We start from the raw sequence: 56,980 nt of genomic DNA on the forward strand, positions 1-56,980 counted from the left end.
ACGATTTCTTCTTGGCCTCTCCCGTCGGCTCGCCTTCGGGCGCCGGTTCTGCGGCCTTGCGCTTGCGCGCGAAGCGCGCGGACAGGTTGCGGCGCAGTTCTTCCAGTCCCAGTTCGGGCCCGAAGGTATCGACCAGTTTGTAGCCCAGGCGAGAGACCGCATCCAGGTCGCTGCCGATGGCCACCATGGTGTCGTTGCCGCGCTGGACCAGGCGGTTGAGGCGGGCGATGCGCGGGCGCAGTACATCGAGCGCGGTCAGGTCGATACGGGCTTCGGCCAGGTTCAGCGTCGCCGGAATCATGTCGGGATTCTGTTCCATCGCCACCAGGGTTTCGCGGATGAAGGTTTCCGCGCGCGTGCCCATTTTGGAGAGGGCACGCTTTTCCTCGTTGCTCAGGGAGATGAGCGTGACGAATTTTTCTTCCAGCGCGGCCAGCGCGCTGTCGATGGCGGTGAGGTCGGCGTCGGTGAAGCTGATGGAAATCACGTTCTGTGTCATACGAAGTACTTCCTGTCCGGGTGAGGAATGGCCATGCGGCCAGCAACGTTCGCGTGTTGGGATACGCTGCCGTTCCCTGATGCAGCGCGGGCGAACGCAGGAAGTGTCTACGACGACAGTGCTTTCAGCTTCTGCACATTTGTAATGTATAACTTGTATAAATCAATTGATATTGATTGTTGGCGGAGGCGTCGATACGCGACGGGAGATGGGCGCGTATGGGGCACGGTGGCGGTCTTGCCGAACGGGCACGTACGGGGTGTCGATCAACTGGCTGGCGGCGGTTGCGAGAAGTCGGTCCGCACCGGGTCGTGGCGCCGGCGGGCGGATGGACTCGGTGGCGCCCAGAAACGCTCTCTGGTGGGTGTCCGGATTTTTCTAACCTTGCGGGTAGCGGTCCAGACCGTGCCGCCCCTGTCCGGCACCTTGAGCGCAAGGTTCAGAACCTTGCAAGCCGGTCGACAATCGTGCTTACGACAGAAGAATGTTCTCGTCAGAACTCGATAAGCGCGCGAACGGCGGCTACAGCGCGCTCGCTCTCCCCCGGCTGCATCGGGGGAGAGGGTTGGGGTGAGGGTTTTCGTGTTCATGCAGGTCTCCGATCGGCGATTCGAGTAGCCGCCAGTGTTCGTGCGGCTGCCGCGGCCAATCGCAGGCAACCCGTCAGCGGGCAAGCGCCGCATCGGGTCAAAGCGGGAAGAAAACGCTGCAAGTAGGCGAACCGCGTCGAAAAACGGCCGCGGCGAGCCGACATACGCAATCGTCTGCTCGGCCGCCGCGTAAAACGATGGTTATTTCGCGGAGCTGGCGTTGCGCCAGCCCGGCTTGTCGCCCACCCGCTATCGAGCGCCTGCAGGCAGGGTTTTACGCACGTACCAAACGGGTCTGCAGGGGCTATGCCGCTACTGCGTCACCTCATCCGGGCACAGCACACAGGTGCCGGAAATGCCCTGGGTGATCTGGTAGTCGGCGTGGTGGTTTTCGCTGAAGAAGGTCTGCGGCGCTTCGAACACGGGCACGACCAGGCCGCCCTCGGGAAACTCGGTGCCGGGGCCGACGTAGCTGGTGCATGCAGAGAGCGCGAGCGCCCGGGCGACGCTGTAGTCGTCGTCGAAATCGCCGCAGGTCTGGGCCGGGCAGCCCACCATGGTGATGACCGTCGTGTTGACGAGGCAGTAAGGCCCGCCGCTGCCACCACCACCACCACCACCCCCACCACCGCCGCCGGTGCGGCCAGGCAGGTTGGCGGCTTCGCGCTTGAGGCAGATCTGGTAGTCGCGCAGACCTTTCTGGACGTAGCCGAAACTTCCGAGAATCCGGGGCTTGCCGCTGCGGCAGGCATCGATCGTCGGTAGCTGGTCATGGGCCAGAACCGGGCCGGCGGCGAACAGTACGAGCAGGACGGTACACAGACGGTAATTCTTCAAGCGGTTTCCCCTAGCAGGATGTCGGGAAAGGCGTTTCCTGTTTCTTCCCCGAGCGGACGAATCAAGCGGAGCTTGCCTACGTGGTCCGAAAACCGCACCGCGCTTGCGGCCGGCCCTCGGGCGATCCATCCCGGATCGCGCCGGCTGGCTGACTCTTGACAGTGTGCCGATCAGTCGCGAGCAGCAACAGCGACCCCAGAGCACTGCGGCCGGCTGGGCCGATGAATGGCAGCGACGCGCGCGGCTTGCAAGCCCTGGCTGGGATCAAGCCGGGAACGAATTTCGACAAATTACTGATTTGAATATGGTTTCTGGGAGGCGGGCGAAATCGTCCACGGGCTTCGCCAAGAGCGTATGGCGGTCAGTGACTTGGCCGGAAAAGCGTCCCGCCTTGTCCAGGCTTATGCCCTGGTACGCCCGTGTTTGTTCTCGCGGAGGGGCGGCGTCGTGGCCTAGCTTGGATTGGCCCACGGCCGTCAGCGCCGTCGCCGGCCTTCATCCACAGGAGAATCCTTCATGTCGTTCCGTTCGCTTCGCATCCTCGCCGCTGCTGCCGCCCTGCTGGCCACCGGCGCCGCCCAGGCCTATATCAACGGTCCGGTGGTCTGGTATTCGGGCACGCTCGATTTCAGCTGCCCCACCACTCTGCCTTCCGGCGACGTCGTAATGAGTCCCAGCGACCATTCCTTCAGCGAACCGTCGCTGGTGGCGTGCCAGACGGAGTGGAACAATACGTATCAGTACTTCATCAGCCAGGGCTGCGAGGTAGTCGAACAGAGCCTGTGCGCCTACCATTTCGTGCCGTTCCGCGTCACTGCGGAGGAGCACATGTCTCCGGCTATCTTCAACGACTTCGTCCGCTCCGAGCGCGTGCTGCGCGAGCGCTACCGCATCGACCAGTACGAGATCGAACTGAAGGATCTGTACAAGCGCTCGCTGCCCACGCGCTAACCAATCGGCGGTCCGGGCCGGCAGGCGAACTCTGCCGGCCGGGCTTATTCCAAGCCCGACACTGACCTTTGCCGCCCGACTGCTTATCATCGCCGGCCCCGAACACTCGGAGCCGGCCGTGGCGATCACCCCGCAACAGGCGCTGCAGCGCACCATCGAACATCGCGAGATCTTCCACGACGAGATGGTCGACCTGATGGGCCAGATCATGCGCGGCGAGGTGTCGCCGACCATGGTCGCGGCCATCACCACCGGCCTGCGCGTGAAGAAGGAAACGGTCGGCGAGATCAGCGCGGCCGCCGAAGTGATGCGCGCCATGTCGACCCGCGTGGTCACGCCGGCTTATGCGCATTTCGTCGATATTGTCGGCACCGGCGGCGACAGCGCGCACAGTTTCAATATCTCCACCACCGCCATGTTCGTCGCCGCCGCCTGCGGCGTGCGCGTGGCCAAGCACGGCAACCGCAGCGTCTCGTCCAAATCGGGCAGCGCCGACGTGCTGGAAGCGCTGGGCGCGCGCATCGACCTGGATTCGCCCCGCGTCGCCGCCTGCCTGGAGGAAACTGGCATCGGCTTCATGTTTGCGCCCAACCATCATCCGGCCATGAAAGTGGTGGCGCCGGTGCGCAAGGAAATGGGCGTGCGCACGCTGTTCAATATCCTCGGCCCGCTGACCAACCCGGCCGGCGCGCCGAATATCCTGCTCGGCGTATTCCATGCCGATCTGGTCGGCATCCTGGTGCGCGTGCTGCAGCAGCTCGGCGCGCAGCATGCGCTGGTCGTTCACGGCCGCGACGGCCTGGACGAAATCTCCCTCGGCGGCGCCACCCTGGTCGGCGAGCTGCGTGACGGCGAAGTGCGCGAGTACGAAATACACCCCGAGGAATTCGGCCTGGCCATGGCCTCGTCGCGCCAGCTGGTGGTGACCGATGCGGAAGATTCGCGCCGGCGCCTGCTGGAAGTGCTGGACAACCAGCCTGGCGTGGCGCGCGACATCGTGGTGCTGAATGCCGGTGCAGCCCTGTACGCGGCCAATCTGAGCGGGTCTGTCGCCGAAGGGCTGGCCCTGGCCAACGAAGCGATAGCCACCGGCGAGGCGCGGACCAAGCTCGATCAATTTGTCGCCGCCACCCGCCGCCTGGCCGGCTGAAGCACAAGGACGCAAGGCATGAGCGATATTCTGAAAAAGATACTGGCGCGCAAAGTGGAGGAAATCACCGCACGCAGCGGCGTGGTCTCCCTGCGTGAACTGTCCGCCCGCGTTGCCGACGCCTCGCCGGTGCGCGGCTTTGTCGCGGCGCTGCAGCACAAGATCGACGCCGCAATGCCGGCGGTGATTGCCGAGGTGAAGAAGGCCAGCCCGAGCAAGGGCGTGATCCGGCCCGACTTCGATCCGGCGGCGATTGCGCGCAGCTACGAGAGCGGCGGTGCGGCCTGCTTGTCTGTTCTTACCGATGTGGATTTTTTCCAGGGTGCCGACGACTACCTGCGCCAGGCCCGTGCCGCCTGCACGCTGCCGGTGCTGCGCAAGGATTTCACCATCGATGCCTACCAGGTCTACGAGGCGCGCCTGCTCGGCGCCGACTGCATCCTGCTCATCGTCGCCGCACTGGGCGATGCGGCCCTGGCCGAACTGGCCGCGCTGGCGCTGGACCTGGGCATGGACGTGCTGGTGGAAGTGCACGACGCCGAGGAAATGCAGCGTGCGCTGGTCGTGGCCGAGTCCTTGCCGGTGCTGATCGGCGTCAACAACCGCAACCTGCGCACCTTTGCGGTATCGCTGCAGACCACGCTGGACCTGCGCGAGCAAATGCCGTCCGGCCGCCTGCTGGTGACCGAAAGCGGCATTCTCGCTCCCGCCGATGTGGCTCTGATGCGCGGCCACGGCATCCATGCCTTCCTCGTCGGCGAAGCCTTCATGCGTGCGCCCGATCCGGGCAGCGAGCTGCAGCGCCTGTTCGCCTAGGGCGCGAAGATGACAGCGAGTAGCACGGCCCGCCGGCGATCAAGGCGCCGCCATGGAACTCTGCGACCGTGCAATTCGCGTCCGCTCATCGCACCCTGCGGTTGCGGTGCTGCGCTGGGCGGTTACGGCGCTGCACTTTCGTAGGGCGCGATGAGCGCGGCGAATTGCGCGGTAAGTCCTAGCGCGTGCGCACGCACTCGACCAGCCGCGCACCCAATGCGGCGCGCAGCTGTGCTTCTTCGGCGGGCTTGGGGTCGACCAGTATTGCCTGGTCTGCCGCGGCAAGAATGGGCAGGTCGGCCGCACTGTCGCTGTAGCAGTAGTGCCAGTGCGCGGGCAGGCCGGCCTCGGCCATGCGTACCAGCTTGGCCGCGCCGAAGTTGTGCCGGCGCGCCCTGAGCCCGGCCCCACCGAACTGCAGCTCGGTGCCCAGCGCGGTGACATCGCTCACGCCGATCTGCTGCAGCAGCGTATCGAGCAGTAGCTGCGCCGTGCCGCTGACCACGACGACGTGCTCGCCAGCGGTCTGGTGCGCCTGCAGGCGCTGCAGCAGCGGCCGGATGCGGCGGCTGGGCCGGCTCAGCCATTCCTCGCTGAAAAGCGCGATCTCGTTTTCAAAGCGCTGCGGCGTCAGGCCCAGGGTGAGCGCGCGGGCGAAGATTCGGGCGGCGAAGGGCAGGGTGCGTGCGTACCCCAGCAACGGCAGCAGCGGCAGCAGCGGCAGCGCTGCCAGCAGGCGCCAGCGCCGCTGTCGCGTACGCCAGCGCAAATAGCCGGCGAAGCTGTCGCCGCGCAGCAGCACGCCGTCGAAATCGAATACGGCGAGTTTGCGTTCGCTCATGGGGTTGGATCGGGCGGTTTGCTGGGCGGCGGCGCGTCCGTTGCCGGCACGCCGCCGCTGCCGTCAGCGCGTACCGAGTACGACGATGGTCTTGCCCGTGACCGTGATCATGCCCTGTTCTTCCAGCTGCTTGAGCACACGGCCGACCATTTCGCGCGAACAGCCGACGATGCGGCTGATTTCCTGGCGCGAGATGCGGATCTGGCTGCCCTTGGGATGGGTCATCGCATCCGGCTCCTCGGTCAGGTCGATCAGCGTCTTGGCCACGCGGCTGGTCACGTCCATGAAGGCGAGGCGGCTGACCTTGCGCGAGGTGTGCAGCAGGCGGTTGGACAGCTGCGAGCCGATCGCGAACAGGATCTTCGGGCATTCCGCCGCGAGGCTGGTCTCGAACAGATGGAACAGGCGCTCGTAGCTGATCTCGGCCAGTTCCACCGGCGTGCGCGAGCGCACCATCACTTCGCGCCGCGGGGTTTCCACGAACAGGCCCATCTCGCCGATGAACTCGCCGCGGTTGATATAGGCCAGGATCAGCTCGCGGCCTTCCTCGTCCTCGGTCAGTACCGTGAGCGAGCCGTCGATGATGTAGTAGAGGATATTGGCCGAGTCGCCCGGCCGGATGATGGCGGTCTTGCTCGGATAGCGGCGACGGTGGCATTGCCCGAGGAAGCGTTCCATCGCCTGGCGGTCCGGCACCAGCATGGGCGGCGCCTGGACCTTGTTCACGGTCTGCTGCAGGTTGTAACGAAAGTCGGCAATTTTTTGCATGCCTGAGAGCCCCAATTCCTGTGCGAGCCGCGGTCTTTGCCACGGACTGTAGTCGGTGGCCGCGAGCGGGCCTGTTCCGTCGCGGCGGTTCCCCATGCGGCCGACGCGAGGAAGCATAGTAGTGCAAAGCGACGTCGCTTAACGAATCCCGCCGCGGCCGGCGCAATCTGCAGGCCAAGGTGTAATCCGTAACCCGAATGGTCCATAATCCGCGCCCTTTACTCCCCCCACCCCGGCCTGCGCGAGGTATTACGCCGTGGTCAAGCCTCTTCCCCGACTGAAGCTGCAAGGTTTCAACAACCTGACCAAAGCGCTCAGTTTCAATATCTACGACATCTGTTACGCGGTGACGCCCGAGCAGCGGGACCGCTATATCGAGTACATCGACGAGCAGTACGACGCCGATCGCCTGACCCAGATCCTGACCGATGTGGCCAATATCATCGGCGCGAACATCCTCAATATCGCGCGTCAGGACTACGACCCGCAGGGCGCTTCCGTGACGATCCTGATCTCCGAACAGCCGATCATCGACAAGAAGCTGGCCGGCCGCGACGTCATTTCCGACGCCGTGGTCGCGCACCTGGACAAGAGCCACATCACTGTCCACACCTATCCGGAAACGCATCCGCACAACGGTATTGCAACCTTCCGCGCGGACATCGACGTGGCCACCTGCGGCGTGATTTCGCCGCTGAAGGCACTGAATTACCTGATCGAGAGCTTCGAGTCCGACATCGTCACGATGGACTATCGCGTGCGTGGCTTCACCCGCGACGTGAAGGGCAAGAAGCACTACATCGACCACAAGATCAACTCGATCCAGGACTACTTGAGCAAGAGCATCAAGCAGCGCTACGAGATGATCGACGTGAACGTCTACCAGGAAAATATCTTCCACACCAAGATGCACGTGAAGGAGTTCCTGCTCGACACCTACCTGTTCGAAGCGAACGCGTCCGACCTGTCGTTCAAGGACCGCCTGCGCATCGAGCAGCAGCTGAAGTACGAGATCGAAGAGCTGTTCCACGGCCGCAATCTCGGCTGAGGCCGTACGGCCACGCCGCAGATCGAAGCCCCCGGCCGGCAACGGCCGGGGGTTTTTTATTGCGCGTCGCGGCGGGTTGAACCGTCGCTACGCTAGCGTCCGGCAAAAGTGACCTGGGCGCTGTTCGCCTTAACAACCGCGCTGCTAGCATGGCCGCATCCCCTGTTGCTGCCGTGCCGCCCCCCATGTCGCACCCCATTCCGCTTCGCTCGCTGACCGCAGCCTTGCTGCTTGCCTTCTCGGCAAGCCACGCGGCCGAATTCCCGCTTTTTTCCGCGCCGGCCGATGAATCGGCCGCAAGCACGGCGGTGTTGCCGCCGGCCGACAGCGACGACCCGGTCGCGCGCAAGATCCACGCCCAGCTGCGCGCGCCCGCCGGCAGCGAGGCCGCGCGCCTGCCCGAAAGTCTCGCCGATGCCGACAGCGTGCTGGTGGAAGTGCGCTTCCGCGACGACGCCGGCGCCGAACGCGCCGGGCAGGCGCTGGCGCGCACGGCCGCCCAGGTCCGCAATATGCTGTCGGCCGATCGCTACGAAGCGGTGCTGGCGCGCAGCCAGCTGTACGAGCTTGCCCGCGATGCCGACGTAGTCAGCATCGTGCCGGCGCGGCTGGCGCGATCGCTGATCGGCACCGTCACCAGCCAGGGCGTGGCTGCCGGCCGAGTCAACCTGTGGCAGGGCAACACACCGGCATTCACCGGCAGCGGCATCACCATTGCCATGATCGACGCGTTCGACGACACCAACGGTGAGATCAACAGCCTGCAGCTGGCGGCGAACAACAACTGGCCGCCGGACAGCCGGGTCACATTTCTGAACTACAAGACGCTGTCTTCGCCCGCACCGGCCGGCTGCGCCAGCAACACCTTCGGCTGCATGGGCGTAAGCCATGGCAATGCCACTACCGAGATCGCCTACGACGTGGCGCCGGGCGCAAATTTCCGTGTCTACGACACCGTTACCGTCGGCGACTGGCGTCGCGCCATCCTGGACGCAGCCAACCTCAACAGCAGTGGCGGCAGTGCCGGCGCGGTACGCGCGCAGGTGATTTCCGCTTCGCTGGGCGCGCCGCTGGACGGCAAGGGCGACGGCACGGCGCTGGCGGGCTCGATTGCCGAAGCCGCCGGCTGGGCACGCAATCGCGGTGTGATCGTGGTGAATGCGGCAGGCAACGAGCGGCTGCAGCATTGGGGCGGCGAGTTTTCGCTGGCCACTACCGGCAGCGGCTTCCACAGCTGGAGCGGCGGCACCACCTTGTATAACGCCTTCGGCAGCGGCCCGGCGACGAACCAGTCGTACTGCATTCCCGCCGGTACCACGATCCAGGTCGACCTCTACTGGAATGCCTGGACCTCGCCCGGTTCCAATCGCAACTACGACCTGTATCTGTACCGGCGTACCAATGCGACAACCTGGGAGTCCTTGCCGGTAGCCCAGTCGACCCTGCTGCAGGGCGGCGGCAGCGGCCAGACACCGCAGGAGCAGATCGTCTATTCCGCCAGCGGCACGAGCAGCGGCTGCGCGGCGAACAGCGCAGTGTTCGGCGTGGCCGTGGTACGCGTTGCCGGTACGCCGCTCACGGCGACCAACCTGCAGGTTTTTGCCAATATCCCATTGGGAATTTCTGTGCCCGAACGCAGCCTGGGCTTCCCGGCCGATTCGCCCAACGTGGTTTCGGTTGCCGCGATCAACGTCGCCACCGCAGGCACCACGCCGCAGGAAAACTTCAGTTCCGAAGGCCCGGTACTGGCAGCCGGCGGCGGCATTCCGACGACCAGCGCCTCGACCGATCCCAACCTCAAGCCCGATCTGGCCAGCTTCGACAATGTCAGCACCGTCAGCTACGGCGTGGGCGGCACCAACCCGCCGCCAGCGACCAGCTTCACCGGCACCTCGGCGTCGACACCGCATGTGGCCGGCATGGCCGCCCTGCTGATGCAGCGCAACGGCATACCGACCACGGCGGCGACGCTGGACAGCCTGATCGTCACGCCCCTGCGCACCTTGTCCGGCACCGGCAGCAACGATCTGGGCACAGCCGGGCGCGACTACAAATACGGTTACGGCCGCCTGCGTTTCCAGCAGGAAGCCAGCCTTGCCTACGTGCAACAGCCCGGCAATACCGCCGTCAATGCCAGCATCACGCCGGCGGTGAGGGCGCGCGTGCTCGACAACGAAGGCGTGCTGGTGCCGATGGGGCTGCTGTCGGCGCTGAATATTGCGATCGGCAACGATCCCAACGGCGGCAGCGCGGTGCTCAGCGGCGGCGGCAGTGGTGTCCTGGTCGACGGCGTGGCCACCTGGAATGCCCTGAAGATCAACCTGGGCGGCAGCGGCTACACCTTGCGCACCAGCGGCGGCAGCCTGCCCGCCAGCGACAGCAACGCGTTCAACATCACCACCGGTGCGGCAAGCAAGCTCACCTTCGCCCAGCAGCCTGTCACCACCCAGGCCGGCGTAGCCCTGCCGGCGATCACCGTGCGCGTGGAAGACAGCAGCGGCAACCTTGTCACCAGCGACAATGCCACCCAGGTACGCCTGACCCGTTCCGACTGCACCGGCGCCCCGGTCAGCGGCGGCGGCCCGGTCACGGTTGTCAACGGCATCGCCACTTTTTCCAATGTGGTGCTGTATACGGTTGACGGCAGCCAGCGACTGCGTGCCCTGGCGCCCAGCCGCAGCAGCGACGACAGCAACCTCTTCGGCATCACCGCGAACAGCAACCGGATTTTTCGCGGCACGTTCGAAACCTGCTTGCCATAAATGTTGCGAGTCCCACCCCCGGCTGCGTCGGGGGTGGGATGCAGCAAGGGAGGCAACCGTACTTCGTCAGGCGGTTTCGCCGGTGCGTGCCGCCAGTCGCTTCAAACCCGATAAGCCACCGTCTTCATCACCTTCGCCGCCAGGCGCATCAGGTCCGGTATCGGCCGCGGCAGCGGCTTTGCGCCGGCGGCCAGTGCATGTTCCGCATGGCGCGCCTCGTCGTCCTTCATCACCGCGACAATGGCACGGCTGCGGCTATCGGCCGACGGCAGGCCAGTGTTTTCCAGATGCTCGTCCAGGTGCGCCTCGACCTGCCGCTCTGTTTCCACCACGAAGCCCAGGTTCCAGCCGTCGCCGCGCAGGCCGGCCGCAAGCCCCATCGCATAGGCGCCGGCATACCAGAGCGGGTTCAGCACACTGGGGCGGCTGTCCAGCTCCTGCAGGCGCTCCTGGCACCAGGCCAGGTGATCGGTTTCCTCCTGTGCCGCGTCGAGTAACTGCGTCCGCGTGGCCGTATCGCGCGCAACGGCGGCCTGGCCCAGGTACAGCGCCTGGGCGCAAACCTCCCCCGTGTGGTTGATGCGCATCAGTCCGGCGGCGTGAAGACGCTGCGCTTCTTCCAGCTCGGCGGCCGGCAGATCGCCGGCCGGGTTCGCCCGCTGCGCCTCGGCGCGGGCGCCTAGCGATGTGCTCAAGGCGTGCTCGACCTGGTCGAGCAGGCGGTCGAAGCGGCTGAGGTGACGTGTGAACATGTCGGGTTCCTTGAAAGAAGACGCCAAGTATTCAATGGCGCGGCGACTCGCCCGCCGCACCGCTGCCGGCCGCCACCAACTGCCGCGCCAGCAACGTTATCGGGTGCATCACTTCCAGCGCCGCGCCGCGCTCGCGCAGGCCGGCGCCCAGGTGCAGGCGGCAGCCGATATTGCTGGTCAGCAACAGCGTGGCCTGGGTCGACTGCAGCCCATCCAGCTGTTCGTCGCGCAGCGCATCCGACGTGGCCGCAAAACGCAGGAAATTCGTGCCGCCAGCACCGCAGCAGCGCGGTTGTTCCGGCAGTTCAACAATAGTCAATTGTGGAATTCGCTGCAGAAGTGCGTGCGTGGCGCCCGCCGCGCGCACGCGGTTGGTGAGCGAGCAGGGCAGGTGAAGCGCGGCCTTACCTGCCAGCGGCGCAAACTGCAGCGTCGCCAGCTGCGCATCCGAGGCCAGGAATTCGCCGATCTCGCGCACGTGGATCGCCGTCTCTGCAAAGGTGAGATCGCGCAGCGTGCCGTAGCAGCCCGAGGCCGTTACCAGCACTGTTTCCACGCCGCTGCCGACAAACGCCGCGCGCGTGGGCGAAGCCAGCTTAGCGGCAATCGCCGCCTGTCCTGCGTGCTGCGCCAACGCGCCGCAGCAGGCCTGGCCCTGTGGTTCGACTACCGCATAGCCCAGTGCCTGCAGCAGATGCCGCGCCGCCGCGTGCGTATCGCGGTCGAAGGCCGTTGCAACACAGCCCAGGAACAGACCGATGCGGCCGCGCGTTTGCGGCGGTGTCGCTACCGGCATGTGTGGCACTGCCGGCAGTGGCGGAATCTGCGCGACCCAACGCCAGCTGCGGCGGCGTCCCAGCGGAGCGAGCCAGCGCGACAGACGCAGCACCTGGCTCAGTCGCGCCGCCAGACGTATCCAGCCCGGGTGGGCCGCGGCGGCATACAGTAAGGAGTGGAAACGATCAGGTGCCGTCGCTGCCTGTTCCCGCGCCATATCGATGATGCGGCCATACTTCACGCCCGACGGGCAGGCGCGTTCGCAGGACAGACAGCCCAGGCAATGTTCCAGATGGGCCAGCCCCTGCGAATCCAGCGTCAGATCGCCGTTGGCCTGGGCCTTGGCCAGGGCAATGCGTCCGCGGGGCGATTCGGCTTCCGTGCGTTCCACCCGATAGGTAGGGCAGGCCGGCAGGCACAGGCCGCAGAGAACACATTGGTCTGCCAGATTCAGCAGTTCAATCGAAAGCAATGCAGTGGTGGGGGTTTTAGCGGGCATCCGAACAATGCTAACATTCGCGTTCCCCGGCGCTCCGCCGGGTCTGGCCGGATACGCAGCGATTCCAGGGCTTGCAGCCTCGGGAATGTGCCGCTATCATCCCGCGCCTTTCCCTGCCCTCTTGGCACAAGGTTTCTTGTCATGAAAACGTTCAGCGCGAAGGCTGAGACCGTAAAGCGCGACTGGTACATCGTCGACGCCACCAATAAGACGCTGGGACGTCTCTGCTCCGAAATCGCGCTGCGTCTGCGCGGCAAGCACAAGACCGTCTTTACCCCGCACGTTGACACCGGCGATTACATCGTCGTCGTCAATGCAGAAAAGATCCATGTCACCGGCGCAAAGCTGGACGACAAGCTCTATCACCGCTTCACTGGTTACATCGGCAACCTGAAGACGACCCCGCTCAAGAACATGCTCGCTACCCATCCGGAGCGCGTGATCGAGATCGGCGTCAAGGGCATGCTGCCGAAGAACCCGCTGGGCCGCGCCATGTACCGCAAGCTGAAGGTCTACGCCGGCGCCGAGCATCCGCATTCCGCCCAGCAGCCGCAGGCGCTGGACATCTGATCTCCGCAGGAAGATAGAGCACATGGCACTGCAACAGAATTACGGCACCGGCCGTCGCAAGACCTCCGCCGCTCGCGTGTTCCTGCGCCCCGGCACCGGCAACATCACGGTGAACGGCAAGACCCTCGACACCTTCTTCGGCCGTGAAACCGCGCGCATGATCGTGCGCCAGCCGCTGGAACTGCTCAAGGTCGGCGAGAAGTTCGACATCCTCGTCACCGTTGAAGGCGGCGGCACCACGGGTCAGGCCGGCGCGATCCGCCTCGGCATCTCCCGCGCCCTGACCGAATACGACGACAGCTTGAAGTCCCCGCTGCGCAAAGCCGGTTTCATGACCCGCGATGCACGCGAAGTGGAACGTAAGAAGGTCGGCCTGCACAAAGCCCGCCGCGCCACCCAGTTCTCGAAGCGCTAATCACGCATCGACGGGACAGGAAGTCCCGGACGCATCGCACTCCAGGTCAGAGCGTGCGAAGCGAGCAGTTATTGGGAGATCGTCTAACGGTAGGACAACGGACTCTGACTCCGTTTATCTAGGTTCGAATCCTAGTCTCCCAGCCATCACGTCTAAGCCCCTGTTTTTACAGGGGCTTTTTCGTTTCTAGCTTTTGAAGCGCTCGCACAACCGGCTCGCACAAATGGAGCCTCATGCGCATCGCTCACCACCTCATCCGTGTGCCCAGCGGAGTCTTTTATTTCCGGCAATGGGTGCCGCTGGATTTGCAGGCCGCCATGGGCCGGCGGTTTCTCCAAACCAGTCTTCGAACCCGGGATGCGCGGGCCGCCAAGGTCTACGCCCTCACCCTCTCCCTGCGCTACGCTGAGGTCTTCGCGGAGCTGAGGGGGACTGCGATGCCAAAGCCGCGCGTGGACGACATCGTGGCCAACGCCCCACTGGGCGCCGTGCGCCCCTACGAGATGGACGTGGACCCGGCCACCTTGCTGCCGACCCGCATCCGCACGGACGGCACGCCGCAGGACAACCAGGCCGTGCTCGACGCGCTGCAGGCGCTTGGCAATCTTCGGGTCGCACTGGCGCAGCCGTTGCCGGACATGTCCCATCGGCTGCCAGCGGCAACGAAAAAGCCGCCGTCGGTCCTGACGCTCGCCGCCGCGATCAAGCTCTACGAGGAGGCCGAGGCCGCGACCCTGAAACCCAACACGTGGTCTCAGCGCAAGCGCGCCTTCGCTTCATTGAAGGCCGCCATCGGTGGCACCACGCCCGTCGCCCAAATCACGCGCGAGAAAGCCGGCGATTGGGCGCACGGCCTGATGACCCAGCCCTCCAGCAAACTCAAAGACGTGCCGATGACTAAGCGCTCGGCCGGCAACGCGGTGTCCCACGCCGCCCAGCTCTTCGCCTTCCTGGCTCAGCGGGGCAAGTGGATGGGGCCGAACCCCGTCAAAGGGGTCGTCGTCATGACGAAGAAAGAGAAGGCCAGACGGAAGGCCGATGGCTTCCAGTGGGAAGCCTTGGACGTGCCCGCTCTCCAGCGCGTGTTCAATCCCGCCAACATGGCCGGCATCCGCACCGTACACACGAAGTGGGCGGCGCTCATTGGCTTGTTTACCGGCGCGAGGGTGGGTGAAGTTGCGCAGCTCTACCTATCGGATTTCATTGAGGAAGACGGCATTCCCTGCATCCGCATCGCCACGGACTCCGATGGCCAGTCGCTCAAGACCGAAGCGTCGCGACGCCTCGTTCCCATCCACCCGGGGCTGGTGGAGTTGGGCTTGCTGGAGCGCGTGAAAGAACTGCGCCGGCAGGGCAAAGAGCGCTTGTTCGACGGCATGCGCATCGACGGCAAGGCCGGCGCCGGCAATGCGATCTCCAAGGGCTTCGGCTACTACCTCGACAAGCTGGGCATCAAGCCAAGACGTGCCAACGGCATCGTGGGCTTTCACAGCCTCAGAAAGACCGTGATTCAGGAGCTGCAGGGCAGCGGGCTCCCGGCGGAACGGCGTCGTGCTTTCGTGGGCCACGAGCCCGGAGACGACGTACACGAGTCGGTGTACATGCGGCCGTGGACCGCAGGTGAGCTGGCGGAACTGTTCCCGGGACTGGGCTGGGGGAGCTGGTTGGAATTCGACCGTCTGAAGGCGCTGTTGCGCGGTTGAGCTCATCGACCGACAGGAGTTGAGCCAACAGAACGTTTGTCGCGACGTTGACCGTTTCGTCAATCCATCGTGCTTCTGCCTCCTGCATCGCACCGGGCCACTATTGAACCGGATTCTCCTCCTTTTTCAGGTGCTCGGGGTTCACTGCGATCCGGCCCAGCCGGATGTCCGCGTATCCGATGTCCCTCAGTCGTTCGCAAACGCTCCGCAAGGCAACTTGTGTGAAGAAGGGGAGGCTTTCGGCGATGGGGGTTTCGGAACCGCTGACGATGGCGAACACGATGGAATAATCGCCTACAGCCCGCGGCATGGCACCTTCTTCGGGAAGATGATGGGTTGCTTTGCGGTCTGGGCCCATCTTCTCGTTCACCTTGCCAGCGTAAGACTTTTCGCTGCGTAGCAGCGTGCCGGAGACCATTGCTTGGTTGCACAGATGCCCCAATGCCTGCGAGGTGCCGAAGCGTTTGATGTGGATGATTTGCTTTTCTCGGGTGTAGATGTCGCAGAATTCAATTTTGTTGCTGCGCCCACCGATCGCGATGTTCTTGGCATCGAGCAGAACGAAGCGGTCGGGATTTGATTCGGCGAGTGCCTTGTTGTAGGCGGTTTCGGTTTCGTGGCTGTACTCCATTAACTCTTCGGAGAAGGGTGTGATCCCTTTGACGTAGTCGCGGACCTCTTGGATGAAGTCCGAGGCCAGGCGGTACCAACTGCCGGATGAGAGCAGATATTGCTGACCTTCGTGTTCCACCTCGTAGTGCAGGCACTTCATGATGCTCCACTGATGGATCGGCGAGTCTTCACCGTCCACCGCAAAAGCAAAATGCTGTTGAAGAAAGGCGCGGTGGAGTTCTTGGTCCTTGCGGACGGTTGCAAAGAACCCCGGTAGGTGTAGGTCCGTATAGCGCTTGTGCCGCTTCGTCGCGCCAAAGCGAAACCGAACAACGCGATCCCAATCCACGATGTCCGGAATGGCCATCCAGCATTTTCCGCCAACGCCGCCTGCGTCGTACGTACGCTTGAGCTCTTTCGCCAACAGCCCATCGAGCGCTTCGTGTTCGGCGCTCTTGGGTTTGACGACCTTAATCTTGTCAATGAACCCGAAATACTTCTTGTAGGCGTCGGACTGGTAGAGCTTGAGGCAGCGTTCCAACTCGGCGGAGAGCGATTCCGGAGTGCCCGCGATGCTGATGCCCAGATGGTCGGCGCCGGTCATGCGCGCTGGCAGGTTCTCGCCAGTCGGGTTTGCAGTGATGGTGCGGATCAAGTCCGCGCTCGCATCGATGCCGAATTCCTGGGGCTCCGCGGGGCGTGCGACCTGCACCCGCTTGTTGCGCGACGTGGAACTGAAGGTCTTTGTGTCCACGCTGCGCAGGTCGTCCATCTGCGATGCGTTCAGCACGCACATCAGGCCAAAACGTTCCTCGACGGTATCGGGCTGGAGCAGAAACCGACCGGTCCCGAACGACACGGCAAAAAGTCTGCCGCCAGCGGGGGTGAGGTAGAGCGCTCCGGCTGCTTCCACGTGGCCGAGTGCGTCCGGGTTCGTATGCGCCGCAAAGAACGTAGCCCAACGCGGCGTTTTCGACTTGTGCTTCTTGACGAACAAACGTCCGAGTTCACCGTCGTCCCCGACGATGGAAACGTGTGTCATGCCCGGCGGCGATGCATCCTCCATTGAGAGATGGTCGCGTACGAGAAACACGCTCAAATCCGTCATCGTGCACCTCCATCACATTGCGGCTGCCGCAGACGGCCTATGCCGTCAATTGGAACCAATCAACGAAAGCAGCGAGTCGGGCACCTGCAAGGCGACTTTTGCGCGCGTCAGGGCGACGTAGAGCAGCCGCAGCTCGGCCGGGTCCGGTCCCGGGTTCTCCCGATCCCTCGCCATCGGCTTGCTCCGCATGAAATCGTCCAGCAGTCGTACGGATTTCCACTCGCGCCCTTTGGCTTTGTGCCCTGTGGAAATCATCAGGTCAGCGCGCTCCTCGTCCACGGTCCGACCCAACGCCCACAGGAGCCGGCGCTCTCCCAAGGATTCGACCAGGTTCACGAAGGTGAGAAGGTGTGCGCCTTCCTCGCTGCGGGCGAACTCGACGACCTCGTCCCAATTCGCGAAACCGAAGAAGTCGGGTACGTCGCAAGGCTGGCCGGCCCGCAGGGCGACGACGCCCCGGAGCAGTGCCTTCAGCTCTTTCGTGCCGCCGACCAGGTGCGGGGCCTGCCGCGAATCCAGGGCCTCGATGACGGCGTTCATGGTGCTCGCGTTCGAGCGCGCCAGCACCGCGTCCGGCTCACCCGGGCCGATGCGGCTGCGCACCTTCGGGTTGCCTTGTATGGGAGCGGTCGCCCCAAGTTGACGCAGTACCTTTGAGGCGAGGTCGGCGATGGCTTCCCCGAAGCGGAACGACAGGGTCAGTTGGACCTCGGCGTCGGTCCGGATCGTTTCCATCGCGTTCACGGCGCCGCGCCACTCGTAAATCTGCTGGTACTTGTCGCCCACGTAGACCATCTGGGCTTCTTGGTCCGCCAGCACGCCCAGCACCACCGGATTGGTGTCTTGGGCCTCGTCGAGCAGTATGAAGTCGGCACCGAGGAGCGGTTGGGACAACGCCCAGAGCTTGAGGTAGCCGTCGTGCCCGAGCGGCATCAAATCGGTGGCGCTCACCATGCGGCCCCACAGCTTCTGCGCGCCGGCGACCGCGTGCGCTTGTACCGCCCGAAGCACCGCCGGCGAGGCCGCCCGAAGGGCGCCGTGCGGCGGTACGTGTTCGGGCAGGATTGTCGGCTCGGCGCTCTGAGCGAACCGGCGCACCGTGTCCAAAAACAGGAACGCTTGGGATCGCGGCGCCAGGACCAAGTCCGGCCCAAAGGCTTGGGGTTTCAGGTCGAAAGCCTGGGCGAGTTCGTTGGCGTTGATCCGGCCGGTAAGTTTCGAAATGGAGCCGTGGTAGCCCGGAGCAGTCGCTCGGTAGGCCAAGCTGTGCAGCGTCGAGCAATCGACGGTCGGCGGGAACGCGCCCTGGGTATCCGCGACGATGGCCTTGTTGAACGCGATGTACTGGCCGCAGCGCCCCGTGCTGTTGGCCAGCAGTTTCAGGGTGGAAGTCTTTCCGGCGCCCGCGTAGGCGTTGATTTTCAGGCTGTCGCCGCGCTCGAACGCGTCGAGCGCCTGCTGCTGCTCGTCGGTGGGCCGCAAACCCGTTCGGCCGCGCGATGGGGGCCGAGGTGCGGGCGATTGCCGGGCCGAGGCGGTCCTTGGGGCAGGAGCGGCGGACGCCCGCGCGGGCGGTGGCGGGGCCGCGCGAGAAGGCACTCGGGGCGTGGCGGCCGGCCTCGTCGACGTTGGGGCCGGTGCCGGTGCCGGCGCGGTCCTTTCTGCCGGCGCTCTACGGGCTGGCGGGGGCGAACTGAGTGCCGCGATTACCTGGGCCGCCAGGCCGGGTGTGTGCCGGTTTTTGTGCCGGAACGTCAGTTCGTGCTGGAGGTCGCGCAGGACGGCGGCATTGCCCGCCCTCTTGGCGTTCTTGAAATGAGTTTCAAGCTGCTCGAACGAGCACGAGACGAACGGCCGCGGTGTTGTTGCATTCATTCGGTTTCGCCTCCCCTAAGGCCCGCCGATGACGTGGGAACGACGATACCGAAAAATCCACTGTGCAGCATGGGCTCCCAAGTTCTACGGCCGTTGGCCTTGCCGAGGAACACCTGCCATTCGGGGGCGCATCCTCCCACCCGGGCGAGCCCATAACCGGCATAGGCCCACGGGAGAGCTTTCAGCGGCCCGGTCTCCGCAATCGGGTCAGACAGACGGGCCGGTATCCGGCCCGTCGCACTGCTGCTACGCCGAGGGCTCGAACATTGCCGCGACGAGGCCCGCTTGTTGCTCGGCGTCGATAGGAGGGGCGCTTGCCGGCGGGGCCGGCTCATCGACCTGTAAGGCACTCTCCGCGCGTTGGCGCAAGGCCAGCCGCTGCGTCGGTGAATGGCCGTATCGCTGTACCGCGTCCAGCAACGCGCCCACCACCTCCATCGTTTGCCAATCGCCGCAGCCAGCCTTCAGCACCGCATCCCCAAGTTCCGCTCTGCGGCGGGCCTGCGCGCGCCGAGCCTTTGCTTTCTCGGCGTGCGCGCGCCGCAGGGCTTTGAGCAGGGATTTCGCTTCGCGTTGCGCGGCGCGCTGAGCGGCACGATACAACTGATCGTCGTATACAACGCTGCTCATGGGCGCCTCCGTCGGAGTGGATGCGACCCCGCACCGGTCGGAGCGGCGCTGGATTTTCCTCGGGCGGAATCTGCGTTTTTCGCCTCCTCCGTCGCATCGTCCGTTCGAACCAGCTTCCAAGCTGGTGGCTGAGTCGGGCGATCGCCCAGCTGTCTGTTGATGAGGGCGACCACGCATTCTGCATGGTCGCGAACGCGCATCAGCTCTCCCGGCCAGACATATTGGACCTTTTCAAGTTGTGGGTACTTCCCGCTGCGCTCCTCCGAGCGCCGCGGCAAGTAGTAGAGTTCGAACCCAAGGTTTTCGATCCCTCGGCGCAACTTGCGGGAAATTGGCAACTTCTTGGTCATGGGCAACTCCTTGCGTGGAATGCCCTTGGTTGAACCACGGCCCACGGAAAACGGGTAGATGAAAGTTGTGGGTTTTTTCGCGTCCGGTCGGATCGCCGCGGTGCCGCGTGATCGAACGAAAGCGTCGCCGACTGAGCGAATCGAAGGCGGGCTCTCGGCTATGCGGTAGCGCCTGAGACGGTGCGGGCGGCCTGCGTGCGGCGCGGAAAAAGCCAGCGAACATCGAGCATCCAGACCCGAGTAAGAGCGCACTTATGAAAACCCCGCTGGGGTTTTCGGGCGGCCCCTGGCGGGGCCGCGTGCGCTGGGGCGTTGGCCCCAGACCCCGCCGCGATGCGGCGCGAGCGGAGGGCGTTCGGCGCGGCTACCTAATCCGCTGAACAATCTTCCCGTCGAAGGCCACCAAGCTGCAGTTGAGTCCGCGAAGAAAACCTTCCACCTGTTCCCGGTCTTCGCTCGTGGCGAAAATCACCTGCTGTCCGCTGTCCTTTGCACTGACGGCTCGCTCGAACAAATGTTGAACGCTGGCCTTCTTCGTCTCTTGCTGGCGCGGTTCATCGAAAAACAAAACGCCCGGGTGATTCGTTGGCTGCTTCCGGCTGAGTTCCAGGAGCGCAAGTTGATAGGCCCACTTCAACCGAATGGCGTCGCTGGCGGAGAGTTCGAAACCGATTTCAAAGCCTTGCTTCTCGGGGCGGAACGTGTCTTCGGCGATATCTATCTCGCTCGCCGAGAAGGTTGTGAACCCGTACGCCGTCGCTTGCTCTCGGATCAACCGCGTGAGAACGGTCAGCTTTGTTTTGTCCGCTTCGGAAAAGCGGTCATCGGGGAGGGAACCGCGCTCGTCTAACAAGGCTTTGTGCCGCGAAGAGATGGCTTGAAGTTCCAGCTTGCTTTCACCGAAGCGCAGTTGCACGTCGTCCAAGGTCTGAAGGCGCGTCTCAAGCCGAAGGCGCTGTTCGATGGCGGAAATCGATGCGGCGTTGGCCGGGGCCGTCAGGTCGGCCCGCAATGCACGCAAGCGAAAACTTCGTGCGTTCACGTCCTCGGTCAAGGCCGCCAGTCGCTTCTCGAAGTCCTGAATTGACACCGCGGATTGGTCCAGCACCTGGTTGAAGATGGCCTTCTGCGCTTTGATGTATTCGATGTTGTCCTCAACCGGCATGACCGATACGCCCGCGCGTTGCGGAAGCAGGGTATCGGCGAGCGGCTGTTCGCACGTCGGGCAGTGGTGCAGTACGAGGTTCGAGCCCAGGAGCGAGCCCAATCGTTGAATCTTTTGAGCGTCCTGGTTTTTCTTCAGATCGTCATCAAGCGATGCCAGTCGTACAGCCGCAGCTTCCCGTTGGGCGTTTTCGACTTGCCGAAGACGAAACAGATTGTTCCGCTCAGCGTTGATGCTGGCAATCTGGGTGGTGAGGGCGTTGATCTCAGCCACGAGTTCCGGGGCAATCTCACTGACCGTCGGAACATCTTCCCCCGCGAGATCGGCCACCTGATTTCGAATCAAGTGTGATTCCTGCGCCAAGGTGCGCCACGAATTGCCATCCGGAAGCAGCAACACTGCACGCTCAATCTCTGCCACCGAAAGCATGGGCGTGGAAGCTATCCCTTCAACCCTGCCGCTGGTCAGCCGGGCCAGGGCCTGGATTTCGTCGCGCTTGATGACCCAGGCTGCTTTGCTTGCGGCGATGTCGAGTTCCAGCTGCTGCTTCTTTAACTCAAGCTCGTGGGTGTCCAGCCCCATGATGAACTCGACGGCTCGACGTCCGACCTCGCGGATCTGGAAATACGTCGGAAACACCGCCGGCACCGCGGACCACCCAGCTTTCTGCTCGACGTAGAACAGTGGGAAAAGGGTCTCCAGGTACAGCGTGGTCTCTCCGCCGTCGTATCTCTTGACGCGCGGCAACGCCCAACCGACGAAGTCGACGAACATTCGGTGGAAACCAGCTTCCCGCTGCGCCGCCCCCGGATCGAGGACGAAGTAGTCCCGTTGAGTGAAGTGGTCGGCGGGATCCGTCAGGGCTGGGCCGGAGAAAACGCTGATGAGCTTCGGATCGATGTCCGATTTGACCGTGCGGCGAACGGTGAGTATTTCGCCCCTGCCGTTCTCCAGCTCCAGCCAGACGGACGATTCCAGAACGTTGTGTTGCTCGCCGGTTTCCGGGTCGTCCAAGTGGCTGGTCATGACGTACGTCAGCGGTATTTCACGCCGGGAGCTGAGCATGCGCTCCAACCCGAGCGCGTAGATCACCGCCTGCAGGCAGGTGGATTTCCCCATCGTGTTGTCGGCCCACAAGACATTTAGGCCGGTTTCGAAGGGGATGTCCGCACCGTAGGTGCCTGCGAGGGTTTCCGTCCGAAGCCGCAGATGACGAAGCTTGAAGGACATCAGGGACTCTCCATTCGAAGAACTCGTTCCACGGCCGCTTCGGTTGCTTTCTTCCCGATGGCCGCAAGGAAGGCTTTCTCGGCCGACAAAATCGATGGATCGCCGGACAGCATCTGATAGGTACCGACGCCGGCTTCTGTCAGCGCGGCTCCCTTTCCCTTCGGCAGAACGATGAGGCGGCTGGCCGCGGCGAGGGAAAGAGCGCGGTTGAGCCAAGGCTCCACCCGCGTTGGCAGTTCCGCGGCCCGCTTCTCACCAGCAAACACCAGAAGCGTCTCATTTCGTGATTCGGGGGTGCGTGCGGCGTGGGCGAGGAAATGCAACTTTTGCAGGGACGCCTTGTTCCCCTTCGAGCTCCCAAGCAGCAGCACGACCAAGGCGAGACCCCAGCTCAGTCGGAGATCGCCGGGAACAGGCTCAGGCCTTGCGGTCAGTTGAAACGGGCCGTCCAGCAACTGATTCAGTAGGGGAGCTTCGAGGTCAACCATAAGGTGGGAAATCCAGCGGGCACCGCATGAGCCACTCGGCAAGAGCTCCCATTGCGATGGTGTGTACGTTTGCGTCGGAGAGGTGAGGGGCTTCGCGCTTCAGTTCAGCCTTCAGACCCTCAAACTCGGTGCGGAGCGCGGTTTCTGCAGACCCGGAAGAGCTGGGACCTGCAAGTTCCAAAAGGTCGAGTCGCCGGGAGATGGCGCTCAGCACTCTGTCGTGAATGGATGGCGCTCTGGATCGCAAAATCTGCAGCAGGTTTTGGCCGTTCAAGAACCAGCCTATGGCTTTGTCGGTGTCTTGATCGGGGGAGGACGAGGACTGTATTCGCTTCGCGAGCTTTTTCCGCAGGTCTTCGACAAGAGGGCTCGCGTTCTCGGCCCACGTTGTTCGCTCCAGCTGGGTGGCGTCCTGGGCGATGATGAGGTTTGACAAGCGGCGTAGTTCGAGCGCTCGAACTGAACTCGACGCAAAGCTCTTTGGGCACTGGATCAGCGCCTGGAAATCGGATGCGACATAAGGAAGCTTGGCAGCCAGAACGTCGGCCGTTTTCTTGGTCAGATGGGTATTAACCGAAGCACTGTCGTGGAGCGGAACGACAAGGGCCCACCGATTGATTTGCACGGAACCGAAAAGCTTGGCGAGTTCAGTTTTCTTGTGGCAAAACTTGCCCAGGTCGCCGGTGATTTTGCTGACCTGCTTTGACGCGCGATCCGACACCATGCATGGTTCCTGGACCGCATAGCACTGGTACACCGCTTTGTCTGAAAGACTGTAGTAGTCGATTCCCCAGTCGCCTTTGTCCCGCGCGGGAACCGGCGAGACGTTGAGCGCGCCATGCCGATCGGACAGCAAGCTGTAGACGTGTTCCTCCCAGTCGTTGGGATCCCAGCTTTCAAGCGTTTCTGGCATCTACTTTCCCCGTCAACTGGCAATAAATTGACACATTTCAGATAAATACGAAAATGTCGCGTCGGGGATCGTTCGGTTCCAACGGCGCCGCTGATAACCGGTCTGGTGATTGCGGTGTGCGGTGGGGACTCGAAAAGGGGCGGGTGCTTCTGCCATCCAGCTCTCTCTTCAGTCCCCAACGGCCAAGCTGGTTTGTTTGAGGTTGCCGGCGGCGTGGCAACCTTCGGTTTAGCGCAAACCGGCTAACATTGTTCAACTTGTGGCAATCGTTTCCCCCGCTATGTTCGGTCAAGGGGGGATCATCTGGCCATCTATCACGCTACCTTGAAGGTTTTCACCCGCGCCCAAGGCCATACGGCCACTGGAGCGGCCGCGTACCGGGCCGGTTTGCGCATTCTGGACGAGCGCACCGGCACCGCACACGACTACACCCGTCGCAAAGGTGTCGTCTCCGTGCTCACCCTCTCACCGGACGATGCACCCGAGTGGGCCGCTGACCCCTCTGCGGTGTGGAACGCCGCCGAGCGGGCCGAGGGTCGACGCAATTCGTGCGTGGCCCGCGAGCTAGAAGTGGCTCTCCCTTCCGAACTGAATCCGGATCAGCGCGAGGCGTTGGCCCGCGATCTCGGCTTGATGCTGGTGGAACGCTACAACGTGGCCGTGTTGGTTGCAGTCCACGAACCGTCGGAGACAGGAGACGATCGGAATCACCACGCGCACATCCTGTTTTCGACCCGAGTGCTCGGACCCGAAGGCTTCGGTGCAAAAACAACGGTGCTAGACAAGCGCGAGACCGGCAAGGACGAGGTGCGGCACTTGCGGGCCGAAGTGGCGCGGCTGACCAATCAGCACTTGGCCGCTGCCGGCGTCGTGTGCCGTGTAGACCACCGTTCGCTGCGTGATCAGGCAACTTCCGCAGCACGGCGTGGCGACACCCTGGCGGTCGCCCGTTTGTCCCGCACGCCGCAGCTGCACCGGGGGAAGTCCGCCACGGCGTTGGAGCGTCGCGGCCAGCGGACAGAGCGCGGAGGCGAAAATGCCGCCATCCGGCGCGACAACACTGCCGTGGCGCGTTCCGCCCGTGCGGGGCGCATCGGGGTCGACCGGTCCCGAGTTCCGTCCGCGTCGGTGCGGCGGCCAGGGCCAGCCCAGGTTATTGGGGATGCGTCGTTCAATACACGCGCTACCGGAGCGTCGGCGCGGCTGTTGAACGCGCAGGCGACAGCCGAGCAGGAGCGCCTGCGCATCGAACGGGACCGACTCCGGGCGTATGTTCGAATGATCCAGGAAGTCGCTGCCGAGGGCGAGGCGCAGGCCAATGCGGTCGTTCGTCGTGCTCAGGCCGAAGCCGATCGCGCCGAGTCCGAGCGCTTGGCGGCGCTGCATGCGCGCACACGCCCCACCGAACACGAGACCGTCCCGATGCTGGATTCGTCAAGGCGATCGGGGCGCAAGCGTGGCCGCCGGCCCGACGTCGAACCAGCGGGGCGCAGCGAACCAATGCACTCGGAGGAAAACCCGCGGTCGCTGTCCAAGCGGCAGTGGGCAGAGAAACGCCGGCGCGAGCGACGCGTGCAGACGGTCGATGACAACTCCATCCCCTCGGCGACGAAGCGACCGCGCCCGGGGTGAGGAATCGTCGATGGCACTCGATACGCCGACGAACAGGTATTAAGCGCGAATCGGCGCACGAAATGCGCGGTCCGAACGGGTTGACGGCTTGCCGATGTCAACTAGGGTGAGCGGATTCCACGATTCCGCGGCAAGGAGGGCCGCCCGCATGATCCCACGCTGTTCGCTTTCATCCTCTCGAATCGCGGAGCCGCTGCCATGACGTAGCGCCACTCCACGTATCCACTTATTCCCTTTTTCCCGGCGGCACTCGCAAGAAGAAGGGGCACAGAACCCGTCAGGAACTGTGCCCCCGTTGTGCGGTTTCTTGGCGGATTCCACACTGCAACGACTCTAGCGACGCTCACCCCGGAGTCAAGCTGGCACACCGCGCCGGCGACGACCCCGCGTGCCTGCCGGTTTCCCCTGCCGCTCGTGCGGCTCGCTGGAGACCCATCCATGAACGATTTGCATCCCCTGATAAAGCTGCTGTGCGAACGCCCTGAGCTCTCTGCTGCATGCATCGGTCGCAAAGCAGATTTCTGTTCCAGAACCGTGGGGCGCTACCGCAAAGAAGTCGCCGAACGCGATCTGCCCTGGTCCTACTACGAACCCCTGTCCGTTGAAAAGCTGGACTTGGAATTCAACAAGCCTCGGTACCGCCCGCCCTCGAAGACGCCCTACGATCCCGACAGGGTCGCCGCGTTCCTCGCTCGTCCGAAGGCCACGTTGCGCGATGCGTGGGAAGACTACAGGGCCAGCGCGCCACGCCCTCATCTGGCGTACGACACCTTCCGCCGGCGCGTGGGAGAAACACTGGTCCGGTACTACGTGGCAAAGGGAGACCCTCTCCTCGAAGCCTGGCAGGAAGTACCGTTCGTCACCAAGTTTGTACCGGCCGTCACATTTTTGGCCAAGTCCGGCGTCGGGCAAAACCATGCCGAGACGCCGGAATCGGCCCGGATTCTAGGAGCAAAGCGCGGTTGCGGGGACGCGGAGGGCGAGTGCGGTACCGAGGTTTGGACGGCCAAACCGGAGCTTGCGCGATTGGCGGACCTTGGTATTGGTGAGGGTCGCCTAATGGCAGGAGACCGTACCGACTGACCCTGTTTCCCACCGCAGGGCGTGCAAACGAAAAAGGCCCAGCACCATGCCGGATGCTGAGCCCTGTTGACGCGGGTTTTCGACCACCGCATCGGCATCGTAGCGCGCAATTGCCCACCGTCAAGGGTGCCCGTTCGCTCGGGACGGTGGCCTGCGGCCCTCTTATTCCTGGAGAGCCCCGATGCCCATTCTCTGCACAACACTGCCGGCCTGTTTGCCGGCCACCGAAACCCGGCCCGATTCCGCTGCAGAAAGCGGTCGATCCCACTACGTGAGGCACGAAGACGCGCCGTCCCCGCTGGAGCCTCAGCGGAGTCGATACGTGCTGTGGACCTGGCAGGAAGGCGGCAAACCCGAGCGCTTTGAGCCGCTGCTTCGATACTTCGAGCACCTTGGGCGCTCGTGCTCGCTGGAGCGCCAACGGCGCATCGCGGCGATGGTCGGCCTTCTGTGGGACTTTGGCCTGGCGCACGCGCGCAGCGGTTCGGCGGAGTCGATTTGGACGGCTTTCCCTGAAGCTCTCGTCGGCGGCACCGAACACCTCGAAGGCTCGCTGGCCGAACTGCGTTGGCCACCGGCCTCGCCGCGCTCCGTGCACGCGCGTCTGGCCGTGCTCGACGGGTTCTTGCGGTGGTTGGCCGACACGACCGGATCGCGGCCGACGGCGGTGCAGTGGCTCGATCGCGCCGTGGCCGCACGCCGCGCGGCGCACCGGGCCAAACACGCCGCCGTTCCCTTCAGCACGGCTTCCGCGGTCGCGCACGAGAGGGGGCGTGCGTTTTCGGCGAGTCGGCGCCGTCCGGCAACCGAGGCAGATGCAGTGGCCTTCGATGAAAGCAAGATCGAAGAGCTCCTTACGGTTGGCTTTCGCCGGCGCGGCGCGCGCCCGGAAGACGGCGATCTGGGGCTCAACCTGCGCGACGTCCTCTACACGATCCTGCTCCACGGTGGCGGCCTGCGCTCGTGCGAGCCGCTTCACATCTTTACGGACGACGTCGGCGTCGATCCGACCGATCCCGACTGCGCCGAGGTGCGGCTCTACCACCCCGAGGTCGGACGGGCGCCCGCGAAGGCCCAGGGTTCGCGGCGCGGCCGCGGTGCGGTACAGCGCGAAGAATTCCTGCGCGAATGGTACAGGCGCGCACCTCGCACCCTCGCCGCGCCGGGGCAGCGTGCAGGCTGGAAAAACCTGCGCCTTGATCGCCCCGCGGAAGGCTATTCGGCGGTGCGTTGGTTCCCGAAGGAATGGGGCAGGGTCTTCCTCCGTTTGTTCAACCTCTACCGCGCCGAGCGGCCCGACGACAAAGGCCGCCACCCGTTTTTGTTCGTCAGCGAACACGGCCCGGAACGCGGCATGCCATACACGTTGCAGAGCTACCGACAAGCGCACGCGCTCGCGGTGCGCCGCATCGGGTTGACTGTGGCCAAGGCACTGGGGACCACCCCGCACGCACACCGCCACGCATACGGGCGGCGCCTGGCCGCAGCCGGTGCGCCGCGCGGTGCAGTCCAGGTCGCGCTCCACCACGTTTCCCCGGAATCGCAAGGCGTGTACACGCAGCCCTCGCTCCAACAGGTGGCCGACGACCTGACGGCCGCCGAGCAGCGGGGCGTGCTTCGTGGAAACGGCGCGGTGCTCAAGAAGCTGGGAAGGGGTTCGACGTGAGCAAGCGCCGGACTCGAACCACCAACCGCCAGAAGCTGCATCGGCCGGGAAATTACGATCCCGAATTCAAGTGGGCGACCGAACACGAGCCCGGGCTGGAGCGCTGGCGATCGGTGCTGGCCGAGTGGGTTAAAGAGTGCACGCACCAAGCACCGGCAATGCGGGCCGGACGCGAATTGGTTCGCTATCTGTGGGCCTTTCCTTCGACGACGCGCGACCCGCGACGATTCTGCAATCCCGACTACGGTGCGCCGACGGAACTGGGCGCGTTCCTAGACCGCTCGGGCGGGCGATCCAACGACGAAACGAAGATCCACAACGGCATTTATCGCTTTTTCCATTGGCTTTTGCACGAACGCCGAGCAGGGCCGCTGGCCGCGGACAAGGGGCACCACCGCAACCCGCTCAGCCACCGACCGCTGGTACCGGGCGCGGCGCGCACGCACCGCACGCCCATGCCGATGGCCCTGCTTGACGCGCTGGCCGATCTGCTTACGGCCGACGACTTTGCCTGGCCGAAGACGCTGGAGGCGGACTGGGTGCACGACGTGCGCGGGGAGCGGGTGTGGTGCCCCGTTCGCGCGGTGGCGCTGCTGGTCAAACTGCGCCTGCCGCTGCGCAACGCCGATGTCGTGTTCTTGGAATCGAGTGAAGGCGACATCGAACGATTCACGCCCGAGGGGTGGGTGCGCAACCCGGCGCCCTGCTGCACCGGCCGCCGCGGCGCGGCCCCGCAACGAGGGTTTCTGCATCGGCTGCGCGGTATCGACGGCGTCGATCGCACGGTGTTCTTTGTCAACACAGACAAGGGCTACGACCGCAAACGGTTCGATCACCATCCGGGGCGCGTGCTGCCTTGGCCGCAGGCCCAAGTGGCGGCAGCGGTGTATGCGTTGGAGGCGTGGCAAGTAGAGCACAACCCAGTGGCTGCGCCGACGCGGTGGACGGCGCTTCAGGCACTGCGCGTGCGGCGGGACCGACAGGCGTACGCGCGCCAGCCCGATGCATTTTTTCTTTTTCGCGACCCGCGCGTCGTGCCGCGAAACGAACCGCTCGACACCTTGCAGCTGCAGGGCATGTGGCTCGCCGCACTGGACGAAATGGAGCGCCGCATCAAAGCGGGTCGGTATCCTGAATTGGCAGCAGTGATCCCCCGTCTTATCGATCGCCGCTCGACCACTGGCTTGCCACGGCACGCGGTGTACGACCTGCACACCCCGCGGGTTTCTTACGCGACGGCCTTGCACGACGCCGGCGTCCCCCTGACGACCATCGGGCGGTGCCTGGGCCACGCCACCGAGCGCATGACCTCCCACTACTACGCGCCCTCGGATGCGACGGTGGCCGCGCATTTGGAGCAAGCACAGGAGCATCTGCGGGAGCGCCGCGCCGCCGATCTGCACGCGTGCGAAGTGCCGGGGGCAGCGGCGCCGTGGATCCCTGCGCGGTGGGCCGCCGGTGCGTTCGGCACGGGCGAGGGGCCGGCGGGCTTGGCCGGGCCAGTTTTCTCCACGACGGGGTTTGGGGTGTGCCCGGTCGGCGCCGGCCGCTGCCACGTCGGCGGGCCGCCGACGCGCGACGGCGTGCATGGCCCGGCGCCCGGCGGGCTGCACCGCTGCCTTCAGTGCCGTTTTTTCGTGAGCAGCCCGGCGCACCTGCCGGCACTCCTGGACCGCCTCAACGTGCTGAGCACGACGTATGGCCGGCGCATTGCCAGCTACTGGCGCCGCGAGGGCGAAGCACGGGAGTTCGAGGACCGGCTCGGCCAGGCGGGGGATGCAGACGTACGTACCGTCCTGCGCGCCCACCTGGCCAAGGCAGAAGGCGCTGCGGGCGATGCATTGAAAGAGGTGGAGGAATTTCAGCCGGTCTGGGAGGCTGCGTTCGCGGCGGCGCAGCGGTGCAGGGCGGCGGCGCACGCAGCCATGGGAGGTCTCGACCTGGTCGCGAACGGGTCGGCCGATGATTGGTCGGAAGCGCTAGCGGCCGCGCACGAGCCGGCGGTTCTACGCGCGCTCGCGGAAGGGGCGAGGATGCACTTCGGACCGAATGCTGAGGCGGCCGAGATGGCGCGTGTGCTGTCCGACCGCCTGATCGCGGAACACCGCATTGCCCCGCACCCCGCGACGATGTCGGCGGTCGAGTCCGCGGTCGTAGCGGAGGCGCAGGTCGAATGGCGGGCGCGCGTCGAGAGAGGGGCTGTGGAGTCCGGAGTGAAAGCGCGGCGAAGCTTGTGGGCCTGGGCGGAGGCCGGGTGCAGGGGCTGACGCCAGCGACCGACACCGCGGCGCTGTGCGCCCGGTTGTGCGCCGCTTACCCGAGGCGCGCCGCGGCATTGCAGCGGATGCACGACGTGTGCGCCGAAATGGCACAGACACCTGGGGTCATTTACAGCTTGGCGTCGGTAGCCCAAGCCTGCGGCAAAAAGCGGCACCCAGACGACGAGCCGGGGCCGGCCGAGGGCACGATCCGCAATCCGGAGGGCGAGCCCTACCGACTTCTGATCGCGGCGTTCGCCGAGAGAAATCCCGTATCGAAGCATCCGAGGCGTACGGATCCGACCGAAGCGGAACTGGGGCGAGCGTCGCCGCTCGTGCGGCACCACGTGCGGGCGTTGGAGCGCAGAGCCACCGCACTGGGCGCGGAAAACCGCGTGCTTCGCGAGGAGGTCGGGCAGTTGAGGGCGAAGTTGGGCGGGAACTGCGGTGAGCCGGAGGCGGCAGTGCCGCCCGAGGGCATTGAGGAACTCAGGGACTGGCTTTCGCCCACCAGCCACGCCAAGCGTGGTTGGCGCGTGGATGAAGGCGGGCGATTGCTCGACGCGCGGGGCACGACCGTCATGCGCGCGGAGGCGTATCGGGCGCTGACGAAGACTACTGAGATTCCCTACTAGACGCGATAGCAGCGATCGCAACGTTTACTGACAATAAACGACTGTTGCAGCGAGCATGCGTTGGCCTCGATGCCGGCCATGTTTTCACAGTGATAGACTGCCGAAAAGTAGCACGGAAAAGCCACGTCATTTGGCCTGATACCTCTACGGGAGACACCATCTACGGTGCTGTGGATTGGTGAAGAACGAGCATATTACGCGCGAACGCGGTTCAGTAGTGCCTAAACCATCTACGGGATCCTAGTGCCTGCCGATGGGTGGGCTTTCGATGCGAGCGTTTGCAGAAAGTGTTTTGCCCTGCATGCCTGAGGAACGAGCCATTGACCGACCTAACAGCGTTAACTCCAAGCCAGTTCGAAAATCTTGTGCTCGACCTTGTCCAGCTACTCGGCCTCAAAAACTGCGTTTGGCGCACTCCGGGGCGGGACGTTGGTCGCGATATTCAAGGGGAATACTTCCGGCCAGACTTTTCCGGTTTCACACGGCAGGAAATTTGGTATGTCGAGTGTAAGCGTTATACCGAATCGGTGAGCTGGCCGATAGTTTGGGAAAAAATTGCCTATGCGGAAACCCATTGCGCGGACGTATTGCTTTTTGTTACTAGCTCAACTCTATCGCCGCAAGCTGTCGACGAAGTAAATCGTTGGAACGAGACTAGAAAGAGCCCTGTCATCCGCTTTTGGGGGGCGCCGGATCTGTTGAACAGGATGGGGCTGTATCCACAGTTGTTAGTTAAGTACGGCCTAAGCGCTAATCCGGTTATAGATAGCGCTATATCGATACTTCCTCTTACAAAGATCCTTACAAAGTATGCGAACACGGCCGGTTCTTATAGAGAATTCGGCAAGAGCCGTGATCGTATCGATGAAGCAATCCATGCGCTGTCCGAGCTGATCTCGGCTCGCCTTGAAGAAGTTGAAAACCGCGGAAAGATCGCATGCGAGCGGTTCTTCAGTGCTAGGGACGGCTACCAGTGGGTCGATGGCAACGACGTCCTAGAAGCAGCGAAAGCTGACCGATATGTGGTCCGTGCGCTGCTTGCTTTGATGCGGTGCCATTCTACGTCCCAGACGATTCAGGTAGGTATGGATGGGGACAGTATAGCTATGTCAGGCGCCGACTTGCCCGCATCTGAGACATTTCAAGGCGATCTCCGAGCGGTTGCGTTCTGGGGCTCAATGACAATCACGTCTACAACATCCAAGGTCAGTATCGAGGTCGCCGATGAGTGATCCGGAATCAAACTACACGTTGGCTCTAATTTCGAACATTACTCATCAGGCCATTAACCCCCTAAATGGGGTAATCGGTACACTGGACAATCTCATAGATGGGACAATCGAGGGAGCTCGGAGAGAGCAACGACTGAAGAGTGCGCGGGCGCAGTTGGAATACACTGTGTCCCTAATACGGAACCTTGCCTACTTCGCCCAGTACGGAACCGACGCTGCGCAAGATTTACGACTAAAATCAAAGAAAACTTGCGTTATACCTCAGCTGTTGATAGAGGCTGCGCTCTTCTTTCAGGAGCAGGGGACAACTAATCATGTACGTATCGAAGTAATTGACAAGGCCGTACAAAATTCAGTGCAGGGTGATCCTGAGCTGCTCCGGCAAGTTTTTATGAATCTATTCGACAATTTCGTAAAGTACGGTGAGCCGGAATCAATCGTCGATGTGAAACATTGGATTCAGCGTAAGACAGGGGATTTGATTGTTACATTGTCAGGGAGGAGTACACCCTTCGAGACTAGCGAGGACATATTCGCGATTGGAGTACGAGGTCGGGCGGCTGCCGAAAGGACATCTTCCGGTTCCGGGCTTGGTCTGCATATCTGCAAACTGATTGTTGAGCGGCTCTTCAATGGCAATATCAGCGCAAGCTATGTATTCAGCAGTCGGCTAGCAAATTTCGAAGTCAGAATCCCGGGCGCTTTCATTAAGGAACGATAAATGGCCGCGACAGAAGTTCTGATTTTGGATGACGAGCCACATTTGCTCGACTGGTTGGCCGAATATCTTGAAGCAAAGGGTTACAGAACTACCTTTGTTGTTGACATTTCATCGGCGATGGCGGCGCTGAGGTCGGGGACGCAGTTCCGAATTTTGGTTCTGGATTTGAACGTCCCTGCAACTGGTGAATACTCGGAGCTTCTACGAGAGCGAGGGTCAGTCTACGAGATCTATCGCGGTCTGTACGTTGCCGAGCAAGCGCGGAATATGGGGTATCGCGGTCGGCAAGTTATCGTTTATTCCGTACATGATGTCGATTCGGTACGGGCGGTTAGCGACAGATTGCGGACCACCTACATAACAAAGGGGCGACCACGCATTTTTAAGGAAGAGATTGATCAGGTCCTGAGTTTCGATCCTTCCGAGGCGAGGGGTTGAGGCAAGGCGGCCCGTTTCTAGGCGGGGTTGCCGCTCAGGAAATTTTTGGTCTGTGTGGGTTGCCCTATAGCGCGCTTCTTACGCACTTTTGTCGTGGCCGCATGTGTGAGGCAACTTCTCGGTCGATTGAGGTCTCTGAAGTTGCTGTGATTTCTCTGTACTCACAACTTCGAACGTATTTGTGAGTACAACTCAGAAAGCGTAGGAAGATCCTGAGCTTGCAATCGTGATATCACGACTCAACGCCTAAAGCATCACGACTCGCGCGCCGGTCGACCCTGTTGACCACCGACCTCGACACAGCGCCCGATCGGCGTCTGAGGAAGTTGTTCGCCGAGAGTATCGGCTCATATGGCAGGACTCGCCGCCGTTCGTCGTTCGAGACAACGACCGTCGTGCACTCCGCGCGGGTCGACCTACCGCCATGTGAACGCCCGCGCCGCCACGTGAGGGCTGGCGTTGCGGCCACCACCTAAGGAAAGACTATGAGTTCTGTGTTGATAGACCGGATCGTGCGTGCTGCGGCGCTGGTGCTGGTCGCGGGGTGCGTCGCGCCGGCTGCGGCAGCCATCCGCACGGTCACCAACACCAACAATTCCGGTGAAGGTTCGCTGCGCTACGCACTGATTTTCGCGGACCCCGGCGACACCATCACGTTCGATCTCACCTACCCCGCAGTCATCCGCTTGCAGAACGAACTGTCGTTCAGCAAGAACGTGATCATCGACGGCCCCGGTGCCGACCGATTGCGGCTGGATGGCGATGGCAACGACCAGTTTTTCATGCTGCGGATTGCGGCTGGCGTTGCGGTGGTATTCAACCAGGTGCAGATCAGCAACTCATACTCCATTGCCATCGACAACAACGGCGATCTCACGTTGAACGATGCGGTGGTGTCTTACAACCCGCGCGGGCCGGTGAACAATTTCGGCACGCTTACCGCCAACGACACGGTGTTTACGGAAAACCGCGGCGCCGGGCAGAGCGGCGCCATAGCCAACTACGGCACGGCCACGTTCAATCGCTGCGTGTTTTCCAACAACCAAGCGCGCACCACCGGTGGTGCCATGCTCAACGACGCCGGCGCGACGCTGGTGGTGAACGACAGCACCTTCGTCGGGAACGCCGCAGGATCCAGCGGCAACTTCAACCGCGGTGGCGCCCTGTTCAACGTGGGCACCGCCACGCTGAAGAACACCACCTTCAGCCAGAACATCAGCGGTCCGGATGGTCGAGGCGGGGCCATCGAGAACACGGGTGCGCTGACACTCGACAGCATCACCTTCAGCGCCAATGTGGCGACGGCCGAAGGCACGGGCATCAGCAATTACGGCACGGCAACGGTACGCCGCACGGTGATCGCGGACAGTTGCTCCGGTACGGCCTTGATGTCTGCCGGCGACAACCTGGGCAGCGACAGCAGCTGCTTCGCGGCGGCGTCGGCGTTGAACGACAGCGCGAATGTGTCGCTGCTGCTGGGTGCCTTGCGTGATAACGGTGGGCCGACGCCGACGGTTGCCCTGCTGCCGGGCAGCCCAGCCATTGATGCGGTCGTGGTCAATGCGGCGGGTTGTTCCGGTACGGATCAGCGCGGCGTGGCGCGGCCGCTCGGTGTGCGTTGCGACAGCGGCGCGTTCGAGCGGGATCCGGATCGGGTGTTCGAGGATGGGTTTGAGTGAGGCGCGGTGGGCGCGGCGCCGCGCTCTTGACGGCCGCCGGTGTCTCGTTAGGTTGGGACTGAACCCACCTACTGGAGCCCTGCGATGCCGCCGAATTTTCGAAACTGGAACGACCCGCATTCCATCTCCCGCCTGAGTGCAGTGGAAACGCGGTACCGCGTCCAACGGACGCTGGAGAGCGCGAGTCCATCCACGCGCCGGTGGCCGTGGCGCGACCCCGCAGCGGTGTGGGAGAGCCTGGCCGCCGATTTCGATCGGGTGGCAAATGACGCGAACGTACCGGAGCAAGTGCGGGACTTTGCCGCAGCGGTCGTGCGCGGCCCGAGTGTCCACGGCGCGGCCGTCCTGGTGGCCGCAGCCGGCCTCCACGGGCGCGACGCCGAGCTGGCGATGCGGGCCGCTCTGGGAGGCAAGGAGGCTGCCTTCGGACCGATTCCACTAGGTGAACGCGACGACGAAGGCGCCCCCGCCGCAGATCTTCCCCCGGTGCTTCTGCATGCGCTGCAGCGCCAGCGTTGGGGCTCGTCCCCTGAGGGGTGGATCCCATGACTGGTCGGCAAGCCGGGTGCTTCGAGCGCATCACGACTCGCGCACCGCGCGTCGGTCAATAGCCTCGGTTGGTTTGCCAGGCACCTCCTAATGCATTCAGGCAAATTGTGCGCTGCGCCGCGTTTGAGTATATTAAGTAGCTGATTAAGATCAGAAATTTGCCTTGAGTTAGCTTGACTCGTACCTCGGTTGAGCTACACTATCTACGTGCTCAGAACATCGGGCACGCTGAAGCGAGTGGAACGGGTGCTGCGTTTGCCCTGTATTACAGGGATTGCCCGGATAATAGGGATTGCCCAGTTTTTTCTTTGTTAGCAAGAACGGCTTCTTTTTTCCCCTGTTTTAACAGGGATCGCCCGAATGCCGACGAGAGGCTCGCTTCATCTGCCCTGTTTGACAGGGATTGCTGCCGGTGTTTTCCACCGGCGCGGCGCGAGCGCCCACCGAGAGGTGGGCGTTTTGCTTTGCACCGCCCCCATCTCTCAGCCCGCGTCCGATTGGACCGATTTCGGTAGGCCGGTTCGTTGCGGCGCTGAATCCAGCGAGACCAGGCGCCACTGCCGAAACCGATTGCGGCAAGCGTACTTGCGCGCTAGCAGCAGCGCTGTGTGGTTTCCAGTTTTGGGGTGGGCGAAGCGTTCCGCATGTTCCATATTCACGGCTGGCGCGATTCGGAAAACGACGGGGCGGTTCACAGAGGTTCCCTTGGTTGGGCCGACCCAAAGAGCGCGTAGATCAACGTCTTCATTCGCTGGTCTTCGAGCCAAATTCAGCGCCTCGACTTGAATGACCATGGGGATGTCGAACGCCGTCCCGGTGGCGACACAGCTGCCCTGCGCGAGGGTATACCACGATCCTGACGGCGCGCGCGGTGTTCTGACGTTCCCAAAGCGTGGCTCGAATGTTCTCTGCATTGGGTGCAGAGCGCCCAGATACTCGAACGCCACTGCGCACGATCCACCAAGTCCGGGTCGAGGTGGTAGACGACCCGTATCTGTAGACGTCTTTATCGCGTGCCAGGCGCTTTGTGTCGCTCGCAGTAAGTTTATGAAAACGATCGGGAAACCGCCTGAATCCACTTGACGGCAAATGTAACTCGATCTACCGTGTGTCTGTACCGCCTTCTGGTTCCCCGATAACGGGGTAGTGAGTTGAGCATGCGAAGCGGTTTTCCCGCTGTCGTGTTTGGATCCCATTCGGGGAACCAAGGGCGGTGCAATCTGGATCCCGTTGGGTAGCAGTACGTTTTTCGCCCTGTGCTTACAGGGATTGCCCTGTTCTCTTCTTGCTGAGAATTTCGGCGTTTGTACCTGCCCTGTTTTAACAGGGATGATTTAGGTTGTTGTGGTGTGGTTCTTCCGCGGGGGGATTTCTCTTCCCAACGGTGCAACACAGACGCCCGCCTCGCCGCGGGCGTTTTGCTGTGTGCGCTGTTCGACCTTAATGCCGGTCCGTTGACAGCGACCCAGAAGCTGTTTCGATTCAGTCATGCGTTCGCTAAATCCCAACACGGCCACCGAATCAAACCCCGCTGGGCGCACACGGGCTGCGGCTTCTGTTTCGCTTGGTCCTTCGGAACACGGTCGCCGCAGCTGGGCGAAGATCGTGCGTTCCCGGGTCGACTTGCCGCTGCCGTCGGACGTACACGACGCCCGCTGCATTCCTGGTTGCTTTTTGCGGCAGGGAGAAGACGAGCTTTTCGGTGGGGACGTGCTTTTTGAGGGCGAGCAGAACAACGACGGCCTTTGGGAGTACCGGGCGACCATGCAAGTCAGCGACGGTGCCGCGATACAGTTCAGCTGCAGCGCCGATGCGAAGGCACGCCTCAAGGACCAAGGGCTGGATCCGGCGTTGTGGCCAGGCTCGGGTGAGCTCGCGGGCCTCGTACGCATAGCACACGCCTTACGCCTGGGACTAAATCCTTTTCCCGAATGGGCTGGTCCGTTGGTTTCGGCCGTGGCGCTCGGCGGCCGCGTGGAAGCGTCGGATCTCCGTCCGGCTCGTCCGCGCTTGTAGAGCAATCACCCGCGATTTAAGCGGCTGACGTTGCGGTGTAGTCTTCTTCCAAGCACCACCCGCGCGCTACCCACCGGACACACGCGCCTACGACCGGCCTACGAATGAAGTGGTCAAATGGCGGTATTCGATTCGTCGTTTCCATTGATCCAGAAATCAAGCTTCGGGTCGTCGGGATGGATGCTGACGCATTCCGGCAAACGGAACAGGCGGATCGCGAGCACCAGTCCCTCGTCAAGGGGTTCCATCGCCACGGGCGCGTCTTGAGGATTTCCCACCAACAACGAGCTGGGAAGCGGATGCGTTCCACGGCGGCCCAGAAAGAACTCCACGTAGAGCCGGCGGTGGAAAAGTGTGGCGGGCAACGTCAGCGTCAGCGAACGAGCTCCACCCTTGTTGAGATTTCTGCTGCTCGGCGCATATAAGGTCGGCCACCTGGTCAGCACGGTTGCGATGCGGTAGGGGCGCGCGATGTCGCGGGTAGAGCGCCAAGGAATCGCACCGCTGTCGTGCCCCGATCCGCGCGCATGAAATTCACCGGACGAGTGGTAGGACATCTTGATTGGCGGATCCCCTCTTGATGGCTTTTGCGCGACGGTCAAGCCGTGTGCCGTATTGGCGTGGGCGGCACCGACCATACGGTCGAAGCCTGACCAATACAGGTCCGGCCCCCTGCTGATGAACCAGAACGCGGGCCGAACTGTTTCATTGGTCTTGAAAGCAATTCGCAAATGGGCCATAGGTCGAAAGAATCTCGTCGGTATGCGTCGTAGGAAAAGCGATGGCGAATCTGCACAGCCATATCAATGCAACCAGGACTGCGTATTCCAGTGAGTTTGCGCTCCTGTTATGTCGTTGCGTGCCGAGTCAGCTTCCACCAGGTTGCTCAGCGGTAGGCATGCCTGGGTCCACAGGGCGGACCGGCAACAAGAGAGTCCGCCAAGATATCGGTCCAGCGCCATCCGGATCTTCTTCTAGTTTCAGCAGCGCCGGTTGCCCCGGATGGTTCTCAACTGCTCGCGCGACTTCGCGTCGACAATCCTCAAGCTGACCAGCCGCCCGATATCTTTCCGCCAAATCGAGGACGGCGGCGGCCTCCAGCAGGCGCGGCGCTCGAAAGCCGTTCGATTTTCCGCGGCGTTTGAAGTAGCCGTCCACCGCTCCGCCGTGTTCAGACAACGTCCAAGGCGGTGTCTGGCCGAGGATCACGTGGCAGAACAGTGCCTCTGGACTCGGCGGTCTAAACTCTGTGCGAATGAAGGCTTCGACATGGTTGGGGCGCTCGGCTCGGTCCTGTTCTGGAACCAACCCGTTGAACAGTACATGCAGCGCCAAGAACGGCTTTCTGCGGTTGGGCGTGATCCCGCGCAGGATTTCGTTCGCGCTGCTCAGCACAGCGCGCATGTCCGTGAGCGCCGGCTGATCCGGATTTTGGAGCTGTTCCGTGATCTGTTCCAATAGGCCTTCGAGCTTCTTGTGCCCTTGGTCGGCTATTCCGTCGCCCACGTTGCCCACCCAGTATTCGGCGGCCAGTGGTAGCAAAGCGATCCCATCCCGTTCCAGGTGGTAAGGGTATGGCTCCACTTCGACGGTAATCTGTCGTTGCACGAACGTGATGATGGTGTGGCGCATGAGGCGCGCCAGTCCGGATGTCGTAAAAAAAACGGATCGATCGTTTACGGTTTGCTCCCCCACCAGATCGCCGAAGGCAAGGATGTGCGGAAGTCGCTTGAGCGCATGTACGTACTCGGATCGCGCGGTGTAGGCGTTCTTCAATCCTTCCTGCAGATCGTTCTTCGCCAGCGGGTTGGATACACCGAGCGCTTCTTCACGGAAGAAGGCCGGCGTGGTGTGGGCGCAGCAGAACTCCCTGAAGCGCCGGCCTAAGGACGTGTGCTCGACGCCAAGCAAAGCGTTCCGGACACGCTCGGCAGTCTCCTCCGGAGTACCTTCAAGTGCCTTGTCGACCGCTCGGCGTTTGCGATCGTCGTACGAAGCCCAATCGGGTTCGTGGCCGTCGAATTCCTGCGCCAGCGATTCGACCGCTGCCACCATCAACGTGTACGCGAGCTCAATGTCATCGGCGAGCCTGTGTATGGCGTTGACGTAGGTTCGGATGGCCCGCATTGATCCAAGGAATTGTTTTCGCTTGAGCCCAATAAGCTGTTTGGTGAATGCCACCAGGAAATCAAGTTCGCTTGTTTGACAATACACTTCTCTGTCGAAAAACCTTCGTAAAAATTTTCCGGGCGGGACACGCGTAGACACGCCGGGCCTGCCAATGGTGAGTCGATCAACAAGGCCGTAATCTGGGCTACACATGCAGTTCAGTGCAAAAGAAACCACGGCCGAAAAATCCAGAACATAGGGCGCCGCAGTGCTTGAAATTAGAACGGTACGTCCGTTCTCTTCGGCCTCGATCTTTTCGACGAATTCATAGGCAACTGCCTTAACCCGGTCGATACCGGCTTCCGACGGTAAGAGGCAGCCTATCGCCGTTTCTACGCGATCCACATCGTAGCCGAGATTCGCGTTTGTATAGAGCACTCCTCTCAGTTTATTCGTCCGGATCGGAGCGCGCGTAAACAGCTTACCGGTAGCGATCTGTAGCACAGTCAATCCTCAGAGGTTCCGAATTCGAACGAAAGGGCAATGCGGCAAGACGACGGATAATCCGATGTGTAGGCTGGCGTGGTGTCTCGAAGTGGCATTGAACACGTGAATCGGATCGTGGATCGCGGCTGCCCGGTATACCAAAGCCGCTGTGTACATTGGCGATGAAGAGTCGGGAGTTCCGCCGAGCAGTCCAGGTAGCAGCGCAATCAGACCGGCTGGTCGTTTGACTTCGCGGTTGGGTCGGTTTTCATTTGAAGTCCATTTTGGGTTGTTCGACGAGCCGGCAAGGAATCAAGACATTCCAGCAGCCGCTCGGCGTAGGCGTAGCCAACCCGTCGGACTGCCGATTCCGTGAAATGGAAGAGCCAGAAGCAAAGCATCAGCGCGGAGATCAGAAAGGTGAGTGCGGCGGGAAGTCCAGGGCTCAACAGCCGATCCGCTGAGAAAAACCAGGGAGCAAGGTTGATCGCGCCGGACAGAAGGAGCGCAAAAGCCACTCCGGCGAACGACGTTGAAATTCCGATCGGCTTTACGCCGAGCATGTTCCTGTTGAACCCGTAGGAAATGTTCTCTTTGAAAAGCATCGATCTGTTCGACCGCGTCCGTCGCCGCAGCTCGCGGCATACGGCCTCGTAGGCTTCGTCGGCCGCTTTTGGATCCGAGGCTTCGTCGTCCACCGTGGGCATGATGATGCCGAGCTTCGAACGAGCCAGTTGGTGGTAGCGCTCTTTCGTGATCCGATCGAGGTGGGAATCGCGGTGCCGCAAACACAGAATGGAAGGAAGGCCTCCCCATTGGCGTACCAGTCGTTCTTCGGCAGCCTTGCCCCTCGTTCGAGCAACGTTCGCCAGGACGTAGAGCGCGCCGCAGCCGCACAACAGAGAGGACAGTGCCGTCAGAAGTGGATACCGGGGGCCGTACAGTACGAGCAGGCCGACCAGCACCGGAAGAACGGCCAACAGGCCGGGCATCAGCCTCGCTTTCCGTTCGTAGGGATCCGTGAATTCTTTGAAGAATTTTCCAATGGACTTCAAATCGGATAGGCCCGTCTCGCTCACTCTTCCATCTCCGTGGGGTAGTCCGCCTGGGGGATGCTGGTCCAGCCAGGGCGGCTGATGCCGCGGGACCAGTGGACCGGTTTCCCTTCTGTCTCGGAAAAATGAGCGCCGCGGTGGAGAAAGGCGCGCTTGACGACTTTTCGAGGATGGTCCTTGTCTTCCTTCGCGGAACTGCAGATGGCCGAGAAAAGGGTGTTGGCGGGCATGCTGTCGAACTTGGGGCCGAGCAGCGCGTCCAGTATTTCGCTGCTCACGTTGTGGCGTCCGCCGTGGTGGGGCACCTGAACCATCTTCAAGCCCGGCAGGTTTAGTCCGACCATCGGCGCGTAGGCGATGGTCTCGGTCAGTGCTTCACGGCCGGCGTCTCCGGTGAGGAGGATGGGCTCACCGCCGAAGTTGAGGTATTGGACGAGGCTCATCTCGTTTTCGGAGCTTGTGCCGTCGGCCGGGAAACGTTCCTCGCCCCAGGCCGCTGCAATGAAGTTCTTCGCCGCCTCCACGAGGTTCCGCAGCAGCGAGAATCGCGCCGAACCCTCGGCTTTCGCGGCTTCAGGCGTCTTTTGGGAAGCCACAATGAGATCGAGGTACCGGGTCCTGGACGGGGCCATCACCATGAACGATCCGATCGCCGCCCCTTGAAACGCGTCGCTGATCGGGATTCCGCGCCTCAACGCGATGTCCTCCAGTTCCACCACCGCCGCATACACCTCCCTCAGCTTCCGATAGAGCGCAGAAGCCGACGTGTAGGTTTCGAAACGGGCGAGCAGTTCTTCGGCGTACAACCACGGCCGGTTCATGTAGAGGCAACCGACGTCGTAGGTTTCCAAAATCTTCCTCAGCCCGTTCGCGTGATCCCGATCGGAATGCGTCAACACGACCGCGTCGATGAAGGTTGGTGCGCCGTAGTACGTCTTCAGGTGTTCTATGATTTGATCGCTGGTTCCAAGATACCCACCGTCCACGATGTGGATTCTCGTGATCCCGCCGATAGAGTAGCGGAGGGTGATGGCGTCGCCGCTCTTGGCGGTTTCTACGCCCAGAAAATCGATTTCGAAGTAGTCGGTCATTTTCTCTCGCTCTAGGACGGCTTGCCGCCGTCCGGCTAGCGGGCGGACGGGACTGCCTGCGGGAATCGGCGGCGCGATCGGTGGACGGATGTCCGCTCTGTCTGACGTCAGTGCATCGGATCTCTCAGCGCCCTTCGCGCGAGCATGGTCTGACGCCTTCAGCTTGGCATCGGTGCTTTTCCTGCAGATGCGTCGGATTTTTCCGATGCGCGGTTCGGTCGCCACCGGCGGCAGCCCCGCTTGCACGTTTTTGTTATTTCCAGAATAATCGAACAATGGAAACGAAAGCTGCTCTTAAAGCCCTGTCCGCGCTGGCCCACGACACGCGTCTGGCCGTCTACCGCTACCTGGTCGAGGTGGGGCCGGAGGGCGTCCACGCGGGCGCCATCGCGGAACGCCTGGGGTTGCCCGGCGCGACGCTGTCCTTTCACCTGAAAGAGCTCAGCCACGCCGAGCTGGTGGAGAGCCAGCAGGAAGGGCGCTTCGTCCGGTACATCGCCAACCTGACGACGGTTCAAGCGATGGTCGCCTACCTGACCGAAACGTGCTGCGGGGGGCGGCCGGAAATGTGCGTGCCCGTCGCGACGCCGCTGCCTCTGCCCATGGTGAAGCGGAAGCCCGCGCGGCCCCAATGAGCGCCGCTGCGGCCCGCGCCCGCCGGCTCCGTTTCCGCGCGCCGGCGTAGAAACGCACCAACCCCGAGAACGGTTCCGGAGACCTCCATGCATCCGACCTACCGCGTGCTGTATGTGTGTACCGGCAACTCCGCCCGCAGCATCCTGGCGGAAGCCCTGACCCGCCACCTGAGCGGCGGTCGCTTCGAGGCGTTCAGTGGAGGCGCCCACCCTCGCGGCGAGGTGCACCCGCTGGCGCTGGAGCTGCTCCGCAGCAACGACCTGCTGACGGAAGGGCTGCGCAGCAAGAGCTGGAACGAGTTCGCCGCACCCGGCGCGCCGCCGATGGACTTCGTCATCACCGTGTGCGATCGCGCCGCCGGCGAGTCCTGCCCGGTGTGGCCCGGTCGGCCCATCACCGCGCAGTGGAGCGTTCCCGATCCGGCAGCGGTCGGCGGTTCTTCGCTGGCGCAGAAGGCCGCGTTTCGGGAAACCCTGTTCCTCTTGCAGCATCGCATTTCGCTGCTGACGGAACTGAAGGCCGAATCGCTGGATCGGTTGGCCCTGCGCACGCGCCTGGGCGAGTTCCCGATTGCGCCTACCGGTACGGCGGCGCCGTGAACGGACCCGCGTCCGCACCTCTCCTTTCGATCTGCTGAGAAACGAAACGCCATGACAATTCGCGTCGGCATCAACGGGTTTGGCCGCATGGGCCGCCTGACCCTCCGCGCCGCCTGGGATTCCCCCGATTTCACGTTCGTGCGCGTCAACGATCCGGGCGGCGACGTCGCCACGTTCGCGCACCTGCTCAACTTCGATTCGATCCACGGCCGCTGGGCGCACGAAGCGCGCGCGGACGGCGAGGCCCTCGTCGTCGGCGGGCGGCGCATCCCGCTCACGCGGAACACCGGCATCGCCGACACCGATTGGTCCGACTGCGACGTCGTCGTCGAAGCCTCCGGAAAATTCCGCAAGTCCGCGGTGCTGCGTCCGTATCTGGACCAGGGCGTGAAGCGCGTGGTGATCACGGCGCCGGTGAAAGAAGCCGGGGTGCTCGACTGCGTGGTGGGCGTCAACCACGACCGCTTCGATCCGGCCGTCCACCGCCTCATCACCGCCGCCTCGTGCACCACGAACTGCCTCGCACCAGTCGTGAAGGTGATCCACGAGAACCTGCGCATCCGACACGGCAGCCTGACGACCATCCACAGCCTGACCAACACGCAAGTCATCGTGGACGCGCCGCACAAGGACCTGCGACGCGCGCGGGCGTGCGGGTCCAGCCTCATCCCGACGTCGACCGGTTCGGCCACCGCCATCGCCCAAATCTTTCCGGAACTGAAAGGCCGCTTGAACGGGCACGCCGTGCGCGTGCCGCTGACCAACGCGTCGCTCACGGACTGCGTGTTCGAGGTCGAGCAACCGACGACGGTGGAAGAAGTGAACGCGCTGCTGAAGGCCGCGGCCGACGGACCGCTGCGCGGCATCCTCGGCTACGAAGAACGCCCGCTGGTGTCCATCGACTTCCTGGGCGATCCGCGCTCTGGCATCGTGGATGCATTGTCCACAATGGTGGTCAACGGCACGCACGTCAAAATCTACGCGTGGTACGACAACGAGTGGGGCTACGTGAACCGCACGGCCGAGCTGGTCCGCTTGGTCGGTGCGGGCGATCGGTAAATCCAATGGCGTCCAGCTCAGCCGCGGTCCGCCAGTATTTCCTGATCACCGGGAACTACTGGGCGTTCACCCTGACGGACGGCGCGTTGCGCATGCTGGTGGTGCTCCACTTCCACCAGTTGGGCTACTCCCCCCTGCAGGTGGCGCTGCTGTTCCTGTTCTACGAACTCTTCGGCGTGATCACCAACCTGGTGGGCGGCTGGCTCGGCGCGCGCATCGGCTTGAACCGCACGATGAACCTTGGTTTGGCGTTGCAGGTCGTGGCGCTGGCCATGCTGACCGTTCCGGCCGCCGCGCTCGCCGTTCCGTGGGTGATGGCCGCTCAGGCGCTATCGGGCGTCGCCAAAGATCTGAACAAAATGAGCGCCAAGAGCAGCATCAAGCTGCTCGTGCCGGGCGACCAGGGGAGCGCGCTGTACCGGTGGATCGCCGCGCTGACCGGCTCGAAGAACGCGCTCAAGGGCGTGGGCTTTTTTCTCGGCGGGGCGCTCCTGACCGCGCTCGGCTTCCGCGCGGCGCTGGCCGGCATGGCGCTCGCCTTGGTCGCTGTGTGGCTGGCCAGTGTGGCCCTTCTGCAACGCGACCTCGGCAAGGCGAAGAACAAGCCGAAGTTCCGCGATCTCTTTTCCAAGAGCCGCGCCGTCAACGTGCTGTCCGCGGCCCGCCTGTTTCTGTTCGGCGCCCGCGACGTGTGGTTCGTGGTGGCCCTGCCGGTTTTTCTGGCGACGGCTTTGCACTGGAGCGACTGGGCCGTTGGTGCCTTCCTCGCCTGCTGGGTCATCGGCTACGGCGCCGTGCAGTCGGTTGCCCCGTACTTCACGGGTCGGCGCAGCGGCCACCCTCCCGACGGCGCGCACGCGTTTGCATGGGCCTCGGCGTTGGCGGCGGCGCCAGCCGCCATGGCGGTGCTGCTGGGCTTCGCGGTCGATGCCACCGCGGTGCTCGTCGTCGGGCTGGCCGTCTTCGGCGTGCTGTTCGCTGTGAATTCGTCGCTGCACAGCTACCTCATCGTGAGCTACGCCAGCGAGGACGGCGTGTCCCTCGACGTCGGGTTCTACTACATGGCCAACGCGCTCGGTCGCTTGCTGGGAACGGTGCTGTCCGGTGCGGTGTTCCAGGCCGGTGGCCTCGTCCCGTGCCTGTGGATCGCCGCGGCATTGGTCGCGCTGGCTGCCGCGATTTCGCTGGCGTTGCCGAAGCATCCGCCGTCGGCGCTCGTACCGATCGGGGGCGGTGCGCACGACGGCTGAGGAACCCGCGGCCCAGCGGCGGCCGCCGGCGGTGGGAGTTCCTCCGCTGTGGGCGCAGAATGCCCCAGCGAGTCTCGGGAGCTGCCAATGGGAACGCTGATCGCCAAAGCCCTTTCGACCGCCGCAGGGTTGGCCCACCACACCTACGTCGAGTGCAGCGGGGGAAAAGCCTGGGGCTGCTACGGCCGGAAAACCGGCGGTGCCGAACTCGTCCGGGGGGCCGGCAGTACCGCCCGCGCGGACCGAATTGCCGAGCCCGATGAGCGAGCCGGCATCACCTGCTACGGCGTCAACGGCGTTTGCCATCAGGCCGCCAACCGAATTCTTCTGCCCGCCGGCGTCCTGGTAAAAAACGCCCGCGGATACCGGCTCTCGTACGCCATTTACGGCGAGTACGGCATCACGTTGCCGACGAAGAAGTGCCACGGCCTGTTGCGCAAGCACGAATCGATCGGGGGCGATCTGCCCGCTTGCCTCTTTTCTGGTGGCTCTGCGCCACCAGATAACCCCGATGAGCCGTCCGGCGACGACCGCGCTTTCCTCGGCTTGGCGCTGCGGCTTCACGACGCCTTGCAGGAGTCAGACGGTAGCCCGAATGCTCAGCTCGCCTTCCAGCTTGCCCACATCGAGCTGTGTGGTATGTACTGGGTCGGCCAGAGGTTTGTCGGTTTCAGAGACGCGGTTTTCCGAATCCAAGCGGGATTCGAACGGACGCGCCAGGAACTGCAAGGCCGCCGGCTTTTCGGCGATCTGCCTCCGTTGGGATTTTTGGAATCGATGAACGTGTTGACCGTCAACTACCAAGACGCCATGGCCGACGCACTTCCGAGCGACGTCTATGAGGACATGTTCCAGCTGGAACGCGACGAGCGCGTGATCCTCTGCGATCCCGACGTACTGGATTCGGGGAACGCGCCGCGGAGCGCTTGATATGAAAGCCCCGTTGCCGTTTGGAACCCGTTTGTCGGACGAGAGGTATCAGCGGAGCGTGGCCGCGCTCTACAACGGCTTGCCGGAGCCGCCGTCGCCGGAACAGGAAACGGCGGTCCGCAGGAAATCGTTGAATCTGGCCATCGACCACCGACTGGGCGTCGATTTTCCTGCGTCGCGGCGGGACGCCCTGTGGGAGGTTCAGCAGCGCATCGCCCGCAACCACCTCCGCGTTGCATGCGGGCTCGTGTTCACCGGCTTGGTTCGCCTGCTGACGCCCACGAATTGGTTGACCCGAAAGGGCCTCGGTGCGGCAGGCGGCTACGTACACAGGCAGTTCGCGCGCGTCTTGAGCCCCGACGAGCTGGCGCACTTTCTTGGCGACGACGACGAGCCAAGCAACGAGCCGCCGTCCTCGCCCGCGCGTCTGCCGCCGTCGCGCCCTCGCCGCTGATCGTCGGGCCTTTTGCTGCTCGCAGCCGGTTTTCCTCGCGAGGGCACAGCAGCGGTCCCGACGACGGGCGTTTTAGGCCGTCGGGCAGCAGCAACCGCATCGAATTCTTCCGAACCGGCGAACGACCCGCGAGCCGAGATCGGCGAAGGGATACAGCCACTGATCCCGCAGGCGGCGGGGGACGGCGCTTCCCGCCCAGAGCCCCACGCCGTCGTCCGCGACGCCGCGCCCGGGGTACCTGCGGGTGCCGAAAAGCCAATCCCAGACGAGCACCGTCGCGCCGTAGTTGCCGTTGGCCCAGCGCGGGTCGCGCGCGTGGTGCCAGCGGTGTAGTTCGGCCATGCTGAAAATCGCGTTGAGCGGCCCGAGGCGGAAATCGACGTTCGCGTGGCTGAGCACCCCGTGGACGTTGTGCAGAACACCCGCAACGAACAGGACCTCGGCCGGGGCGCCGAGCAGCGCCAACGGGAGCAGCGTGAGTGCTGCGGTGAGGAACGCGTTGACCGGGTGGAACCGTGCAAAGTTGAACCCATACAAGCGCTCGGGCGCGTGGTGGATGGCGTGCACGCGCCACAGAAAACCGCGCGATTCGTGGCTGGCGCGGTGGTAGAGGTAGGGGAGGAAGTCGCCGATCACCAAGGCCAGCGGGATCTGCGCCGCGACCGGCCAACCCGCGGGCCACAGGGTGCCGCCGGACCACAGCCCGAGCAGCACGACCGCAACGCCCCACACGGCGGCTTCCGCGACGGCCACGACGGCCGACGTCGCGCCGAGGTAGACCAGGTCGGCCCCGGCGTCCGGACCGGCGTTCCATCGGTCCGCGTAGGGCACAACCCGCTCCAGACCGAAGGTCAGAAACAACACTGCGGCTACGATCGCGGGCATCAGCCACGCCGCAGATTCGGGCGTGTGGCCGACCCACGCGGCGAGGCCCGCGCCGCCGAACAGCAACGGGAACGCGGCGAAGCGGAGCAGGGTACGCAGGCGATTCATCGGTCGGAGTCCTTGATGCGAAGGCGGTCGGGGGCCTTCAGGCCGCGGGGTGGGGCAACAGGGTGGGGTGGCGCGACAGCGCGTAGGCGAGCGGGCAGCACGCGAGCAGCGTCGAGGCCAGAACCAGAAACACGGCGTCGCTGCCCAGCCAGCCGGCAGCCGCGGCCACCGCGAAGGGGCCGGCGGCGCGTGCCAAGCCCTGGGCGCGGGCGATGACGCCGTTGGTGCGGCCGGCCGCTTCGGCGCCGAACATCAGGGGCACGATCCAGGGCCGTGCCAGTGTGTGCAGGCCGGCACCAACGCCGAACACTGCCACGCCCAGGAATGCACCGGCCAACGAGCCGGCCAAACCGAGCAGGGCCAGCCCGGCGACCTGGAGCGCCAAAGGCCCGACCAACAGGACGCGCGGAGACAAGGCGCGGCCGGCGCCGCGCCACAGCCACACCCGCCCAGGCAGCTGCATGATGCCGAGTGCAGCCAGCACCCACGCGGTCCGTTCGATGGGGTGGCCGCGCGCGACCAGGCTCGGCACCACCAACGTGGTCAGCGCCATGGCCGAGAAGGTCGCGGCGACGAAGGGGGCACCGGTCCACCAGAGCAAGCGGCGGTCCACGGGGGCGAGATTGGTTGCCGGGGCTGCGGCACGCGACCAGCTCTCCGCGGCGTGCAATTCCCGCAGCGCCGCGCGCTCCAGCCACAGCGTCGCGAGCAGCCAGACCACCGCCAGCACGCGGAGGGTGAGGCGCCAGCCCAGGTGCGCCACGCCCGCACCGACCAGTGGAAGAAACACGGTGCTGGCCAGCCCGCCCATTACGGTCAGGCTGGCCAAGGCGCGCAAGCGAGCCGACGGGTCGGCGAAGGCGCGCGTGATGAGCGCGAACGCCGTTTCGTAGAGGACCAGGGCCATGCAGGCGCCGAGACCCGCCCAGACCGCGTAGAGGCCGGCCAGGCCATCCACGTACGACCAAGCGAGCAGCAGCGCGGCGCCGGCCCAGGCGCCCGCGCGGAGCACCAGCACGCCGTGGCCGCGGTCCAGCCAGCGGCCCACGGCGGTGGCCAGAACGGCGCTGACGGTCAGCCCGACGGAAAACGCCCCGGCGACGGCCGCGTCCGACGCGCCCCATTCGTCGCGCATGGGCACGAGCAGTACGGAGAAGGCGTAGTAGACGATGCCCCAGTAGACGCATTGGCCCGCGCCCAGAATCCAGACCACGGGCCAACGCGGAGGGCTCATGCGCGGGCGGCTCCGCAGCAGGACGACTTGGCGGGGGCGGGAGCAAGCGCAACCGCCGGGACCGGGGCGGCCGTGGGGCCGCAACCGCAGCCGGCTTCCCCGCTGGCCTTGGCGTCGGCGTCGGCCACGCAGCACGCGGCGGAATCGGCCGGCGCGGGGCCACCGCAGCAGGCCGCGGCAGGGAGAGCCTCGTCGGCGGCAAACTGGGTGTTGCACACCCCGGTCTCCGGCAGCACCAGCTCGACGCGCCGCGCGGCTTCCCAATCGCCGGCGATGGCGGCGGCGACCGACCGCACCTGTTCGTAGCCCGTCAGCAGCAGGAAGGTCGGCGCCCGCCCGTAGCTTTTCATGCCGACGATGTAGAAGTTGGCGTCGGGGTGCTGGAGTTCGACCGCGCCGTGCGGGCGCACGCTGCCGCAGCTGTGCAGGTTCGGGTCGATCAGCGGGGCCAGCGCCGCCGGCGCCTGAGTGCCGGCATCGAGGTCAAGGCGCACCTCGCTGAGGAGGCTCAGGTCCGGACGGAAGCCGGTGGCGCCGATCAGCTCATCGACCGGTGGCAGCGCGGTCGCGCCGCTCCACGCGACCCAGCCGGCGTCCGTGCGTTCCAGGCGATCGATGTGGGCACCGGTGTGGACCGCGATGGCTCCGGTCTCGACCAGACGCGCGATGCGCAGGCCCAGACGGCCGCGTTCCTTCAGCTGGTCGTTCTCGCCACCGCCCAGCACGTGCTGCAACGATGGCCGCCGCACGGCCCAATGGATCTGCATGCCGGGTATGGTTTGAGCCAGGCGCGCAAGGTCGGTCAGCACGTTGAACGCCGAGTGGCCGCTGCCCACCACCAGCACGCGTTTGCCGGCGTAGCGGTCGCGTGCGAAGCCCAGCACGTCGGGCATGCCGTAGGCCACGTGCGCGGCCGCGGCGCGCTCGCCCAGCGCCGGGAGGCCAGCGGCCCCGAGAGGATTTGGCGCATCGACGGTGCCCGAGGCGTCGACCACCGCCTGGGCGTGCACCTCGTGTTCCTCGCCGTCCTGCTCGTAGCGAACCACGAACGGGGTGGCGTCGCGCTGCGCGTTCTTCATGCGGTCGCGCTGGTGCTTGGTGATGCCGACCACCCGGGCGTTGAGTCGGATGTGCGGGGCCAGCTCCGGGGTACCGGCCAGGGGTTCCAGGTACCGCGCCACGACCTCGCCGCCGGTGGGGAAGTGCGTCGGGTCCGGCGCCTGCCAGCCGTTGGCCGCGAGGATTTCCGCGGCGCGCGCGTCGAGCGTGTATTCCCACGGGGAGAACATGCGTACGTGCGCCCAGCGGCGCATGCCGGCACCGACCTGGGCGCCGGCTTCCAGGACCAGGGGCGTGAACCCGCGGGCGCGCAAATGGGCGGCGGCGGCCAGGCCCACCGGGCCGGCACCAACCACGACGACGGGCAACGAACTATCCATGGTGCACCTCGGTTTCTTGGGGAGGGGCGCTGGCTGGGCCGGCGAGGTTTTCGGGGATGAGGCGTTCGACGATCACGACGTCGAGCCATTGGCCGTCGAGCTGGCCGTGTTTTTCGTACAGGCCGACTTCGCGGAACCCGCAGGCGCGGCACAGCGCGCGGCTGGCGGTGTTGAAGGGAAAAATGCGGGAGAGAACCTTTGAGAAGCCGGCCGCGCGGGCCGCGTCGAGCAGGTCGTCGAGCAGCAGGCGGCCCACCCCGCAGCCGCGGGCAGCCGCGTCGATGTAGATCGAGAACTCGGCGATGCCGGCGTAGCAGGCGCGGGGCCGGTAGCTGCTCAAACCGGCCCACCCGATGACGCGGCCGTCGGCGTCCACCGCGACCCGCAGCGGATAACGGGGGTCGGCGATGCGCGGGAGCAGGTCCTCGGCGGTGCGGGGCTCGGTCTCGAACGTGGCGCCGCGCGCGGCGATGCCCTGGTTGTAGATTTCGGCGATGGCCGGCGCGTCGGTGGGCAAAGCGCTGCGGGTGGAAAAAGCTGGCGTCATGGTGTTGTCAGTACCAACTAAATGGGCAAATAAAAGGTCAGCCGCAGGTGCCGGTGCCGCACACCGGCGCGCAGGCGCCGACGCTGACCCCGGCCACGAAGCGGGCTTCGGCGGCCTTGGCCAGGCGGCGGATGACGTCGGTAACGCTGGCTCGAACGTGAGGATCCAGATCGGCCAGCATTTCGGCCTGCTGGGCGATGAGCCCGCGGTTGATCGTGTCGTACAACGCCCGCCCGTTGGGGGTGATGCGCAGGGAGACGGCTCGGGCGTCCTCCTCCTCGGGGCGGCGCTCGACGTAGCCCTTGCGTTCCAGCGCGTCGATCACCCGCGTGGTCGTGCTCTTGTCGAGCAAGAGCAGTTTGGCGAGGCTCTGGCTGCGCATCGGGCCGTGGTCCGCCAATGCTTCCAGCGCGTAGCACTGGGTAACCGAAATGTCGAAGCAGCAGATGCGGTCGCAGTCGCGGAACTGATAGACCCGGACCAAGTCCGCCAGGGCGGCGTTCAAGGCCTCGGCGTCGGCCAGCAGGCGATCCGGAGCGGTGGAAGGGGCGGAGGCGGTTTTCTGTTGCATGTAGCAACTATAGCGCGCTCGACGATGATTGCAAGTGCCAACCAAACCAAGCGCACGATCCTAGGGTGGCTTCTCGCATCTACCACCAGATGCGGGTCGGCAACCCGAATCCGGATTCGGATTGTTCGGTGGCTGCGCGGTTGCGACCATCCCAAACGTCGAGCAGGTGTCGATGCAGAAGGATTGTTCCGTGAACGTCCAGCACACGGTGTTGATCTACCGCGGTACCGACGAGGACGACGTGCCGAATGGGCGGGAGGTGGTCCTTGGGAACGTGGACTTCGAGCCGCTGGGTTACGCCGACCTCCTCGGAACCCAATCGAAGGGCCCGACGAAACTGTCCTTGCGAGTGCGGTCGGGCGTTGTCGTGGCGTGCGACGATCCCGGTTTGAAGCCGGGTACGCGCATCAACGGAGACTTCGGCGAATTCACGACGCATCTCACCGTGAAGACGATCGGACTGGTTCCCGGTGGCTGGTTGCCTTCCGGCCTGGCGGCGCTTACCGGCGCCACGGTCGGGTTCGACCTTTGCACCCTTGCGACCGTGAAGAAGGCCTTCAAGGGGCGAAGCGAAGGGGCCAGCGACAAAGACTTCCTCGACTTCTTGAACAGCCCCGGCGTTCGCATCAATCCCTTGTTCTCGATCATCGAGGGCACTCTGCAACGGGCTCCGACCGATGCCGAGGTGCGCGCACTGGCCCACCGCGTGCGCGGGACGTTGCAGGCCGTGCTGCCGCGGGCTGTCTTGGTCCCGGGCAGCGAGGAAAGCGTGGAAGGCGCGATCGGCCTGGCGCAAGAATCGGCAGCGGGGATTGAGCGGGAGCGGGCCTTTCTGCTCTCGGTGATCCCGCTCCTCCGCAAGCCCGTCGCCGAGGCGCGGAAGGGCGAGGTGTGGGCGGCCGTCGTGGACGCGTTCCAGAAGTCTGATCTGTCGCGACGGACCTTGAGCTTCTTTGCCGCACTGAGTTGCGTGGTGGCGCCTCAAGGGCGCAACCACGCGAGGGGCGTCTTAAAGCCAGGCACCCACCCTTACGGTCCCAAGGACGCCTACAACGCGCTGGCCGATCTGAGGCAGCTGGTGCTGTTGTCGAATGCATACGCGCTCTACCCCGACGATCGAATCATGTACTGCACCGACGACTTCAACTTTGCGGCGTTTTGGGTTGGATTGGAGCCTCGAAACTTCGTGCGAACGGACGCGGGAACGACGTTCGATTTCACCGGCAATCACCTGTTCCCCGGGATCTCCGAGGACCAATGGCGCGACGTGGCCGGGTGAGGAAAGGGGCCGGACGATCCGTCGTTCGTTTGGACTCTTCTCCGCGACTGGACCCAGGCCGGAAGCTTCGACAACAACCGGTTGGATTCGGACTGCCTGCGGCATGCAACTAATGCCATAATGGCTTATGTTGATTTAGATTACTGTATCCGATCAGAAAAATTTCGGATCGCCCTTGACGGTGTGAGGATGTCGATCTACGCTGCCTTCGTGGCTTCGGAAAGTTTGAATCCCAATCGGGGGTAGTGAGAAGACCGGCTCCAATCGCATTGGGTTTGATTCTGATGCGCGAGATACGAACTTTGATCCCCATAGGGGGTAGTGAGAAGACCGGCTTCAACCGCATCGGGTTTTATTCTGATGCGCGAGAAACGAGCTTTTGATCCCCATAGGGGGTAGTGAGAAGACCGGCTTCAACCGCATTGGGTTTTATTCCGATGCGCGAGAAACAAGCTTTTGATCCCCATAGGGGGTAGTGAGAAGACCTGCTTCAATCGCATTGGGTTTTTATTCTGATGCGCGAGATACGAACTTTGATCCCCATAGGGGGTAGTGAGAAGACCTGCTTCAATCGCATTGGGTTTTTATTCTGATGCGCGAGATACGAACTTTGATCCCCATAGGGGGTAGTGAGAAGGCCGGCTTCAATCGCATTGGGTTTGATTCCGATGCGCGAGAAACAACCTTTGAATCCCCATAGGGGGTAGTGAGAAGACCGGATTCAACCGCATTGGGTTTTATTCCGATGCGCGAGAAACCAAACCGTTCCATTCCCCATAGGGGAGCAGTGCCGACGCCCACGTCATCGTGGGCGTCGTTTTTCGTTGCGGCGGACGGAACGGCGAACCCGCCGAATTCCGTGGTGCGGTTTGTCAGAGCCGCTCGCGATGCGCCGGCTGTGCACCCGGCAGCACGAGATCGAGCGCCACCGCCCCGAGTTCGTGCTGCAACTCGGACGTGTAGGGGCACATTCCCGCCCGCAATGCGTGGGCCACGCGCACCAGGCCGGCGAGCTGGCCTGATCCGGCGAGCAAGCGTTTGTCGAGCCCCAGTTCCTTGAGGCGAGCCTTCACCGAGCTGTCGTATTCAAGCTGGATTGGGCGCCCACTGATCCCAGCGACGTAGGCAAAGTAGCCCCATCCGTGGGAACGCACGGGGTGAACTTCTTCTCCCTCGAACAGGACGTCGCCGGGAAAGAGCTCTTCGTCGCCGATCCGGAGGTAAGGGCCCGGCAAGTCGTCCGCGCGGAAGACTTTGCTCGGCACAGGCAGAGCCGTGCCGGCCCGCACGACCTTGGCCCAATAACGGCAGTGAGCGTTTTCGGGGCCAATTACGACGGAGGCGGAGACGGACATCGCAATGCTCTCAGCTGATGCGTTCAACGCATGCAACCAGAGAATGCGAGGCCGTCAAGTCGATTGCGTCGAGGCATCGGTCCATCGAGCGGCGATCCGGTTTTCGCCCTGAGCGGCGGGGCTAGGACTGGCCCGACATCGTCGTCGGCAGGCCCATCGCTGTGCTGTTCCTGCAATCCGCAACTGGGACTTTGCGCCAAGCGTGGCCGTAGTTCTGCAACGGACACCGCGGCAAGTCTGATCACCGAAAGCCCGGAAGCGCGCTCAGATCCACGGCTCGGTGGGTTTCGAGTCTGGAAGGCTCGGAATGCGCTATCGCTTGCCGGCAAGTACGCTCGTGGATGCGCCGGTATACCTCCTCTCGGTGCACCGGAACGTCCCTGGGAGCGTCGATTCCCAATCGGACCATAGAGCCAATTATTTGAAGCACGCGAACCGTAATATCGTGCCCGATGAGAATTGATTCCTTTTCGTCCCGCGACAAAACGAGCATGGCGCCTCCTGCATGATCGCCAGGGAAATCCCGGCTTCCGTGGTGCAACGTAAGTGGAAACGGGGAGGCGTCAAGGGGCAGGGCGCGTGGTCAACTATCTCTGTGAGACAGTGGACAATTTAATCAGAACGGCAGTGAACTCGGTGGGTATTCGGCGATGAAGCGAAGCGCGCCCAAAGCCCAGCGGTCTCGGTTTCCTGCCGCGTAGCGAAGGGACTCCATCCCCTTGAGCTGCCAACACGGGGTTGCCACGTCCGTGCGGGCCTCTTCGCAAGCGGCCAGGAACTGGTTCATGCGGTCTTGGATTTCCTGGCTGGATCGAAGTTTCGCTTCTTGGTGATATCGGGCTTGCTCCTGATACCTCATGAAGTGAGGAATGGGCGACGCCAGGGGCCATCGAACCATCGGAATGGGAGCGGCAGGAAACGATGATCTGAGGGGCAGGTAGTGCGGGCCTGGGTCCAGCAAATAGCCTTGGGCTTCAACCCAGTAATGCGACGCCTGATCGTTGGAGCCAGTACCAAAGCCCTGGTGCGAGGCGTGTTGCAAGTCGGCGGACACCACGAAGCAGGTGTACCGCCCGCCGACTATCTCTGACCCGATGCCCGTGCGCCGCAGCAACGCCCGCAGTCCGAAGGCCGCGTACATGCATCGTTTGTCGAAATCGTCGGGAAACCGTTGGCGAAGTACGTGATCGACGGTTGCGAGAGCGCTGCTCAACGGGTCTTGTTTCGCCATTCGGCAAACCTCAATCGGTTTTCTCGATCACCATCGTTGCACGCTTTTCGCGAGCGTCTCGGGCAAACAAAGAACCGCTGCTGGACCATCGGGTCTTCTCATTTCGAGCGTCCATGCAGCCGCGCGGCCGCCTGCGCGAGGCGTTTGACGATCGCAGGATCTTGTCGGTTTTTCGCCTGCAGTTGAAGATACCGGTGAAGCACGAGGCACTCTTGCAGATCGTCGCCCAGATTGCGGCAGGCTTTCGCGGCTTCGACGTAGTAGAAAGAAGGCACGCTGCTGGCGTTGATGGGGTCCAATTCCGCATCCACGATCGCGCCCTTCATCAGCGACAGCGCGTCGCCAAATCGTTCCTCTCGACGCAGCTGCTTCAACGGTTCGACCGTGTCGAGGTAGGTGCCTTTTGATAAGCGAAGCGATCGATCCAAGCGCACGACTTGCCGGGACTTCTCTTGAGCCCGTTCCCAGTCCGGAGGGAGCGAATGCGGAGGAGTGAACGTCGCCACCGCAATGGTGCGCGCGGTTTTCTTGCCGGCCTGCATTTTTTCGACGCGCCGACGAATCTGCTCCAGACGCTTGGTCGGTGCGCTTCCTCGATAAGTTTGCTCGTAGTGCTTCAATGCGGATGCGGCCATCTCCGTGTTGCCCGCTTCGCCATATGCCTTCGTCAATGCGTCCAGCAGGTCGAGGTTCCCCAGTGGCCCCATTTCACGGAGCAGTTCGCCGACGACGCCCGTTTCGCAGCTGATCGACGCCGCCTGCTCGTGGTGGGTGAGGGCAAGGGCGAGCAGCTTGGCGCGTTCGGCGGGATCGGCGGTGGTATTGGCTTGCGCGTGGACACGATCTCGTTGCCGGAGAGCGTCGGCCTGTTGTTGGTGGGACGCGAGGTCGAGGGCACGTCCCATGTTCTGGCGGTTGACGACTTGGCTCGCGAGCGTGCGCATCAACTCGTCCTCTCGGAGGAGGGCCTGCGCCTCAGAGAGGTTCGATTCGACAACCTCGGCGGAAAAGATGCCGCCTGACCTGGTGTTGACGTAGTGCGTCCACAACGCCTCGCGGTCTCGGGACCACGCTCGGTCGCCGACGCCTTTGCCGACGTAGAAGATCGTTCCACCCCGGTCTCGGTGGACGTAGACGTAGAACGTTCCGGGCGCGGAGGAAGTGTTTGGACGGGGCGGCAACTTGTCCGTTGAACTCATAGGGTTGCCTCAACGATCGGCCACTGGTCCGGCGCTGTCGGAAGATACCTCCGGAAAGTTTTTCCGGAGTTTGGCGCTTCACCGCGCATCCCGACGGGTCTCACGCCGTCTTGTCTTCCGTGGCCGCACCTGGCGCGTTGCTTTTCACGGAGGTGATGCCGTTGTCGCGCGCGGCGGTGCTCGAATACTGTTCGCTGGTCCCGAT

At 63.7% G+C, this 56,980-nt stretch carries 53 protein-coding genes and 1 tRNA gene (1 of these 54 cut by a window edge); 27 read left to right on the top strand and 27 right to left on the bottom strand.

The genetic code is table 11. The features are described 5' to 3' along the window. Both DFR29_RS21040 and DFR29_RS21045 read right to left on the bottom strand, forming a co-directional pair. Positions 1–499: hypothetical protein (locus tag DFR29_RS21040; protein WP_133820618.1), on the bottom strand; the 499-nt coding region annotated here is incomplete at its 3' end. 902 nt (positions 500–1,401) lie between these two features. Next, complete coding sequence (locus tag DFR29_RS21045) at positions 1,402–1,926, bottom strand: hypothetical protein (RefSeq protein ID WP_133820619.1); 525 nt, start codon at positions 1,924–1,926, stop codon at positions 1,402–1,404. Positions 1,927–2,442: 516 nt separating this feature from the next. Here DFR29_RS21045 and DFR29_RS21050 point away from each other — a divergent pair. The 3 genes from DFR29_RS21050 (at position 2,443) to trpC (ending at position 4,843) form a co-directional block, all read left to right on the top strand. After that, positions 2,443–2,877, top strand: coding sequence for a hypothetical protein (locus tag DFR29_RS21050; RefSeq protein WP_133820620.1), 435 nt, complete (start codon positions 2,443–2,445; stop codon positions 2,875–2,877). A 118-nt stretch (positions 2,878–2,995) separates the two neighbouring features. Then, on the top strand, positions 2,996–4,027 hold the full coding sequence (gene trpD, locus DFR29_RS21055; protein ID WP_208113675.1) for an anthranilate phosphoribosyltransferase: 1,032 nt from the start codon (positions 2,996–2,998) through the stop codon (positions 4,025–4,027). 18 nt (positions 4,028–4,045) lie between these two features. Further along, entirely contained in the window at positions 4,046–4,843 is a 798-nt protein-coding gene (gene trpC, locus DFR29_RS21060) for an indole-3-glycerol phosphate synthase TrpC (protein ID WP_133820622.1), read from the top strand. A 178-nt stretch (positions 4,844–5,021) separates the two neighbouring features. Here trpC and DFR29_RS21065 read toward each other — a convergent pair whose 3' ends face one another. Continuing rightward, entirely contained in the window at positions 5,022–5,684 is a 663-nt protein-coding gene (locus DFR29_RS21065; RefSeq protein WP_133820623.1) for an HAD family hydrolase, read from the bottom strand. Positions 5,685–5,747: 63 nt separating this feature from the next. Then, positions 5,748–6,452, bottom strand: coding sequence for a cAMP-activated global transcriptional regulator CRP (crp, locus tag DFR29_RS21070; RefSeq protein WP_425598876.1), 705 nt, complete (start codon positions 6,450–6,452; stop codon positions 5,748–5,750). A 256-nt stretch (positions 6,453–6,708) separates the two neighbouring features. On the opposite strand from crp, the gene speD reads away from it, so the two are divergent. Then, positions 6,709–7,500 (top strand): adenosylmethionine decarboxylase, encoded by a 792-nt coding sequence (gene speD / locus DFR29_RS21075; RefSeq protein ID WP_133820624.1) that lies wholly within the window; start codon positions 6,709–6,711, stop codon positions 7,498–7,500. A gap of 185 nt (positions 7,501–7,685) precedes the next feature. Continuing rightward, positions 7,686–10,262 (top strand): S8 family serine peptidase, encoded by a 2,577-nt coding sequence (locus DFR29_RS21080; RefSeq protein WP_166654245.1) that lies wholly within the window; start codon positions 7,686–7,688, stop codon positions 10,260–10,262. Positions 10,263–10,363: 101 nt separating this feature from the next. Here DFR29_RS21080 and coq7 read toward each other — a convergent pair whose 3' ends face one another. Continuing rightward, the gene (gene coq7, locus DFR29_RS21085) at positions 10,364–11,014 is read right to left on the bottom strand and encodes a 2-polyprenyl-3-methyl-6-methoxy-1,4-benzoquinone monooxygenase (protein WP_133820626.1); all 651 of its coding nucleotides are present in this window, start codon (positions 11,012–11,014) and stop codon (positions 10,364–10,366) included. Between the two features lie 31 nt (positions 11,015–11,045). Beyond that, the gene (locus DFR29_RS21090; RefSeq protein WP_133820627.1) at positions 11,046–12,290 is read right to left on the bottom strand and encodes a (Fe-S)-binding protein; all 1,245 of its coding nucleotides are present in this window, start codon (positions 12,288–12,290) and stop codon (positions 11,046–11,048) included. 141 nt (positions 12,291–12,431) lie between these two features. Here DFR29_RS21090 and rplM point away from each other — a divergent pair, with 141 nt between their 5' ends. The 4 genes from rplM (at position 12,432) to DFR29_RS21110 (ending at position 14,978) form a co-directional block, all read left to right on the top strand. After that, the gene (gene rplM / locus DFR29_RS21095; RefSeq protein ID WP_133820628.1) at positions 12,432–12,860 is read left to right on the top strand and encodes a 50S ribosomal protein L13; all 429 of its coding nucleotides are present in this window, start codon (positions 12,432–12,434) and stop codon (positions 12,858–12,860) included. A gap of 22 nt (positions 12,861–12,882) precedes the next feature. Continuing rightward, a complete protein-coding gene (gene rpsI, locus DFR29_RS21100) occupies positions 12,883–13,275 on the top strand; it encodes a 30S ribosomal protein S9 (protein ID WP_133820629.1) in 393 nt (130 codons plus the stop codon). Between the two features lie 72 nt (positions 13,276–13,347). Beyond that, positions 13,348–13,421, top strand: a tRNA-Gln gene (locus tag DFR29_RS21105). Between the two features lie 87 nt (positions 13,422–13,508). Beyond that, complete coding sequence (locus DFR29_RS21110; RefSeq protein ID WP_133820630.1) at positions 13,509–14,978, top strand: site-specific integrase; 1,470 nt, start codon at positions 13,509–13,511, stop codon at positions 14,976–14,978. A 100-nt stretch (positions 14,979–15,078) separates the two neighbouring features. On the opposite strand, the gene DFR29_RS21115 is transcribed toward DFR29_RS21110, so the two are convergent. The 7 genes from DFR29_RS21115 to DFR29_RS21140 form a co-directional block, all read right to left on the bottom strand. Beyond that, entirely contained in the window at positions 15,079–16,698 is a 1,620-nt protein-coding gene (locus tag DFR29_RS21115) for a DUF6119 family protein (protein ID WP_133820631.1), read from the bottom strand. A gap of 45 nt (positions 16,699–16,743) precedes the next feature. Further along, positions 16,744–18,180 carry a UvrD-helicase domain-containing protein gene (locus tag DFR29_RS21120; protein ID WP_166654246.1) on the bottom strand — a complete coding sequence of 479 codons (1,437 nt, stop codon included), beginning with the start codon at positions 18,178–18,180 and terminating at the stop codon, positions 16,744–16,746. A 639-nt stretch (positions 18,181–18,819) separates the two neighbouring features. Further along, positions 18,820–19,203 carry a conjugal transfer protein TraD gene (traD, locus tag DFR29_RS21125; RefSeq protein ID WP_166654247.1) on the bottom strand — a complete coding sequence of 128 codons (384 nt, stop codon included), beginning with the start codon at positions 19,201–19,203 and terminating at the stop codon, positions 18,820–18,822. Further along, a complete protein-coding gene (locus tag DFR29_RS29355; protein WP_166654248.1) occupies positions 19,200–19,553 on the bottom strand; it encodes a hypothetical protein in 354 nt (117 codons plus the stop codon). The genes traD and DFR29_RS29355 overlap by 4 nt, the downstream gene beginning before the upstream one ends. A gap of 364 nt (positions 19,554–19,917) precedes the next feature. Further along, positions 19,918–21,948: a hypothetical protein gene (locus DFR29_RS21130; protein ID WP_133820634.1), complete on the bottom strand. Its 2,031-nt coding sequence runs from the start codon at positions 21,946–21,948 to the stop codon at positions 19,918–19,920. Further along, positions 21,948–22,436, bottom strand: coding sequence for a hypothetical protein (locus tag DFR29_RS21135; protein WP_133820635.1), 489 nt, complete (start codon positions 22,434–22,436; stop codon positions 21,948–21,950). Before DFR29_RS21135 ends, DFR29_RS21130 begins: the two co-directional genes overlap by 1 nt. Then, positions 22,429–23,349 (bottom strand): hypothetical protein, encoded by a 921-nt coding sequence (locus DFR29_RS21140; protein ID WP_133820636.1) that lies wholly within the window; start codon positions 23,347–23,349, stop codon positions 22,429–22,431. Before DFR29_RS21140 ends, DFR29_RS21135 begins: the two co-directional genes overlap by 8 nt. A gap of 309 nt (positions 23,350–23,658) precedes the next feature. Here DFR29_RS21140 and mobQ point away from each other — a divergent pair, with 309 nt between their 5' ends. The 11 genes from mobQ to DFR29_RS29740 all read left to right on the top strand — a co-directional run bounded on the left by mobQ (position 23,659) and on the right by DFR29_RS29740 (position 37,258). Continuing rightward, positions 23,659–24,981, top strand: a complete 1,323-nt coding sequence (gene mobQ, locus DFR29_RS21145) for a MobQ family relaxase (RefSeq protein WP_279571532.1) — start codon at positions 23,659–23,661, stop codon at positions 24,979–24,981. A 438-nt stretch (positions 24,982–25,419) separates the two neighbouring features. After that, a complete protein-coding gene (locus tag DFR29_RS21150) occupies positions 25,420–26,064 on the top strand; it encodes a hypothetical protein (RefSeq protein WP_133820638.1) in 645 nt (214 codons plus the stop codon). Positions 26,065–26,245: 181 nt separating this feature from the next. Further along, positions 26,246–27,730 carry a gamma-mobile-trio recombinase GmtY gene (gene gmtY / locus DFR29_RS21155; RefSeq protein ID WP_133820639.1) on the top strand — a complete coding sequence of 495 codons (1,485 nt, stop codon included), beginning with the start codon at positions 26,246–26,248 and terminating at the stop codon, positions 27,728–27,730. Then, positions 27,727–29,997 (top strand): VPA1269 family protein, encoded by a 2,271-nt coding sequence (locus tag DFR29_RS21160; protein ID WP_166654251.1) that lies wholly within the window; start codon positions 27,727–27,729, stop codon positions 29,995–29,997. Before gmtY ends, DFR29_RS21160 begins: the two co-directional genes overlap by 4 nt. Then, positions 29,985–30,623, top strand: a complete 639-nt coding sequence (gene gmtX / locus DFR29_RS21165) for a gamma-mobile-trio protein GmtX (protein ID WP_133820641.1) — start codon at positions 29,985–29,987, stop codon at positions 30,621–30,623. Before DFR29_RS21160 ends, gmtX begins: the two co-directional genes overlap by 13 nt. A gap of 320 nt (positions 30,624–30,943) precedes the next feature. Continuing rightward, a complete protein-coding gene (locus tag DFR29_RS21170) occupies positions 30,944–31,855 on the top strand; it encodes a restriction endonuclease (RefSeq protein WP_166654252.1) in 912 nt (303 codons plus the stop codon). After that, positions 31,848–32,576, top strand: coding sequence for a sensor histidine kinase (locus tag DFR29_RS21175; RefSeq protein WP_133820643.1), 729 nt, complete (start codon positions 31,848–31,850; stop codon positions 32,574–32,576). The genes DFR29_RS21170 and DFR29_RS21175 overlap by 8 nt, the downstream gene beginning before the upstream one ends. After that, positions 32,577–33,014, top strand: a complete 438-nt coding sequence (locus DFR29_RS21180; protein WP_133820644.1) for a response regulator — start codon at positions 32,577–32,579, stop codon at positions 33,012–33,014. Positions 33,015–33,499: 485 nt separating this feature from the next. Next, the gene (locus DFR29_RS21185; protein WP_133820645.1) at positions 33,500–34,693 is read left to right on the top strand and encodes a choice-of-anchor Q domain-containing protein; all 1,194 of its coding nucleotides are present in this window, start codon (positions 33,500–33,502) and stop codon (positions 34,691–34,693) included. A gap of 84 nt (positions 34,694–34,777) precedes the next feature. After that, positions 34,778–35,242: a hypothetical protein gene (locus tag DFR29_RS21190; RefSeq protein WP_133820646.1), complete on the top strand. Its 465-nt coding sequence runs from the start codon at positions 34,778–34,780 to the stop codon at positions 35,240–35,242. Positions 35,243–36,730: 1,488 nt separating this feature from the next. Then, positions 36,731–37,258 carry a hypothetical protein gene (locus DFR29_RS29740; RefSeq protein WP_208113676.1) on the top strand — a complete coding sequence of 176 codons (528 nt, stop codon included), beginning with the start codon at positions 36,731–36,733 and terminating at the stop codon, positions 37,256–37,258. A gap of 113 nt (positions 37,259–37,371) precedes the next feature. Here DFR29_RS29740 and DFR29_RS21195 read toward each other — a convergent pair whose 3' ends face one another. From DFR29_RS21195 to DFR29_RS21210, 4 genes are all read right to left on the bottom strand, one after another. Next, entirely contained in the window at positions 37,372–37,998 is a 627-nt protein-coding gene (locus tag DFR29_RS21195) for a hypothetical protein (protein WP_133820647.1), read from the bottom strand. A gap of 127 nt (positions 37,999–38,125) precedes the next feature. Then, positions 38,126–39,871 carry a tetratricopeptide repeat protein gene (locus DFR29_RS21200; protein ID WP_133820648.1) on the bottom strand — a complete coding sequence of 582 codons (1,746 nt, stop codon included), beginning with the start codon at positions 39,869–39,871 and terminating at the stop codon, positions 38,126–38,128. A 209-nt stretch (positions 39,872–40,080) separates the two neighbouring features. After that, entirely contained in the window at positions 40,081–40,932 is an 852-nt protein-coding gene (locus tag DFR29_RS21205) for a hypothetical protein (protein WP_243746132.1), read from the bottom strand. After that, complete coding sequence (locus tag DFR29_RS21210; protein ID WP_243746133.1) at positions 40,929–42,275, bottom strand: ComEC/Rec2 family competence protein; 1,347 nt, start codon at positions 42,273–42,275, stop codon at positions 40,929–40,931. The genes DFR29_RS21205 and DFR29_RS21210 overlap by 4 nt, the downstream gene beginning before the upstream one ends. Here DFR29_RS21210 and DFR29_RS21215 point away from each other — a divergent pair. The 6 genes from DFR29_RS21215 to DFR29_RS21240 all read left to right on the top strand — a co-directional run bounded on the left by DFR29_RS21215 (position 42,275) and on the right by DFR29_RS21240 (position 46,927). Further along, a complete protein-coding gene (locus DFR29_RS21215; protein WP_133820649.1) occupies positions 42,275–42,634 on the top strand; it encodes an ArsR/SmtB family transcription factor in 360 nt (119 codons plus the stop codon). The two genes, DFR29_RS21210 and DFR29_RS21215, sit on opposite strands and share 1 nt — an antisense overlap. 87 nt (positions 42,635–42,721) lie before the next feature. Then, entirely contained in the window at positions 42,722–43,234 is a 513-nt protein-coding gene (locus tag DFR29_RS21220) for an arsenate reductase ArsC (protein WP_133820650.1), read from the top strand. Between the two features lie 51 nt (positions 43,235–43,285). Then, positions 43,286–44,293, top strand: coding sequence for an ArsJ-associated glyceraldehyde-3-phosphate dehydrogenase (locus DFR29_RS21225; protein ID WP_133820651.1), 1,008 nt, complete (start codon positions 43,286–43,288; stop codon positions 44,291–44,293). Positions 44,294–44,298: 5 nt separating this feature from the next. After that, positions 44,299–45,543, top strand: a complete 1,245-nt coding sequence (gene arsJ / locus DFR29_RS21230) for an organoarsenical effux MFS transporter ArsJ (RefSeq protein ID WP_133820652.1) — start codon at positions 44,299–44,301, stop codon at positions 45,541–45,543. Positions 45,544–45,630: 87 nt separating this feature from the next. Next, positions 45,631–46,473 carry a hypothetical protein gene (locus DFR29_RS21235; RefSeq protein WP_133820653.1) on the top strand — a complete coding sequence of 281 codons (843 nt, stop codon included), beginning with the start codon at positions 45,631–45,633 and terminating at the stop codon, positions 46,471–46,473. 1 nt (position 46,474) lies between these two features. After that, the gene (locus DFR29_RS21240; RefSeq protein ID WP_133820654.1) at positions 46,475–46,927 is read left to right on the top strand and encodes a hypothetical protein; all 453 of its coding nucleotides are present in this window, start codon (positions 46,475–46,477) and stop codon (positions 46,925–46,927) included. Positions 46,928–46,999: 72 nt separating this feature from the next. On the opposite strand, the gene DFR29_RS21245 is transcribed toward DFR29_RS21240, so the two are convergent. From DFR29_RS21245 to DFR29_RS21265, 5 genes are read right to left on the bottom strand one after another with little or no spacing between them, the layout of a single operon-like run. Further along, positions 47,000–47,920 (bottom strand): sterol desaturase family protein, encoded by a 921-nt coding sequence (locus DFR29_RS21245; RefSeq protein ID WP_133820655.1) that lies wholly within the window; start codon positions 47,918–47,920, stop codon positions 47,000–47,002. Positions 47,921–47,957: 37 nt separating this feature from the next. After that, positions 47,958–49,154, bottom strand: coding sequence for an MFS transporter (locus DFR29_RS21250; RefSeq protein ID WP_133820656.1), 1,197 nt, complete (start codon positions 49,152–49,154; stop codon positions 47,958–47,960). Beyond that, complete coding sequence (locus DFR29_RS21255; RefSeq protein ID WP_133820657.1) at positions 49,151–50,593, bottom strand: NAD(P)-binding domain-containing protein; 1,443 nt, start codon at positions 50,591–50,593, stop codon at positions 49,151–49,153. Before DFR29_RS21255 ends, DFR29_RS21250 begins: the two co-directional genes overlap by 4 nt. Continuing rightward, the gene (locus tag DFR29_RS21260) at positions 50,586–51,140 is read right to left on the bottom strand and encodes an arsinothricin resistance N-acetyltransferase ArsN1 family A (RefSeq protein ID WP_133820658.1); all 555 of its coding nucleotides are present in this window, start codon (positions 51,138–51,140) and stop codon (positions 50,586–50,588) included. The genes DFR29_RS21255 and DFR29_RS21260 overlap by 8 nt, the downstream gene beginning before the upstream one ends. A gap of 37 nt (positions 51,141–51,177) precedes the next feature. Continuing rightward, entirely contained in the window at positions 51,178–51,711 is a 534-nt protein-coding gene (locus DFR29_RS21265) for a MarR family winged helix-turn-helix transcriptional regulator (RefSeq protein WP_133820659.1), read from the bottom strand. Between the two features lie 190 nt (positions 51,712–51,901). On the opposite strand from DFR29_RS21265, the gene DFR29_RS21270 reads away from it, so the two are divergent. Then, a complete protein-coding gene (locus DFR29_RS21270; protein ID WP_133820660.1) occupies positions 51,902–52,990 on the top strand; it encodes a hypothetical protein in 1,089 nt (362 codons plus the stop codon). Positions 52,991–53,862: 872 nt separating this feature from the next. On the opposite strand, the gene DFR29_RS21275 is transcribed toward DFR29_RS21270, so the two are convergent. The 5 genes from DFR29_RS21275 to DFR29_RS21295 all read right to left on the bottom strand — a co-directional run. Beyond that, positions 53,863–54,345 (bottom strand): hypothetical protein, encoded by a 483-nt coding sequence (locus DFR29_RS21275; protein WP_133820661.1) that lies wholly within the window; start codon positions 54,343–54,345, stop codon positions 53,863–53,865. Between the two features lie 241 nt (positions 54,346–54,586). After that, positions 54,587–54,838: a carbon storage regulator CsrA gene (gene csrA / locus DFR29_RS21280; protein WP_133820662.1), complete on the bottom strand. Its 252-nt coding sequence runs from the start codon at positions 54,836–54,838 to the stop codon at positions 54,587–54,589. A 123-nt stretch (positions 54,839–54,961) separates the two neighbouring features. Next, positions 54,962–55,576 carry a hypothetical protein gene (locus tag DFR29_RS21285; RefSeq protein WP_133820663.1) on the bottom strand — a complete coding sequence of 205 codons (615 nt, stop codon included), beginning with the start codon at positions 55,574–55,576 and terminating at the stop codon, positions 54,962–54,964. 98 nt (positions 55,577–55,674) lie between these two features. Next, positions 55,675–56,775: a GIY-YIG nuclease family protein gene (locus tag DFR29_RS21290; protein WP_133820664.1), complete on the bottom strand. Its 1,101-nt coding sequence runs from the start codon at positions 56,773–56,775 to the stop codon at positions 55,675–55,677. 100 nt (positions 56,776–56,875) lie between these two features. Next, a protein-coding gene (locus DFR29_RS21295) for a YegP family protein (protein ID WP_133820665.1) crosses the window boundary here: on the bottom strand, positions 56,876–56,980 show its 3' end. Its footprint extends 231 nt past the window's final position; 105 of the gene's 336 nt are visible here — the last part of the coding sequence; its start codon lies beyond the right edge, outside the window; the stop codon is at positions 56,876–56,878.

Origin of the sequence: Tahibacter aquaticus (assembly GCF_004363655.1) — a bacterium.
Lineage (GTDB): Bacteria > Pseudomonadota > Gammaproteobacteria > Xanthomonadales > Rhodanobacteraceae > Tahibacter > Tahibacter aquaticus.

Bases quoted from the DNA above. Each gene is read 5' to 3' on its own strand.
- rpsI (WP_133820629.1), top strand. From the start codon at position 12,883: ATGGCACTGCAACAGAATTACGGCACCGGCCGTCGCAAGACCTCCGCC.
- DFR29_RS21220 (WP_133820650.1), top strand. From the start codon at position 42,722: ATGCATCCGACCTACCGCGTGCTGTATGTGTGTACCGGCAACTCCGCC.
- DFR29_RS21275 (WP_133820661.1), bottom strand. From the start codon at position 54,345: ATGTCCGTCTCCGCCTCCGTCGTAATTGGCCCCGAAAACGCTCACTGC.
- DFR29_RS21050 (WP_133820620.1), top strand. From the start codon at position 2,443: ATGTCGTTCCGTTCGCTTCGCATCCTCGCCGCTGCTGCCGCCCTGCTG.
- DFR29_RS21080 (WP_166654245.1), top strand. From the start codon at position 7,686: ATGTCGCACCCCATTCCGCTTCGCTCGCTGACCGCAGCCTTGCTGCTT.
- DFR29_RS21140 (WP_133820636.1), bottom strand. From the start codon at position 23,349: ATGCCAGAAACGCTTGAAAGCTGGGATCCCAACGACTGGGAGGAACAC.
- DFR29_RS21180 (WP_133820644.1), top strand. From the start codon at position 32,577: ATGGCCGCGACAGAAGTTCTGATTTTGGATGACGAGCCACATTTGCTC.
- crp (WP_425598876.1), bottom strand. From the start codon at position 6,452: ATGCAAAAAATTGCCGACTTTCGTTACAACCTGCAGCAGACCGTGAAC.
- DFR29_RS21195 (WP_133820647.1), bottom strand. From the start codon at position 37,998: ATGGCCCATTTGCGAATTGCTTTCAAGACCAATGAAACAGTTCGGCCC.
- trpC (WP_133820622.1), top strand. From the start codon at position 4,046: ATGAGCGATATTCTGAAAAAGATACTGGCGCGCAAAGTGGAGGAAATC.
- DFR29_RS21285 (WP_133820663.1), bottom strand. From the start codon at position 55,576: ATGGCGAAACAAGACCCGTTGAGCAGCGCTCTCGCAACCGTCGATCAC.
- csrA (WP_133820662.1), bottom strand. From the start codon at position 54,838: ATGCTCGTTTTGTCGCGGGACGAAAAGGAATCAATTCTCATCGGGCAC.
- rplM (WP_133820628.1), top strand. From the start codon at position 12,432: ATGAAAACGTTCAGCGCGAAGGCTGAGACCGTAAAGCGCGACTGGTAC.
- DFR29_RS21225 (WP_133820651.1), top strand. From the start codon at position 43,286: ATGACAATTCGCGTCGGCATCAACGGGTTTGGCCGCATGGGCCGCCTG.
- DFR29_RS29355 (WP_166654248.1), bottom strand. From the start codon at position 19,553: ATGACCAAGAAGTTGCCAATTTCCCGCAAGTTGCGCCGAGGGATCGAA.
- DFR29_RS21235 (WP_133820653.1), top strand. From the start codon at position 45,631: ATGGGAACGCTGATCGCCAAAGCCCTTTCGACCGCCGCAGGGTTGGCC.
- DFR29_RS21240 (WP_133820654.1), top strand. From the start codon at position 46,475: ATGAAAGCCCCGTTGCCGTTTGGAACCCGTTTGTCGGACGAGAGGTAT.
- DFR29_RS21265 (WP_133820659.1), bottom strand. From the start codon at position 51,711: ATGCAACAGAAAACCGCCTCCGCCCCTTCCACCGCTCCGGATCGCCTG.
- DFR29_RS21215 (WP_133820649.1), top strand. From the start codon at position 42,275: ATGGAAACGAAAGCTGCTCTTAAAGCCCTGTCCGCGCTGGCCCACGAC.
- traD (WP_166654247.1), bottom strand. From the start codon at position 19,203: ATGAGCAGCGTTGTATACGACGATCAGTTGTATCGTGCCGCTCAGCGC.
- DFR29_RS21245 (WP_133820655.1), bottom strand. From the start codon at position 47,920: ATGAATCGCCTGCGTACCCTGCTCCGCTTCGCCGCGTTCCCGTTGCTG.
- DFR29_RS21175 (WP_133820643.1), top strand. From the start codon at position 31,848: ATGAGTGATCCGGAATCAAACTACACGTTGGCTCTAATTTCGAACATT.
- DFR29_RS21090 (WP_133820627.1), bottom strand. From the start codon at position 12,290: ATGCCCGCTAAAACCCCCACCACTGCATTGCTTTCGATTGAACTGCTG.
- DFR29_RS21130 (WP_133820634.1), bottom strand. From the start codon at position 21,948: ATGTCCTTCAAGCTTCGTCATCTGCGGCTTCGGACGGAAACCCTCGCA.
- arsJ (WP_133820652.1), top strand. From the start codon at position 44,299: ATGGCGTCCAGCTCAGCCGCGGTCCGCCAGTATTTCCTGATCACCGGG.
- DFR29_RS21250 (WP_133820656.1), bottom strand. From the start codon at position 49,154: ATGAGCCCTCCGCGTTGGCCCGTGGTCTGGATTCTGGGCGCGGGCCAA.
- DFR29_RS29740 (WP_208113676.1), top strand. From the start codon at position 36,731: ATGCGTTCGCTAAATCCCAACACGGCCACCGAATCAAACCCCGCTGGG.
- DFR29_RS21150 (WP_133820638.1), top strand. From the start codon at position 25,420: ATGAACGATTTGCATCCCCTGATAAAGCTGCTGTGCGAACGCCCTGAG.
- DFR29_RS21185 (WP_133820645.1), top strand. From the start codon at position 33,500: ATGAGTTCTGTGTTGATAGACCGGATCGTGCGTGCTGCGGCGCTGGTG.
- DFR29_RS21065 (WP_133820623.1), bottom strand. From the start codon at position 5,684: ATGAGCGAACGCAAACTCGCCGTATTCGATTTCGACGGCGTGCTGCTG.
- DFR29_RS21190 (WP_133820646.1), top strand. From the start codon at position 34,778: ATGCCGCCGAATTTTCGAAACTGGAACGACCCGCATTCCATCTCCCGC.
- DFR29_RS21290 (WP_133820664.1), bottom strand. From the start codon at position 56,775: ATGAGTTCAACGGACAAGTTGCCGCCCCGTCCAAACACTTCCTCCGCG.
- coq7 (WP_133820626.1), bottom strand. From the start codon at position 11,014: ATGTTCACACGTCACCTCAGCCGCTTCGACCGCCTGCTCGACCAGGTC.
- DFR29_RS21135 (WP_133820635.1), bottom strand. From the start codon at position 22,436: ATGGTTGACCTCGAAGCTCCCCTACTGAATCAGTTGCTGGACGGCCCG.
- DFR29_RS21115 (WP_133820631.1), bottom strand. From the start codon at position 16,698: ATGACGGATTTGAGCGTGTTTCTCGTACGCGACCATCTCTCAATGGAG.
- gmtY (WP_133820639.1), top strand. From the start codon at position 26,246: ATGCCCATTCTCTGCACAACACTGCCGGCCTGTTTGCCGGCCACCGAA.
- DFR29_RS21255 (WP_133820657.1), bottom strand. From the start codon at position 50,593: ATGGATAGTTCGTTGCCCGTCGTCGTGGTTGGTGCCGGCCCGGTGGGC.
- DFR29_RS21110 (WP_133820630.1), top strand. From the start codon at position 13,509: ATGCGCATCGCTCACCACCTCATCCGTGTGCCCAGCGGAGTCTTTTAT.
- DFR29_RS21260 (WP_133820658.1), bottom strand. From the start codon at position 51,140: ATGACGCCAGCTTTTTCCACCCGCAGCGCTTTGCCCACCGACGCGCCG.